Source organism: Hyphomonas sp. UBA3601 (genome assembly GCF_002375605.1).
In the GTDB taxonomy this organism is placed as follows: Bacteria; Pseudomonadota; Alphaproteobacteria; order Caulobacterales; family Hyphomonadaceae; genus Hyphomonas.
This window is the reverse complement of the sequence record NZ_DFME01000144.1, coordinates 499-58,169: the sequence shown is the minus strand read 5'-3', so window position 1 is coordinate 58,169 and position 57,671 is coordinate 499. Positions and strand designations below refer to the sequence as shown.

Here is a 57,671-nt window from a genome sequence, read left to right as displayed (position 1 = left end):
CGGATGGCGCCGATCCCACTCTGTTTGCCAGGGTGGATTTGCGCGTTCCTGTGGACCGCCCCATCGGCAAGACCGCTTTCGTAGGTGGCCGGATTATTACCCTGGATCAGGGCGGTATCATCGAACACGGCACACTTGTTGTGGACGGAAACCGGATCGTTGCGGTCGGACCTACCGCCGACGTCGGCGTTCCCAACGATGCACATGTGATTGATGCGACCGGAAAAACCTTGATGCCGGGCCTGGTGGACATGCATGGACATCTGGATGGATGTTACTATGCGTCGGCAGGGCTGTTGCCGCAGCAGCAAGCATCTCGCTACGCAGCACTCTCTTTCGGAATTACCACGAACTACGATCCCTATACATCGGAGCTTCCGACCTACGGAGTTACCGAGATGACCCAGACTGGTGCGATGGTGGGCCCCCGCACCATTGCGGTCGGGAGTGTTATTTTCGGCCGCAAGCGTAAATATGACCCGGTCTATGTTCCGATCGAGACCTATGCAGATGCCGTAGCGGTGATGGACCGTAAGAACGCATTGGGGGGGACAATAATCAAAAGCTACCGACAGATCCAGCGCAAGCAACGACAAATGCTGGTAAAGGCAGGACGCGAAAAAGGCATCATGGTGGACGTTGAGGGAGAGAGCCACTTTTTCAATGGCATTACGGCCATTCTGGACGGCAATCTGAACCTTCAACACAACGTACCAGTTGAGACGCTCTATGATGATTTTATCCAGTTGATGGCGAAATCTGATGTGGCGCACACACCCACTCTGATCGTGCTCTTCGGGGAGTTGATGGGGGAAAACTATCTCTACAATTCGTCTCGGCTTTGGGAAGACCCGCGGGTGGATGCCTATGTTCAGACGACGACGAGTTCTTACAGCCCATTGGCAGTCCCGGTCGGGGCGCCACCTTATGTTCGCGGCATGACAAATATACAGGCAGCGGACGAGATTTGGGACTTGGGGTTCCGCGCGGCTGCGCGTTCCATGAAGGCGTTGAACGATGCCGGTGGCCGGGTGAATGCCGGATCGCATGGCCAAGTCTACGGGCTCGCCATGCATTGGGAACTTCAATTGCTTTCAGAGGGCGGGATGAGCAATCTTGATGTTCTCAAGGCTGCTACGATCAACGGCGCCACGACGTTGGGACTTGAGGAGCAAATCGGTTCAATCAAGGCCGGAAAGCTCGCCGACATTATCGTTCTTGATGAAAATCCGCTGACGGATATCCGGAATACCGAAACGGTCTCGCGAACAATGGTGAATGGTCGTCTCTATGATTCTGTGACCATGAACGAAATTGGAAATCATGATCGTCCACGGCGACCGTTCTACTGGGAAGTCAATGATGTGCCCAAACATATCAACTGGAAGCCCGCCTGGGGCGAGCACTGAGCGCTTTGTCACAGTTATCCAATGAAAGACCATTTTGATGAGTGATCTACCAAAAACCTCCGGAGCTTCGGATGTGGCGGACGTGAATGCCAAAGGCGCAGACGATGCGGTGTTCTTCGGTCACCCCAGGGGGCTGGCCTATATCGTGTTCACTGAGGCGTGGGAGCGGTTTTCCTTCTATGGCATGCAGGCATTGTTGATCCTGTATATGGCGACATACCTTTTCCTGCCGGAGAATTCTGGGAATGTTGCGGCATTCGAGCCCTTTCGGAGCTTGTTTGAGGCGGTCTTCGGGCCACTGAGCATACAAGCATTGGCATCCCAGGTATTTGGGGCTTATGTGGGCCTCGTCTATTTTGCACCTGTTCTTGGCGGGCTGATTGGAGACCGGCTTCTGGGCCGGACAAAGGCCGTTCTTGCCGGGGCCTTGTTCATGGCGGTTGGCCATTTCCTCATGGCGTTTGAGGCAAGTTTTCTCTTGGCATTGGCCGCCCTGATACTCGGATCGGGGCTCCTGAAGGGAAATCTCGCGGCTCAGGTTGGCGGTCTCTACAAGAAGTCTGACCAGAGAAGGGATTCCGGCTATTCCATCTATGTTTTCAGCATAAATGTCGGTGCCTTTATCGCACCCTTGATATGCGGCACGCTGGGCGAGGTGTATGGATGGCATTATGGTTTCGGCGCCGCCGGAATAGGCATGTTGATTGGCCTCGCTGTTTACCTGTCCGGCCGAAACTATCTGCCGTTGGATACGGTTGTGGAGAGTAAGGATCGTCCGAAGCTGGAAAAGGGCGACGGCGTTGTTATTCTGGCAATCCTTGTGATGCTGGGCCTCACTTCCTTGTATTGGACGGCGCAATCGCAAGTTTGGAATGCCTATCCATTATGGTTGAGATCAGATGTGGATCGTACCGTCTTCGGAATGGAGGTTCCGGTGACATGGTTCCAGTCTCTCGACTCGTTGGCGGTTCTCCTGCTTGCGCCTCTGGTGCTGTGGTATTGGCGCCACCAGTCTCGTCGGAATGCAGAGCCAGGAGATCTGATCAAGCTTGCCCTTGGCTGCGCTGTGTTCGCAATTGCGTTTGCACTGCTCGGGTTGGGAGGCGTGTTATCTGCCGGGGGTTCCGTCGCTTTGATCTGGCCCATTATCTTCCATTTTGTCTGCGCCGTCGGGTTTTTGTATGTTGGACCAATTGCGCTGGCGCTGACGTCTCGCGCTGCTCCGGATTCGGTGAACTCCATGATGGTGGGATCCTACTATCTGGCCATATTTGTCGGTGGACTGTTCAGCGGTTGGCTCGCCCGCTTTTATGAAGTGATGTCGGCCTCCGAATTTTGGCTGATGCATGCCGCGATCGTAGGGTCGGCGGCAGTACTCCTGGTTGTGTTGAGACCCGTCCTCAGTCGATTGATGCGTCTTGACAGGGATTTGTCCGCCAGTCCCAAGGCACCTTTCCAGCAGGAGGCACTCTAATGCTCGCTCGACTTCTTAAGACTGTTTCGTTTCCGGCTGTGCTTGCGGTGATCGCCTGCGCGACGACTGGCCAGTTCAAGGATGACGAAACCACTGTCGTACAAATCTGTTCACAGAGGGATCCTGTCGATAGTTGCGATTATTTCGGATTGGTTGGGCTGCAGGAGGCCATTGATCAATCCACCTCAGATCGTCGAATTCTGATTAAGACCGGGACATACACGCCGACATCCTACCGGGATGTTCCGTTTCAGGATCTCCATGTACGCGGAGCGGTGGTCGTTCGGGATCGAAAGCTGAGCATTGAGGCGGAGCACGGGGCAAGGCTCGTTGGCAGCGCAGGTTTTCCCTTGAGCGCGATCGTAATTGAGGACTCAACTGTTCAGATCTCAGGCCTGACCATTTCTGGATTCCACTATGCAGTCGCTGAAGATGATATATATGATGGGCATGGTATTTTCACCATCAACAGTGATGTGAGCTTGGACGGGGTTGTAATCGAAGGCGTTGCCAAGATGGCGCTGACGGGTCGCGAAGCAGGTCGGATTGTTGCGCGCAATTTGACTATCAACAAGTCCCATCTCGGCGTCTGGCTTGAGGAGACTGCAGCGATAGACCTGATAGACAGTGAAATTATCGCCAGCGAATCTGCAGCGGTTGCTGCTTATGGCGCGTCGTCTGCAAGAGTAGAAAACAGCTTGATCAAGGGTAATCAGGATGATGGCCTCTACACTGAGGACACGGCCAGGATCATAAGCCGCGAGACCACCTTGCAGGACAATTCACCCTTTGGTGCCCGTGCATCTGGCGAAAGCGTTATCCTGATCTGTGGCGGCGAAGTGTCCGGCAATGCTGAAGATTACGGAGAAGAAGACGCGGGTCGCGTATATCGCAATGAGGTTGATATGTGTTTGCCGGGCTGAGGCCTGCGAAAGACTCCTCTACACCCCTATTCGCCAGAATTGTGTGCCGGCAATCCGTCGGCACACATTTTTTTGTAACTTGGTCGCATTCCTTCATGCGCAATCAAAAAGGCCCGACCTCCATAGAAGATCGGGCCAGTTACGGGGTGGAGGTGAGATGATCGGGAGTCTACCAGAGTTTCCAGATCATCTCATTCCCATTGCCTCTAGAAATTATAAGCAGCGCTGACGCCGACAACACGGGGACGCGTGCGGTTTGCGTTGGCCCAGCCCTGGTAGGGGTCAATGGATTTGTTTTCGTCGGTGAGATTTGTGGCGAAAATCTCGAGATCGAAGTTGCCGACGACGACACCTGCGCGCGCGTTTAGCAGGTTCAGGGCGTCTGAACTTTGCGGAAGCGCGGAGGCCACGAAGCTTGACCGGTCGATATAGGTGACTTTGTCCCTATGGTTGAAATCGACCCTGACGAATGCCGGATTGTCAGGCGTCAGGTCGAAGTCATAATTGACGCCCAGTGTATAGCTCAATTCCGGAGTGTAGTCGGTTGGATCACCAACCTGGTTCACCTGGTCGGTATCCGCTGTTTCCACGATCTCGCTGTCGAGATATGAGGCGTTGGCCGAAAGGGTGAGACCGGACATGGGTTGATATGCAAGGCCGGCCTCGATGCCTTTAACTTCCACCTTGCCGATATTGCTGGATTCTCCGAGGAACGCTCCATTCACCTCGGTCAATCGACGGCGAACCATATCCTTGTACTCGGTGAAGAAGGCCGCAACATCATACTGGAAGTTGCGAGTATTTCCTTTCGTGCCGATTTCATATGTAAGAATGTTTTCTGGCTCATACGGATCGAATGGCGCGGAGTTGAAGCCGCCGCTTCTGAATCCCGATCCTGCACTCGCATAGATCGTCGCGTCTTCATCATACTGGTAGGTCATGTAGGCACGTGGGTCCAACGACTGGAATGTATCTGCCAGTTCCGTGCCCGTGCCGGGCGCATATTCAATCAGGCTGGTCTGCTCATCGTGGAAATAGCGCATGCCGGCGCCGAGGGTCAGCTTTTCCGTTACATCGAATGAGCCGTCCGCAAACAGAGAGTATGCTTCGGACGACGAAGCGGAATAGTAGAACAGATCGTCATACAGAACGCCGCCACCTTGATACAGGTCGCCGCCAGGTGCGTATGCGTATTCATAGTCCGCTGTCAGGGAGCGTTCGCCGTCGCTATAGTATGCGCCGACCGTCCAGGCGTAGTGGTCTGATGCATCCGAAAGCCGAACTTCCTGAGAAAACTGTTCAGCTTCTACAAAGCGATCATCATTCCCTTCAACAAATCCGTACGAGTAATTTCCTTCGCGCGCGATATACGAGAACGGGTACTGGTGGTCATGGTCGATCTGCGTAGTTGAGGAGGTCAGTTCCGCAAAGCCGAAATCATAGGACAGTTCCAGATTGTAAATGTTGAAGTCGAATTTCTTCGGAATCATCACCTTGCTGCGGTCAGGGCCCACATCGACCGTACGATCAGCTTCTTCATACCCCATGCCGAGTTCAGTTTCTGCGCGCTGGATCTGGACCATCGCCTTGGCCGAAAAGTTTTCCGTAGGCACCCAGAGGATTTTACCGCGAGCGTTCAGGAGTTCGGTGCCATTGCCATCCTCAATGCCTGCCTCTGGTTGGTCGATCCAGCCACCGCCATTTTCGACCCCTACTGCCAGACGGACAGCGAGTTTGTCTTCGATGATCGGTGTGTTGAAGATGAATTCGCCCTTTTGGCCGATCTCACCTTCAGAGACGGTGTAGAGTTCACCTTTGACCTTGCCTTCGACCTGATCGAGCACAGGATCGGCCGTGATGTAGCGAATGACACCCCCAGCGGCCCCTTGGCCGTAGAGTGTGCCTTGAGGCCCCTTGAGGACTTCCACACGTTCAAGATCGAGGGCCACAGGGCTGAGTTGGTCATAGCCGCTGAGTGAAAGAGGTGCCTCGTCCATGTACATGCCGACGAGGGCGCCAGATCCTGACTGGTTCGCCAGTCCACGGATGAATATTGTGTAGCTGCCCGGACCATCTTCCCGCATGGTCAGTCCAGGTACGCTAAAGGACAAGTCCTGCACGCTTGCTACGCCCAATTTTGCCAGTTCATCCCCAGAGATGGACTCGATGGCCATTGGAACGTCGATCAGACGTTGTTCCCGTTTCTGGGCTGTTACCATAATGGCAGACTGCACCAGTTCTGCATCATCGGCCGGAGCGTCAGCTGTTTGAGCATGCGCGCTCGCCGCATGCATCAGCGCAATAATAGCGCTCCCCGATGTCCAAAGATATTTACGTTTCATGTGTTCTCCCGCTCGCTTTTGCTACATTGCCTTCGAGTAAGACGGACAAACAAAAATTTGTGCAGATGCTAAAAGTGAATTGCATGGTGCGGAATACGCACCTCTGGTGGCTTGGCTGGGACAGAGACCAGTTTTGAATGCTCTGAAGCGTTGCAAAACTGAGATCGCCTCAAACGAGTATTGCTTCGCCTGTCAGCGGGGTGTGACAACCGCCGTTCGAGCACCAACCTGGCCTTCCGAACGCAGTCGTTCAACTGTATCCGGAGAATAACCAAGCACAGTGGTCAACACGTTGAGCGTGTCTTGTCCAAGGGTCGGTGCAGCAGATCTATATGTTACGGGTGTGTGGCTGAGCCGGATTGGGCAAGCGATTCCGGGCACGGTTCCGAGGGTAGGGTGTGGCAAAGTGATGCTTGAGCCCCGCGCCCGAACTTGAGCGTTTTCAAACACATCAGACATCCTGTTGACAGGTCCTGCTGGAACTTTGCTGTTCTGTAGCAGGTTCATCCAGTGTTCGGTTGACCGCGTTCGCAACTTTTCAGTCAATAGGGAGGTCAGGGATATCCGGTTGGCCACGCGTGCACCATTGGTTGCGAATCGATGGTCGCGGAGCAATTCGGCACATCCAATTCGTTCGCAAAGGTCGATAAACTGAAGATCGTTTCCGACCGCCAGGACAATGTGTCCGTCGAGGGTACTGAACACGTCATAGGGTACAATACTTGGATGAGCATTACCCATCCGTTCCGGATTTTCTCCTGTTGAGAGAAACCCCTGTGACTGATTGGCCATTGCGGCGACGAGGCAATCAAGCAGCGAGATATCGATAATCTGCCCTTGGCCCGTCCGCTCCCGATGCAGAAGTGCCGCCTGAATGGCATTGGCTGCATAAAGACCAGTCACGATATCGACCAATGCGACACCGACCTTCAGCGGTCCGCCTCCCGGCTCATCATCTGGAACGCCCGTGACGCTCATCAGACCGCCCATTGCCTGAATCAACAGGTCGTATCCTGGCTGGTCGGCATAGGGGCCCGTGTGGCCAAAGCCTGTTATGGAGCAATAGATAAGACGGGGGTTGATAAGTCTGAGAGAGGCGGCATCCAATCCGTACTTTTCCAACGTACCCGTCTTGAAGTTTTCGACGAGGACGTCGCTTGAAGCCGACAGCTCACGAATTACACTCTGGCCGGCCTCCGTCGAAATGTCGACACAGACCGATTTCTTGTTGCGATTGGCACTTAAAAAGTATGAGGCTTCACGGGTATCGCCATCCTCACCGAATTGAAAAGGCGGCCCCCAGCTTCGTGTGTCATCCCCACGGACTGGATGCTCGATCTTGATGATTTCAGCTCCCAGGTCTCCCAGGAGCTGGGTCGCCCATGGCCCGGCAAGAACTCTGCTCAGGTCCAGAACTCGCAAACCGTCAAGTGCGTACGCCATATCAATTGAACGCCGCAATTCCGGTTTGTGCCCGGCCAAGGATCAATGCATGAACGTCGTGGGTGCCCTCGTACGTGTTGACCGCTTCGAGGTTGCACATGTGGCGCATCACATGGAATTCGTCCGATACACCGTTGCCACCATGCATGTCGCGTGCTGCCCGCGCGATATCAAGGGCTTTTCCGGTACTGTTTCGTTTGATCAAGGAAATCATTTCGGGCTTGGCAGAGTTGGTTTCGAACAGTCGCCCGACCTTTAGGCATGCTTGGAGTCCTATCGAGATTTCCGTTTGCATATCGGCCAGTTTCTTTTGAATGAGTTGGTTCGCCGCAAGTGGTTGCCCGAACTGGTTCCGATCCATTGTGTATAAGCGCGAAGACATCCAGCAGCTACGCGCGGCGCCAAGTGCTCCCCAAGCAATTCCAAACCGGGCCTTGTTGAGACATCCGAATGGACCAGACAAACCTTGTGCATTCGGGAGCAAATGGTCATGCGGCACGAACACGTCGTCCATGACGATTTCGCCCGTAATTGATGCGCGCAGGGCGAGCTTTCCCTGGATCTCCGGAGTGGAAAGGCCCTCCATACCACGCTCGAGCACAAAACCGCGAATCGTGCCATCCAGCTTCGCCCATACGACGAGCACGTCAGCAATAGGGCTGTTCGTGATCCACATCTTCGCACCGTTCAGGCGATACCCACCCTCTACAGCAACGGCGCGACATGACATATTGCCAGGGTCGGAACCGTGGTCGGGTTCTGTGAGCCCAAAACACCCGACCAATTCGCCCGACACAAGCCCCGGCAACCAGCGCTGGCGTTGTTCTTCGGTCCCATAAGCGTGAATGGGATGTATCACCAAAGACGACTGTACGCTGAGAGCGGACCGATAGCCGGAGTCTACGGCCTCTACTTCGTGAGAAACCAATCCGTAGGCGACGTGACTTACTCCGGCTCCACCATACTCTTCAGGCAATGTCGGACCGAGCAGGCCCAGAGACCCCATGTCCCTCAGGATTTCTCGGTCGAATTGTGCGTTGCGATTGGCCTCGACAATACCCGGCAGGAGGCGCTTCTCAGCGAAGTCGTGCGCGGTTCGTTGCACCGAGCGTTCATCCTCGGTCAGATCGGAGGCGAGCGAAAGGGCGTCGGCCCAGTCAAAGGCAGAATACTTGGTCATCTGAATTCCTGATAGATAGAATGAAGTTGGGCCTACTCGTGTCCGACACGGTGTCCGATCTGTTGCCATCGCCCGGGGTTCACGATCACGGTGTCGCCGGTGAATTTGACGCTGAATGGGTAGCGGCCGCGGTCTACAGTGAAAACATCCTGCATTGCAGCTAGCAGTCTTCGTGGTCCGGCTTTGGTAATCTGAAACACGTCGCGCGCTCCGCTAGCCTCCGCCACCAGGTTTCCGTCTTCCAAACGTACTGTGAGCGATGCGAAATCGCTGAATTTGTATGTACCGACATATTCCCGGAGTGTCGAAGATGGAATGACCAGGTAGGGGTCAGCCTTGGGCTGAGTGACCTGTTGGGGTGGAACAGCAGCCAGAATGGCATCCCACATAAGTTCAGATGCGGCCACACCAATTTCCATGCTGGGCAGGTTCACGCCCGGCCCAGCTTCAACTTCATTGGTTGAAACAGCGTACAGGACATCGCCATCGAATTCACTTGCAAAGGGTTGAATGCCACGCGCCATGGATGTGTGAACTTGAACAGCGAGGCGTTGAAGCTCTGCAGGGGACATCGTGCGATTGGTGACCACGACACTGATCGTCGTGTTCTTCCGCTCAAATTCCTGAGTGTCCTTATCGCCATTCCAATCCGGCTGCAGACTGGCAGGTGCGGCCCCCATGAGGTCGGAAGCTTTCAGGGTTTCGGGCCAGTTTGTCCCTTTATGGCAGGCGACGACATTGCCATCCCGGTCGGTAACTGCACCCAATGCGTTGACGACGGTGAAGACGGCAATCTTTACGTCGCCGACCTGTCGAAAAGCGCTGCCTTGTCCGGATCGTGCGTTGCACCCGAATATCCCGCCATTCATTGCCGAACGCCCTGCGCCAAACGCGCCGTTCGGAAACACCCCCGGCTTTGCAGCGCGCAAGGCAAGTTGCGCGAGGCGTTTGTCCGGATAGATTTCGTTTAAGCGGCGCCCTCCAAAATCATAAATGATTGATCCAACAACAAGGCCGACATTGTTCCAATGGCCGCCCCGATAGCCATCATCCAATAGTGCGGTGTTTACTGCCGTGGCGGCCTCCAAGCCGTACCAAGAACCACCGGACAGAACGATCGCATCCAGTTCAGGCTGCGTATAGCCAAGTTTGAGATACTCTGCATTCACAGTGCCCGGACCACCTCCGCGAGCATCCACGGCGGCGTTTACCTTCTTGCCAAATTTCAGAACGGTCAGGCCCGTCGGCCCATCTTCATACTGCCCAGTACCGATCTCCAGCATAGGCCAATCAAACTTCAGAGCACTTTCTCCCTCGAAGCCATCATTGATCAAGGCTGGAAGGGTACTTTGGCCGTCAGGTTCTGCGGAAGCGTTTAGCGCACTCGTGGCGCAGGCCGCCAAGGTGAGAACGGAGATTGCAGCACCAATCGCGCGCAGGCCACGGAAATTGTCTCTCTTGATGCGCATGGTGATCCTCGATTGCTGGCTTTGAAAATAGATTACTTATGCAACTGAATGGCGGACAGATGCGATTTGGGAAGAGTGTGGTGCGAAAACCGCACCTGCTAGCTCGCTTGGTCAACATCCTGTGCAACGCGAAATCCGACTGTGAAATAGCCTTGCGATTTTGGACCTGGTAGTCGGTAGCGCGGGGACAAGTAGTCGCCAGCATCACCATAAGAGCCGCCGCGTATTACGTGTTTTCCGAGCGTTGTGCATGTCGTGCGCGCAGAGCCATCCAGCGGCGCACCGTCATAGGTTTCCTGATGGCAGTCTGCTTGCCACTCCCACACATTGCCACGCATGTCGTGGATGCCGAACCGGTCTGCCGGGAAGCTGGCGACGGGCGCGGTTTCCATCCACTGATCGCGTCCTTCCACGACGCCGCCACAGCAATCGACAAGGCCAATATTGGCTTCGTCATGACCGACATGTCCATCATCACCTTCGATGCCGCCGGTTGAAGCCACGTATTCCCATTCGGCCTCCGAAGGCAGCCGAAAGGCCTCACCCGTCTTTTCGCTCAGCCAAGCTGTGTAAGCTTGCGTGTCGTCCCAACTGACGCAGACCACGGGGTGGTCGTCGTCTTGCGCAAATCCGGGGTGTTCCCAATTCGTATCAGGCGCAATGTGCCAGGACTGGTTATCTGTATAAATATTGCAGATGCCTTCCGACACGTAGCCGGTATCCTCAACGAATGATCGAAAGTCGCCAACGGTCACTTCGGTGACAGAGAAAGCAAACGGACTCTCAATGCTGACTTCATGACGTGGGCCGTCGATCTCTCCATACCCATAATCAACCGTTTCGCCCATGAAGAAGCTGGCTGCCTGAACTGTTGCCATGTCCGGTCTGACGCTTGTTTCGGTATTATTGGAGCATGCCATAAGTGCGAGACTTGCTACGATCAGCGCTGAATATTTCATGTCTAGTCTCCTGACCATGTCCATTTCCAGTCGATTCCGTTTGTGGGTTGAGTCTCCCAGTAGAATTCCTTCCGGGGACGGTCATAGTTGCCGATCTCATTCATTGTGTGCGCATCATAAAGGCGCCCATTGACCATCGTGTAGCGGACGCTGTTCGCATTGCGGATGTCGACGGTAGGATCCTTGTCCAGGATGATGATGTCGGCCAGTTTACCAGCTTTGATGGAGCCGAGCTGGTGATCAAGTCCATAGGTCTTCGCGCCGTTTAATGTTGCAGCACGCAATATATCCAGCGGGGCCATGCCGCTTTCAGCAAACAGCAACATTTCCCAATGCATGGCGATGCCCGAGGCTTGCCCGTGCGAACCGACATTTACAGTAGCGCCAGCTTCGGCAAGTTTGGTGAGTGATCTGCCGACGGACCGGAAGCCGATATCATAGATTTCATCGGAAACGTGAATCGAATGCATGCAGCGCACGTGCAATGGGGCGCCACCTGGGCCTGCAATCGGATTATAGGCATTGTTCACATCCGGAATGAAAGTCCTGACCTTGTCCTCCTTCCAGGGGTCTTCATTCTCATAGATGAAATTCTCGCCAAACAACTCCCCGAAAGTCACGATCAAGGTTGGTGTCATCGACACATCAGAAGCGGCAATGAGCTTTTGAAGATCCTCGTAATAAGTGGCCACGGGGAGGTTGTGTTCGAGATTTGTGTGCCCGTCGATAATCATACCAATATTGGTATAGAACTGACCGGCACCCTCCCCATCAACCATGTATCCGTATTCACGAGCGGCTTGAAGCAACCGCTGACGTTGCACCCGAGTTGATAGTTTGTAGCTTTTGAGGATCGATGGCCCAAGCGCGGTACGTCGTTGGAGGACATTGCGTGCATCCTCGATCGAAGCAAGCGGATGGTAAACTCCGTCCGTACGACCTTCGAGGCCATGCACTACCTGGCCCGACTTCAACCAGCGCGGCCCTACCAGGTCACCCGTAAGCGTCATCTCACCACTCTCATATGACATGAGATCATTGGAGTAGGGGTCAAAATTCGTAGTAATGCCATAAGCAAGCGCTGCGAGCCGAGTAGGGTGCTGTTGCGGCATGGTGCCAGAGCGGAAACAGCATTCAATATGGCCGTGGGCATCAAACAGGCCCGGCATCAGTGTCTTGCCCTTGATGTCTATCCGGGTCGCGTTCCAGGGTATCTTGACCTTGCTATGCGGGCCAACGGCCGTAATGCGATTGCCTTCAACAATGACGGTGCCGTTCTCGATGACTTCGCCCTCAATCGGAATGATCTTGCCACCTACAAAGGCAATAATGCCTTCAGGTATGTCGGTCTGCATCTCCATTTGTATGGGTGTAGACTGGATCGCAGCTGACTGGGTGGCAGGCTTAACCGACAGGATTTCCGCTCCCATGGTCCAATAAAGTCTGGATGCGTCCGCAGACCAGCTCATCTCATATCCACCAGTCTCGCTGAGGAGACGGGCTGAGGAGTTGTCTTCCATCGACAGAACAATGGGCTCGTCGCGGATGTCGAACGGCATGACGTAGGGGCGATTATGATACTTGAAGCCCAGCCAGGCCTGATCGGGGCTGAGGCTGAGATTGCGTATGTCCGCGGTCTCAGCGATGGCGTGCTCTTGGGGATCGCCGCCGTCCAGGTTGACGCTCATCAGAACGGAGGATCGTCGGTCGTAGAAGGCGGGTTCGGCGAACAGGAACAAGCGGCTGTCATCGGCAGAGAAGCCGACCAAGCCGGAAGACGGTGAAAGGAACCTGGAAGTTCCTCCGGACGCATCTACGATGTAGATGCCTGTTTCCGGACCGGCCGCATTGAACGACGGATCCGGCTCCATGATGCGATACGCGATCAAGTCTCCAGAGTTGGAAAACCGTGGTTCTCGGATCACGCCTCGACTTTCAACGATAGTCCTTTCCTCTCCCGTAGCCGCATTGCGGATGACCAACCGACTGCCGGTCTGATCCGTCCAATTCGTATAGACAATCTTCTGTCCGTCCGGAGACCAGGCAGGGTCGGATTCGGCTGCATCGGAGGTGGTGAGGCGCGCCGGTCTGGCTGGCGCGTCCATCTTGATTTTCCATAGCTTGCCGACCGCGCGGAACAGCATGGTCTGTCCGTTCGGCTGAGGTGCCAGCTGCCGCAGCGTGCGGATGGTGACTTGTTCAGGTGCAAGGTCCTGTTTCACGCGAATGGCTGGCTGAAGCTCGTGCCGCGAGGTCAGGCTGAAAGGAATTTCTTCCGCAGAGGCAGAGTGCGTATCAATGCGAACAATCTTTCCCTTTGCCCAGATCGCAATTGTTCGGTTGTCCGGAAACCAGTCGAAAGATGGATAGTAGTGTTCCTGTGGCAGGTAATCTCCGTGCAGGTCTCGCCCGAGTTCATCATAGATTGGCTGTTCGTACCCGGTTTCCAGGTCTTTGACGAACAGCACGGTCTTTGCGCCCAGACGGCGAATGAAAGCCACTGAATTGCCATCGGGAGAGACTTGCGGAGTCGATGCACCACCGAAGCCGGAAATGGCACGACGCTTTTTCCCCGTCTCCAGATCCAGCTTGTTGATGGCGAAGTTCTTCAGGCCGGTATTCATGTAGACATAGTGATCACCGCCAATACGTTCCGTATAATAAAGATACCGGCCATCGGGCGAAAAACGTGGCTCCTGAACATCCTTGCCACTCTGCGGGGGAGAAACGATGATCTCATCGGACGTGCCATCGAGGTTGTAGAGGTGTATTTCAGAGTTTCGGACACGAAAGATGTCCGAATAGGTTTTCACTGCTGCAATGGATTTCCCGTCAGCGGCCCAAGCCGGACCAGCTATCATGGCGTGCGATTCCTGCGTGATCTGGCGGGCTTCACTGCCATCGACACGCGATACCCAGACATTGTCGGCACCACTTTCGTCGCTCAGATAAGTCAGAAACTGTCCATCTGCACTGAACTGCGGACTACGTTGCGCCACGGAACCTTGATGGATCGCGACGGCCTTACCTCCCGATGCTGGCATAACGTAAATATCGTTCAGGAGGTCGAACGAAATGAACTTCCCGTCTGGACTGACGTCCAGGCTCATCCATGTTCCTTCCGACAGGTCCAGATTGACGGTTTTAACGCCAGTATGACTGCTGAGGCTGTCTCCGGAGGCGGGGGCCGGGTGCGCCGCAGCGTAAGCAAGAACGAATAAAATCAGTAAGCGGATGTGCATTTTTGTCTCTCCTACTGACGTCAGGTTAGCATCTCCGTCAGTTCAGGGGTGATGCAATCTGTCGGTGACCTGGTGCTCATGATGCACCGATCCTAGCGCAATACGCAGTGCCTGTGCGCTTTGGTTGCAGATACATTCCGTGCTTCACCTCAGGAGATTTTCATGAACCAAACAGTCAATACGGTGTGCGGCGTTGCCATGTTCGGCCTTGCCATCGGCACAACAGGGTGCACCAGCCTGCCGACGTCGGACGTGCACGCAACAGCCCCGCAAATCGAGGCAGAATTGATGGCAGTTGATCGCGCTTATGAAGCCTACAATCTCGCGCATGGCTATGAAGCAGCGTCTCTGAAGTTTGTGGATTTTGAAAAAGGTTTCATGATCGAAGCAGGTGAGGGGTTTCTGACAGGCCAGGCGGCTATCATGGCCGAGCGACAGTTGGACATGGTTCCGTCGCCCGTTCATTGGCAGCCTGAAGGCGCTATGGGTGCGGCGAGTGGTGATTTGGGAATCACTTGGGGAAGTTTCGTCGTCGATGGCGATCCCGATACGACGGGTGATTATGTAACCGTCTGGCGGAAAGTGAACGGCGAGTGGAAGATCGTAACTGATACGGCAGTCGACGATCCTGACCCAGCTGATTAACCGGGAAAGTCGGGCGCAACGCCAATTCATCCTGCTTTTCGTGAATGAACTTCATGACATGAGGCGTGGGGTGAGTTGATGTTGTGCCAATCAGCTTACAACTCACCATGTTGGGGCTAGCCTTGGTTTGCTGGCCAGTCTTGCAGCATCGCTTCGATGGTTGGTTCGCCAATTTGGCGATTGTAAACGCCTGAATATATACGCGTTATCCAAGTCCGCATCACGTCCTTGCTGATTGATGTGTCCATTCCGTTCGGATGGTACATCAGATCAAGTGCGGGCGGTGACTCGGAGTTTAGTTGAGGCATCTTATAGGAAACCGATTCGAACGTAAGGCACCCGAGTCTCTCATAGTAGCGTTTCCGCCTGCGTTGCAGTCTGCGTTCCGCCTCTGGGCCACATTCGGCCTCGACTTCGATCAACAAGGGGCGACCATGCGATAATTCCAGAGCATGTTCGAACAGCGCTTGTCCGATGCCCTGTCCTCGGCACCCTTGTCGTGTCGCGAGATATTCGAGAAGCGAGAAGGTGTTCTGATCAGGGAGAAAGATTACCGAAAAGCCGACCACCTGCTTGCCTCGCCTAGCCGCGATCACTGCGTAGTCATTTCGCTCCAACAGTGTGGCAAGCTCGGCCCTGGTTTTGCGCTCAGCTGCGGGAAGGGCGCTTTCATAGATCCCGAAGACTGCATCGAAATCGTCCGGGGCTGCCAGGGCCCCAGATATACGTGAAAGCTGCATGTATCGCTCCTGACAGGTGCAAAATGGACGTTTTCGATGATGCGCACACGATAGTCTGGTACCATGGCACGGCAGTAATTTGTAATCGGCGTGCAAGCATGAAATCGCGTTCCCGCCCTGGTTCATTCAAATGGCACGTCATGCGAGCGAAGCACTGAAGCACTCCGGTTCGTTAATCGGGGCCGATCAGTGTCGAGGCGACGCCCGTCGCATGATCTACACTGCGGAGATTGAAAGTGTAAATCAGCTGCTCTCTGTACTCGTGGACGATTGTTGCCCTGGTCACCCGGAAGTTGGCTTGGCTTCGGCAAGCAAACAGTCAGCGCGTGACTGTCTTAATGTTCGATAAGGGGTGATAATTAGTGACGCCAATTTTTTGAATGCTGAGGTTGATGGCAGGTGTTGCAGGCCTTTGGCGATGCTGTCGGTTCCCGCCTGTGCAACCAATATGATTGGTATGGGTTGATTGTCTTTGAGGAGACAATTGATGACACGCAAGACTTTAGATCATCTGGGCTATCCGCGATCCACCGCCAAAGAAGCTGGCGAGATCCAGCAAGCTGCCGAGAGACGGCGCGAGCAGATGCTGCCCGGGAACGGCCCGTTCGAGCCAATACAGGAAGCGCCGGTGAGTCACTTCAAGGGTGAGGACGATTCAGTTGAATTGGGACCCGAACCGGAAATCGGTCCCGTCGTTACTGAAAATACATTGGTTGATGAAGAGTCCCGGGACTCGTGATGACGCATTAACCGCGCAACATTGTCTCCAGGTCCGCAATGGACCTGCTCCTTTTCCTGCGGGAACTTGCATTTTTGTCTAGCCGATTCAGGAAGGTTTCAGTCCACCAATAGACGTCGTGCAGAGAAATTTCATCCCACATGGCCTGATGGCGTTCAATTCGTTCGGTTAGGGGCATGGCGACGGCTTTGCGTATCGCGCCAGCAATAGAGGACGGATCGAAGGGATTGACCGTCAGGGCGCCAATGCCCAGCTGCTCTGCCGCCCCCGCAGATTCCGAGAGTATCAGTACACCGGGATCACTGGAATCCTGCGCAGTCACGTATTCTTTCGCCACCAGATTCATTCCATCGATCAGTGGTGTGACGAGACCAATCGCAGCCCGTCGATAGAGGCCTGCCAGATAGTCGCGGGGCACAGCGCGATGGATGTACTGGATAGGCATGTATCCAAGCTCGGCAAACTCTCCATTGACCTCACCGGATAACTGCTCAAGCTGGCGCCGGATATCCTGGTATGCTTCCACATTTTCGCGCGTCGGCGATGCGATTTGCAACAGTGTAAGGCGCTCACTTTCGGAATCCTGATCTTCCAGAAAGCGCTGAAATCCACGGAACTTGTGAGGCAGTCCTTTTGAATAATCCAATCGGTCCACGCCGATCAGAAGTTTCTGGCCAGGGTCAATCCGGGGTGACGTCATTTCCTGCGTCTCGGCTGTCTGCCGGAACGTCTTTGCATCTATCCCAATTGGAAAGCTGGCAGCCCAGATATCCTGACCTTTGCAGCGGATTCTCCCGTCTGACAACAACTGTCCGCCGAAAGTGGCGCGGCAAACCTCGATCAGTGCAGAGACATCGCGTTGGGTTTGCAATCCCACGAGATCGTACGCAGCCAACCAATCCAGCAAGAATTCTTTGTGAGACATCGCGCGTACATTGTTCGAGGATGGGAATGGCGTGTGCAGAAAGAAACCGATCGGATTGTTGACGCCCAATTTGCGCAGTTCCGCAGCGAGAGGAATGAAGTGATAATCATGGATCCAGATCACATCGCCCTCCTGGATCAGGTTGACAGATGCTTCCGCCATCTTCCTGTTGACGCTGCTATAAGCTGCGAGTTGTCCTTCTTCGACATCCAGAAGGTCTGTGCGACCATGGAAAAGCGGCCACAGGACGGAGTTCGAATATCCCAGGTAATAGTCGTTGTATTCGCCTTCCGGCAGATGAAGCGCGTGCCGGTCAAAGCTGGCTCCTTCATATGACTGGAGCGTATGCTGGCCTGTTCCGCTTTTCCCGGGCGTGGCGCCAATCCACACTCCCCCTCGCTGCTCCATCGTTCTTCCCAAGGCAACGACCAGTCCCCCAGACGGCGATGATCCCAATGGCAATCGGTTCGAAAAAACTACGAGTCTGGACACAGCATCCTCATCTTCTGGTTGATCAACGGCATTCCGGCCACAATGATCAACCAACTCGCTAGAGCTGAAAAAGTTGCGCCAAAATGAAGCAAACTGGCAGCTGGTTATTGGCGCGAGGGATTGGAGGAAATCTGTATAGTGAGCGTTTTGGCGAGCGCTGTACTTGCTGAACTATGAGTGCGCAAACTCTAGTGTTCTGCGTCACCTCCCAACAGGATCGCGCCGATCAGACCGGCATCATCTCCCAAGGCCGGAGTGCAAATGAGGTCTTCGGCAATCGGGTAATCCATTCCGAGATAGCCGTTCATCTGACGAACGAATTCGACGTGTATGCGGCTCAGCAGGTGCGGCGCCAACATAAGCCCCCCGCCCAGAATGATTCGGTTCAGGCGGGCTGTCAGGAACAAGCTGCGGCACGCCTGAGCCAGGTAATCAGCCGTGACGTCCCAAACAGGATGATCTTGTGGAAGTTCACTAGGGTCCCCGGCCCGGGCGTGCACGGCCGTGGCGGAGGCAAGACCTTCCAGACAATCTTCATGATATGAGCAAACGCTATTGAAGCTTAAGTCCAAGGGATGACGGTTCACAGGTATGTGGCCAAACTCCGGATGGTGGGGGTGTGCCAAGAGCTGATTATTGGCAAAAACACCTGCGCCAATACCGGTGCCAATAGTGACATAGGCAGCGGAGTCCACATGCTTCGCTGCTCCGTATGCCATCTCTGCCCTTAGAGCGCCGTTCACATCCGTGTCCAAGCGAACAGGTACTCCCATAGCAGAGCCGAACGCGGTCTTGAGGTCGGTTAGGGACCAACCGGGCTTTGGTGTTTGTAAAATGGTGCCATAAGTTGAAGACTGCGGATCGATATCGATCGGCCCGAAGCTGGCGATTCCGAACGAAGACAGGCGGTCGGTTTCGAAAACGGGCCGAAAAAAATTGATGCAGCTGGAAATAGTTTCGTCTGGTGTCGAGACTTTGACGCGAAACTTCTGAACGATGTTACCTTTATCGTTCATGATGCCACATTTGAACGTGGTGCCGCCAGCATCGATTCCGCCGCGAAAGTTTCTGGTCGACATAACCCGTTCCCCGATCATTTCAGAACTTCGAATATTCATTTGCAATCGATTGTATTTTTGTTATCACAATCGCGGAGGAGACAACAAGATGACAAGAACACAAGTAGGGTCTGGCAAAAAGGGCGTCTCTGTAGCGCTCGTTTCCGCACTCACTTACGCGATGTTCTTTATGTTCGCCATGACGACCGATGCGGTCGGCGAGATCATCAAGATCGCGCGTGTGGACATGAATCTTTCCAATACTGAGGCGAGCGCGTTTCATTGGGCAACAATGATTGCGATTGCCATGAGCGGGATCGGTCTGGGCTTTCTCGCGGATCGCTTCGGACGCAAGAAGACGATCATAGGTGGTTTGGCAATGTATGGCGTCGCCAGCGCACTTTTCATGACAGGCCAGTCCTTTCAGCTCTACTTTACACTGCTCTTCATTTCTGGCCTCGCCATCGGTGTGTTCAAGACCTCCGCATTGGCGTTGGTTGGAGACCTCGCGAATTCCACGGATGATCACACGTCACGCATGAACGCCGTTGAAGGCTTCTTCGGCGTCGGGGCCATCATCGGCCCATTGCTGGTAGTGTGGCTGACGGGACAGGGCTTGTCCTGGACCTGGCTGTACATGATTGCCGCATGTTTGTGCGCGCTGATGATCATCGCTGCGCTGGTGACAGAGTATCCACCTATTACCGGTGAGAAGGAGACGCCAGCGTCGGTACGACACACGCTGTCACTTTTGGGTAATGCGCACGCGCTTGGTTTTTCCATGGCCATCGCCCTCTATGTCGCCTGCGAAGTCGCTATCTTTGTTTGGCTGCCAACCTTTCTCGAAGGGTTCACCGGAACCAACACCGCCATGATGTTTGCGGCATATGCGGTGATGATTTTCTTTGTATTGCGTGCTGTCGGACGGTTTCTTGGGGCTTGGATTCTCCGCATCGTTGACTGGAAGTTGGTAATGATGGCGTTCACCGCGATCATTTTTGGCTGTTTTCTCGCAAGTGCGCTGATCGGTAAATCTGCGGCGGTTTTCCTGCTGCCGCTATCGGGCCTGTTCATGTCGATGATCTATCCGACTCTGAACTCCAAGGGCATCAGCTGTTTTCCAAAGAGTGATCATGGCGCAGTCGCAGGACTGATCCTGTTTTTTACCGCCGCGTCGGCGGCTTTTGCGCCTCTGCTGATGGCGGTGGCCAGTGATATGTTTGGCGGAGGCGACATGCGGATTGGCTTCGTCCTCGCGACAGGCTTTGCAGGCTTATTGTTCGTGATGGGGCTTGTGAACTGGATAGCAAACCCTGCAGCGGCCGCTCTCAAGGCTGCAGACCAGTCGGAATATTCCTGAGGATAGTTTATGAGTCGCCGTACAGCGCCGATCCCTGATCCATGCGATCTATCCTTTTCGGGAGACATTCGTCATCCAGATCTTTGGTTGTGGGACTCTTGGACGATTCAGTCGGGGGAAGGGCACTTGCATCTATACTGTCTGGCGCTCAGTCGGACGGACTTCGATGGATCAGCAATCCTGCCGCGGCAGCGCAACGACCATTCCTTTCATATTCGGCATTTCCGTTCAGCCGACAATGGTCTCTCGTGGCGCGATCAAGGTGTGGCGATCCAGCCCGGCGGCGCGTCCGATGGCGCAGATGCGTTCAACGTGTGGAGTGGTTCTGTCATCATGGGAAAAACGGGCCAAACCCTCTTCGGATATACCGGGGTCCGTAACATCTCCCCGGCGCGAACTTTCCTCCAGACTATTTGTGTAGGGGCAGGCCCAACACCGGATGCCATGACCACTGTGCCTGCTGCCTCGATCAGTTGTCCCCTGCGCGACTATGACCAGATCACCCGCCTGGGGTTTTATCTGGGGCCACTGGATAGACTGGGTGACCGGGCTGGAGAAGAGGGCGGTCCCATAATGGCTTGGCGCGATCCGTTCCTGGTGCGGGATCACAATGACGAACTCAATGCCTTCTGGTCTGCCAAGATCGGACCAACGAGGCCTGCCATAGCGCGCGCGCGACTCACGGAAGGGCCGGCTGGCGTCTCGATGACGGAGTTACTGCCTCCGATCGAACTGCCCGACGCAGCCGAATATACTCAGTCTGAAGTCCCGAAACTCTATCACGACAAAGCATCGGATCTCTGGCTACTTCTCGTATCAGCCTGTAATCGCCAATATGAAGGCCAGCCTGATAGCGAAGTTGAGTTTCAGCAAAGACTGTACACATCAACATCATTGGATGGGCAATGGGAGTCAGCGTTGGTGTCTGGTAGCGTGCTGACAGGCCTTGATGGCATGTTCGGATGTAGTCTTGTGGACCATGATCTTGTGGCGGGTACGTTGAGCGTACTCGGTCCGTTTACTGAGCAAGCGGGCCCGGAGAAGCAGCTGAGTTTTCCGCCAGTGCGAAATATTTCTCTGACTTCGGTGTCTGGTCCAGCAGCGTAGCCTAGCGCGATCCACCGCTTGATTCACGAATGATCAGCTGCGTGGGCGTCAACTCCGACTTGGCAGTCTCACCGGCCAGTTGAGCGAGTAGTTTTTCCACCATCAGTTCGCCGCCACGGGCTATGTTCTGGTCAATTGTCGTGAGTGACGGGGTTGCCATACCAGCTTGTGCAATATTGTCGTAACCGACTACAGCTACATCATCTGGCACAGAAATGCCGCGTGCGTTGAGCGCCAGCAAAGCGGACATTGCCAAAACATCAGAGGCGGCAAAGATGGCATCAAATTTCTTGCCCGAATCCAAAAATTGAAGAACTTCCTCGAACGCATTTTTCGCGCCGAATTCAATGTCCAGAGTCAACGTATCGTCCCAGCCTACGCCACGTTCGTCATGTGCCTTGAGAAATCCATTGTATCGCAGCTGGACCTCAGGAAGGCGACCCGGCCCCAGGAACAATATACGTTTTCGAGCAATCGAAAGAAGATGGTCACCCGCAAGTCGACCGCCTTCGACATTGTCACTTCCGACAAGTGTGTAGTTTAGGTGACCAGCGTTGCCACCCCAGACGACGACTTTGCGACCCAGGGGGCCGAGCTCTTCAAGCCGTTGCGACATTCCTGCCTGGCCGATCACGATCAGGCCATCGGCTTTACCCGTCTGCAGAAGGCGGCGTTCCGCGATCGTTTCGTCTTCACGTGGAATACTCACGATCAGGTCATAGCCATTTCTTGAGGCGGCCTGACTGACCGCTCCAACCATTTCCAGATAGAAGGGGTCTGAGATAGTCTGGCCAGATTCCGGTCGTAGCGGGATGACTATTCCGATTGCCTCGGACGATTGGCGCCTAAGATTTCGCGCGGAGGCATTGACTGCATAGCCGGTCTCGGCCGCGATATCGAGGATCAGACGCTTGGTCTTTTCCTTCACCAACGGACTATCGTTCAGAGCGCGCGAAACCGTCGAGACATCAACCTCGGCCAACTTGGCAAGCTCTGCCATAGTCATCTTTCGGTGCGACTTGCTTGCGTGCTCGCTCATGTCGCCTGAATTCCTCTCGTCATGACGTCTTGTTGTCTGCGGCCTGAATTGCCGATTAAACGGGCATATAAGGACCGATGTGTCCCGCACACAGGGCTAATTATCCATTATAAATCAAGCTGAGTCACAAAGGGAATAGCGAGACCTCGAAATTATGTGATCTTGCAGAAGTAACTGTGGGCGTGGCTAGCACTTCGTCCTGAAAAGATGGGAGCCTGCCAGTGTGAATGGCAGGCTCCGAAAAGGACTGGCTTTCTCAGCTACAATGCAGGAGGCAATCAGAAGCGGTATCTGAGAGTTGCAGTCGCGGAGGTGCCGTTGATCGAGCGGGCAACGATGACATCTGCAGCACCATCGCCATCGGTGTCGAACACTCGGCCGTTCTCGGCTTCTGTGAACAGGACTTCGTCGAACACGTTGTTCACGCCAACTGACAAGGTAGCCTGTTCGGTGATGTCCCAATCAGCGAAGAAATTTGTAATCGTTGCGCCGGGCATCACATAGACGTTGTCATCATCGACATATGTGTCCGTGGTGCCGGTAAAGTTCACTCCGATGCGCCCCAGGCCGTCGATCGTGTAAGTTGGTGTAAGGGACCAGATCCAATCTGCCTGACGGCGCGGCGTGTTTCCGATATTGGCAGGCGCGGTATCGCTATCGTCTATTTCGGCATCAGTGAAGGTTACCGATCCTGACAGGTCCAGGCCGCCATAACCATATTTGAATTCAGTTTCGATACCCTGCGAGACATAGGTATTGCCCAGCGCCGTCATGGTCGTGATTTCGTAATTATCCTCTTTTGTCTCTGCATTGAAATAGGTGACATAGAGGTCAAGCTGTCCCGGAATGGCGTCACTGGATTCTTGCCATTTCACACCTGCTTCGAATTGTTCCGTCTCATCGACATATGTCTCTTCACCACCAGGGACGAGTCCGCCACCTGCATTTAGCGAATTGAACAATTGCCGCTCGCCATTGAAGGCTGCACCGTCGCTGTAGCGTCCGAATACGGAGAGTGTATCTGAAACCAGATAGTTCGCGCCGAGAGTGAAGGAGGTGTGGTCTACCTCGAAGTTGGCGATGCCACCTTGGCCAGTATTGAGCGATACCATCATTTCCGGGGCGTCAATAATGCCGTCGCCATCTACATCAAATGCGCCGCCAGCGCCTTCGGTGCGTGTCCCGGTTTGCTCTATCGTGTCGAAGCGTACTGAACCGTCAATCGTCAGACCGTTATCAAGTGCCCAACTTCCTGCCACAAAAGGTGCGCGGGCCTGATATTCGAGGTCATAATTGCGGTTGGTGCCCGTCCAACCGAAAGCTTGGTTGTAGCCAAGAATTCCATTGTCGGTGAAGCCATTCACGTCGATCAAAGCCGCATTGGTGTCAGTTGATGTCAGGAACCGATTCCAGTGCCAATCCTGAACGAATTTCTGATTCATGAAGAAGTACCCGGCCGTCAGGTCCAATGAAGAGCCTTCAAAGGCCAGAGATTTGGAGGCGCGCAACTCGCTCGCAAAATTGCTCATATCGTCGAGGTCGGTGTTGAAGTAGGCAACTTCCGAAACGTAGGGGTTGCCCGTTGCGGCCGCCAGCGATGCGGAGGTCACCGGATTGCCCGCGCCGGGACCGTTGAAGAAGCTCCCTGACGCGCCGCCATAAGTGGATGCCAGAACAGTATCGGCATCGCCCACAAAGTGCGTGAAAGGAGCGTTGAAATAGCCTGAGATGTCTTGGTAACGGGCCTTGGCGTCCAGATTTATTCCTGCACCAATATCGAAGTTTGCCTCAACACCTAGAGACTTGATTTGTGTGCGGATGCCATCTGCAAGGTCGTAATTGTTGACGGTATTGTTGCCATCAACATCGCGTCCATTCCGAATGTAGGGGCTGTGCAGGCTGTCATTCGTCGCTGAGAAGCCAGCGATGCTGTCGGTGACTTCATCACCAGACAGACCAGCAGCTTGTGGCATGTATGTCGCGTCGGCTTTGTCCAGCCACTTCGAGTTCACGCGTATGAAGCCGTTCTCGAATTCCTTGGTGAGGCTGGCGCGAATTTGACCGCCACTGACCGCATCAAAGCCAAGATCACGATAGTCTCCACCTTGTTGCCAATGGCCTCCAACATGGAAGTAGACAGTGTCAGTCAGCGCGCCCCCATACTCGAATTCTGCCCGGTAATCATCATGATCGAGTCCCGTGCTGAGTGCGATCGAACCACCTTCTGTGCTTCCAGTTTTGGAAATGAAGTTGATGATGCCGCCAGGGCCGTTTGTGGTCAGCGTGGAGGCCGTACCGCCCCGAACCGACTCAACGCGGTCAAGTGTACCGTCCACTTTGTAGAAGCCATCGGCAGGCGCGAAGTCGAAATCTCCGAACAACAGTATCGGCAGCCCGTCTTCCTGAAGGCTCACATACTTTGCCCCACCTGTGGATAGCGGCATTCCTCGGACCGCTATATTGGAGTTACCGCCGCCGGCGGAACTTTCGGCACGAATGCCGGGCAGGGCGCGAAAGATTTCTGCGGTGCTGCGCGGGGCAGTCTTCATCAGTTCGTCTTGATTTAGACTGCTGACAGATATGGAACTGTCGAGTCGGTTTTGACCGCCTGCCTTTACGATGCCGGTCACGATGATGGTTTGTTGTCGAGCCTCTGCCTCAGTTGCACTCAAAGTTTCTTGAGTGAACGCGGTGCCATTCGCCAGGGCAAATGCGCCAGCACTAAGCAAAAGTGTATTGCGAACAATCGACATGACTTTTTCCTCCCTATCACTGCTGGTGTGTGCACCAGTCGACTTCTAGACCGGCACGTCCCGGTTGGCTCTTCATAATATCAAAATACAATCGATTGCAATACATAAATACAATCGATTGCAATGGGTTCACCAAGGGAAGAGTGCGAATGAGACGATAGTTGAAGAGAAACGGCGCACTTCTTGCTCTTTTCAGTTTACAGCAGAATTTCGCATCGGTGCAATTGCCCATCCTTGGAAGTTAGTCATGACAACACGCAAACTCCTGGAGTCCAAACCAAAGATCATGGCACGACTTCCATGGTCCGCGAAACATCGCGAACGCCTTGAAGATATCTTTGCGCCTGCTGAACTGGTTTTCGTCAAGCGAGAGGATCGGGTTGCCATCGACACAGCTCTCCAGACTTGCGAAGTCGCCCTGATTGATGGCGTGATGGATGATCGCTATCTTGCTGCGCCCAAGCTGAAATGGGTGCATTGCGACCAGTCTGGCCTCGATGGTTATGCACCACAGAGGCTGAGTGACAGCGATCTTGTTGTGACTTCTTCGAAGGGCCGGTCTGGTCCGGTGCTCGCCGAACACGCTGTCTTCTTCATGCTCTCGCTGGTGTACAGGGCATCGACCCTTGCGCGCGCCCAGCGGCGCCGCGTCTGGGGCATCCGGGATCAGGATACCTTACGCGGGCTAAATGGCCGAAGCATATCCATCATAGGCTATGGGGCGACAGGAGAGTGCCTTGCCCGTCAGTGCCAGAGCTTTGAAATGAATATCAGGGCATATCGGCGGAAAGATATTCCGGCCAAAGTCCCCGGCGTGCAAATGTATAGCGCTACGCGCGGGGATAGCTTGTTGGATGCTGTGCGGGATTCGGATTTCGTGGTGATGTGTGCGTCGCTCAATGACCACAGTTATCGAATGCTGGGGGCGCGTGAAATTGCTGCGATGGCGCCGGGAAGCTATTTGATCAATGTTGCGCGTGCACAGCTTGTCGATGAGGGGGCAATGATCTCGGCATTGGAGTCCGGACACCTGGCAGGCGCGGGACTGGACGTAACAGACCCCTATGAGCCGCTTCCTCCGTGGCATCGGCTTTGGTCAGCGCCAAACATAATGATCACGCCGCATTTCACACCGCAAATGCCTGACCGAACTTCCCGCACGCTGGATATGGTCGAGGAAAACTACGCCCGGTACATGAAGGGAGAAGACCTGCTTCACAGCTTCTCGAAAGAAGACGTGTTCTCGCTAACCCCTGAGTTAAAGCGGTTTCGCGGTCGCCACCGTCTGTTGTCAGCCTGGAACAGAATCGGGCGTTGGATTGGCTAATTGGGGTAGAGGCACAGATGGTGACTGATCCGGTTTGATAAGGCGCCGAGACGCCCAGGCAGAAACAGCCTCACAGACCAAAGCGGTTGCCGTTACGGTTATTCGCCATCCGGCCAGTCTTTGAAGTTTTTTGAACGGGAAAGCGTGACGCTTGTGATCGCGCAAAAAATTCTCTTGCCGCTCGAAGTCATGCGACAGCCCCCATTTATCGTAGAAATATCTCTCGGCGCGCATAACGCGCGCACGACTCCAGCGAACGCAAAAATAGGGTCGATCTCGCCAAGTCAGCTTTTTGCCGACTGCGTAGGCCACGACCGACTCCGGTTCGTAAAAGATCTTCCAGCCTTTTTTGCGCGCCATCAGCGCCATGTCTATTTCATCGGTGAACCCAACAAGGTTCGGATCAAAAGGTCCTATTTCCCGGATCATTTCCGTGCGGGCCAGGACAACATGAAATTCGGTGCAACCTGTTTCCTGCCGAACGAGGTCGTTCTTGGTGGACAGATAAGGTTGGTGTTCGAAACCATGACGACGGTGGATGGTTTTGCCATTCTCACCCTCGTCAATATCGAGAATGCCGCCCGCATGATGAATGCTGAGGTCCGGCATTCTGGCCGCTGGTCCAACCAGAATAGTGGGGGTTACCAGTCCTGCGCCGGTTTCATCTGCACATTGGATCAGAGCGTCCAGCCACCCGGGCTGAAAAACAACATCATTGTCGATGAATGCTATGTACTCGGTGTTAATTAATGGCAGCGCGGTGTTGCGAGCGTCATTGGGCGTCAGGAACCCGTCCCGCCGGATGTAAGTGTGTCCCCGCGTTTCCACTTCAGTCTTCAGAACATGTGCGATGTCTCGCGGCGAACCACCGTCAATATAGACCATTTGGAATGGCGTATCGGTCATGTCAAAGCAGGAACTCAATGACATCTCAGCCTGTTCGAAACGCTCTCTCGGTGAAACGACAATCGTTACACGGGCAATTTGTGGGGGCGTGATTTCGTTGTTCATTTGTACGAATTTGCTTTCTTTTCGAGAAAAACGAAGTTCAAATACGTTGAGTCATGGGGAAGTGACTGGAAAAACAATAGCATCCCATGCGATTTTCATACCGAAATCTGGAAGAACATCAATTTCTTTGGCTCGAATATTGCGCTGTCCCTATTATCTTCCTCTTGCATGCCATTGAGTTCCAAGCATCCACATGACGTCTGTTGCCCCGCCATCCGTAACCGTAATCCTTCCGACCTTTAATCGGGCTCATCTGATTGCGGAAAGTATCAATAGTTTGTTGGCGCAGACTTGGCCCATTGAAGAAATCATTGTCGTTGACGACGGTTCTACCGACCACACGGATCGTGTGGTGGCAGCGTATGAGCGGCAAGTCAGGTATTTGAAGAAGGCGAATGGCGGGAAACTTTCAGCTCTGAACGTCGGACTCACCTGCGCAAGCGGCGACCTCATCTGGATCATGGATGATGACGATATCGCACCAGCGGATGCGCTAGAGAACCTGATCACACCATTTCTGGAGTGTTCGGACACAAACATCTCGTATGGTGCGTTGCAGAAATTCTCCGTGGACGCGAGCACCGGTCGGACCGAGTATGTAAAGACGTTCCCCTATCCGCCAGAAGATGGACGATCATTCTTTCTACATGTGCTCGAGGATTGTTTCATCACCGGCCAACCATGCTTGCTCGTAAGGAAATCTTGCTACGACGCTATCGGTCCGTTGCCTGAGCATATAACGGTGTCGGAGGATTATGCGGTGCTGATAGAACTCGCGCGCCGTTATGAAGCCCGTCGTGTCGACGCGGTGACTCTGTTCCAGCGGCAACATGAGGGCCCACGCGGCCCGAGCGATATCCGCTATGCCGCCGATACACGATATGCCCGTTGGTGTGCCGCGGACACTGGCTTAATGGAGCGAATATTGCCCACACTTTCGCTAGATGAACTGAGTGGTGGCCAGGGTGATCCATTCAGTGCCCGCCGGGCGCTGTTTCAGAAGGCGGTAATCGCGGCGCGCAAGAAGCTTTGGCCCAGTGCGATAGAGGCACTCCACGGCGCCGTGAAGGCTGACCGAGTTACTCCTCTCAATCCATTGGAAGGCCATATCCTGAGCGGCATGCTTGGATGCCGTTATGGTCTTGATGAACTGGTAGAGCATCCGGAATGGATGGACCGGGTCAGGGATGTCTTGGCTCCATTGGAAGACCGAAATGAAGCCTTGTCACGGATTGCGGGGTTGCTCACCTATCGAATTCGCATCCAACTTTCGGAACGTGATTTCAAGCGCGCCCGAGTGTATTGGGGGCTTTTTTGGCGCCTGACAGGTGTGCGATTGGGGGTCCGAACCGGAGTCTCTCGACTAGCCAGCGCAATCTGAAAAACGGCAGATCCTCGTACCGGTTATTTATGCGTGGAAACAACGCTGATCCGGCTTGTCTGTCCTAACGACACCCCGTCTAATTGCCTTGGAAGCATCTGCGGCTCGCCAATCGCAGCAAGACTAAATTTGGAGGATGCGCAACATGCCAGGCACCAACCTTCTGTCGGACATCAAGATTGCGGACATGACCACAGTCATTTTCGGTCCTTATTGCACGCAGACCTTGGCCGACATGGGCGCGGATGTCGTAAAGGTAGAGCCAAAGGGAGGGGATGATTTTCGCAATGTTGGCAAGCCTGCGAACAATCGTAGCATGGGACCATGCCATTTGACGATTAATCGAGGTAAGCGCTCCGTCGTCTGGGACTTGAAATCTGAACCCGGTAAGGCGGCCATAAGGAAGCTGATCCAGCAGAGCGATGTCTTCATCCACAATATTCGCCCAGATGCGGTTACGCGCCTCGGCCTGACTTTCGAAGAAGTCCGTGCAATCAAGCCCGACATTGTCTATGTCCATTGCCTGGGCTTCGGATCGGATGGTCCCTATGCAGGTCGCCCTGCCTATGATGACCTGATTCAGGGCCTGTCCGGCGCAACCATGCTCTTGCCAAAGGTCGACGGAAACGAGCGACCGCGCTTTATTCCCACCGCCTTCGCCGACAAGGTTTCCGGAATGCATGCAATGTATGCAACGCTTGCGGCACTTCACCATCGCGACCGCACGGGCGAGGCAGTTCATGTCGAAGTTCCCATGTTCGAATGCGTGACCCACTTCCTCTTGGAGGAGCATTTCTACGAGGCTGAGTTCGATCCACCGGTCGGACCATTCCTGTATCAGCGTCAGGTCGACCCTTCACGCCAGCCGCTCAAGACGTCGAATGGCTGGATCGTGATTGCACCTTATGTTGACGCGCGCTGGATCAAACTGTTCGATGTCATGGGTGCCCCGGAAGAATTGCAAGACGAACGCATCGCCGATCGCAAGGGGCGGTTTTTCAATCAGGACTACATGATGTCGCGCGTGCAGGAATATTTTGACAAGCAGACGACGGAGTATTGGATTGACGCGTTGGCGAAAGCAGATATTCCGGCGGCCCGTGTGAACGATTTCCCGGATCTGCAATCAGACCCGCATCTTGTGGCGACAGGCTTCTTTCAACGACGCGAGCACCCGACGGAAGGTCATTATTGGGAAACGCAGCCACCCGTCATTTTTCGAGGCACGCAGCAGCGAGAAATCGCTCCGGCGCCAAGAATTGGCGAACATACGGAGCTCGTATTGTCCGAGTTGGGATTGGGGATCGACTAGGTCCCGCCATCTACCGAGATCACGGATCCGGTGGAGAAACTGGCCGCGTCGCTCAATAGATAAAGGGCAGCCGATACGATTTCTTCGGGGCGTCCGGGGCGACGGAGGGCGTTATCCGCTGTTTGGCGGGCTTCGTCGGTCCATGCGTCCGCAATATCGGTCAGGAAAGGGCCTGCGCAGATACAGTTTACACGAACGTGCGGCGCATACTCCTTGGCCATGCCAATCGTCATCGCGTTGAGACCAGCCTTGGCCGCGCTGTAAGGAACGACTTGGGCCAGTGGCTGGAGGGAGGCAATCGAAGAGATGTTGAGAATGCTGCCAGAGCCCTGCGTTTTCATCTTCTGGCCGATGATGCTGGCCAGACGATAGGGTCCTTTCAGGTTCAAGTTCAGCACACTGTCATACAGACTTTCGGGCACCTCATGGCTCGGCATACGCGGCCCCATGCCGGCATTGTTTATCAAAATGTCGACGTGCCCGAATTCGGCGTATGCCGCTTCGATCAGCTTATCGATCTCGTCCCATTTCCCGCAATGCGCACCTACGGCGAGAGCACGCTGTCCCATTGCCCGAACCTCTTCAGCCACCGCTTCACAGGCATCCACTTTGCGGCTGGCTATGATGATATCTGCGCCGCGTGCAGCAAGCGCTTTTGCCATCTGGTATCCCAGTCCGCGACTGCCGCCGGTAATCAGGGCCACCTTGCCTTCGAAATTCAGTAGTGGATCGTTCATGGCTATCCCTCCAGTATTTTTGGAGAGCTTAGTGCAGTTGCGCCTGCGCGCCAGCACTGTCCTCGGGGCAGTCGATCAGAGAAACGCCTTCAAGTCGCCCATGAATTGTTCGAACTTGTCATGGTGCAACCAATGACCGGCATCCTTGTAGAGTTTGACAGTCGCCGTGTTGAACTTCTCGATCCGGCCATCCTCTGCGGGGTTCGAAGCCCAGCTTTTTTCTCCATAGAGCAGCAAGGTCGGACAAGTGATCTCTCCCCACAACTGCTCCACATCTTCCTGCGCCATGTCGTAGGGCGGGAACGTGCGAAAATAGTTGTCGAATTTCCACGACCATGTGCCATCTTCATTCTGGCTGATCCCGTGCAGGGTCAGGTGTCGCGCCTGCTCGTCATTGAGATAGCTGTTTTCATCCTTCATGCGCGTGTATGCTTCTTCGAGGCTGCCATACTTTTTCGGCGTCCGCCCGGCCATGCCGCGCTTGGAATCGATCCACTCGCGCATGCGCTCGCCGATCGGGCGTCCAAACCGCTCTTTCAGCATTTTGGGGGAGGGGCCCAGACCCTCAATGGCCACCAATTTGCGTACATTGTCTGGATAGATCCCGGAATACCGCAACGCGATGTTGCCGCCGTAGGAGTGGGCAACAATCGTAACCGGTGCGAGTTTTTTCTGATGGATGAGTTGAGCAAAATCGTACAGGCAGGCCCGCGCAGAATACTCGCCATCGGCCGACCAAGCGCTATCACCATGCCCTCGCAAGTCGGGGGCGATGACATGCCAATCCTTGCGAAGTTCCTGGGCAACCCAGTCCCAGCTACGGCAGTGGTCTCGTCCGCCATGCAAGAGAATCAAAGGTGGAGCGGTTTCATTGCCCCAATCCACATAGTGAAGACGAAGGCGTTGCGAAATATAGGTTTGGGAGGTTGGTCCATGTATCATCTGGCTATAGTTTCGGGCCTTGCCAAGCTTGTCCAGTCTCTCCGTAGCGGCATGCGCCTCTGGCGACGGCTAAACGAGTGAAACAGCTTTTTCGCCAAGCAAGGACAGATGTGGTGACAACAATGCATGGGCGATACACAGGCAAAGCTCGAGAGTATTTTTCGCCTAAAGGGAGAATGGTAAGAGCATATTAAAGCTTCCACCATATATTTTTTTGGCGTGATTATGGTCAGAATGGATGATCGGAATCTGGGGAGCGCACTGGGAGGGGCAGCGTGAAAGCGGTCGCTAAGCATCTAAGTGAACACGATGTCGCACGCATCAAGCGTGCCGCCAAACTTGGAGCGGCATTGCGCGAAGCCTATGCGGAAGTTCTCGCGGAGCCGTGCCCACAATCCATGTTGGATCTTTTGGATGAGCTGCGTGCTCAGGAATCAAAACAGACTAAGCGCAAGGACTGAAGACGCTTGGCCTCAGCCAAATTGTTGAGGGATATCTTCCTCGAAAATCAGCCTGTCTGCACGATCCAAACGCTGCTTGGCCAAGCACTTGACCGCTTCATAGCGCTTTTGGATATCGTCCGTCGCCAACATTTGTGTTGATGACTGCTCACTCGATTTTTGCAGCGACTTCAAGGTCCTGTTTAAGAGAGGTAGTCTCCAGACCATCACCATCCTCCTGCTTCAAGGTTGTTCGTTCGGAACCGAAATTCCACACAACTACACACCTTTTCCGTCTGAGGCTGGAACGTCTATCGCGGCGCCTTTCGCCAAATCGTGACGGAATAAGCCAAGACTACCCCGAAATCCGCCAAGAAGCGAGTTACTTTTCTATAATTCACTCCACGCGAGATAGAGCGGTCCCTATATGGGCTGCATCTTTTGCTATGGAGCCAAGAGGCCAGTACCCTAACGACGACCGGTCGGATTGTCCGGCGTGGCTTCATTGGTGCGTGGCAGCTGAACTGCGCCGATCGTACCGAAGATCTGCTCCCAGAAGCCAAGCTCTCGGCCGCGAGTTGGCGTTTCACGCGACGCATAATTCACGATCTGGCCAGCATCCTGATCATATTCGACGACTTCTTCTACTTTGTCGTCTTCACCAAAGCGTATGGCGACAACGCTGCGAGTTTTCACCTTCGGGTTCAGATACGCAATGCGCTCCTGAAGTTCGGACATGTAGATCCAGGTGTTCTCGTCAAAGATGCTGGTGGTGGAGGGCGACCCAAGTTGGGCCAACACGCTGGAGCGAGTATCTTCGCCTGGCTTCATTTCGCGCGGCTGAGCTTCGTCCGCCACATAGCCGTGATAATCGCGCGATGGCGTCAAGCAAGCTGTAAGGGGCAGAGCCAGTAGTGACAGTGCCAGTATCGCACATCGCGACATAGGACTACTCCTGTTAAATCGTTCTGAAAGACCTAGCTGTTGGTGGCAGGTCTTGGCAAGCGAAGGAGTGCAGGTGTGGTCGGGTTTCGCAATCTCTGGAGTGGGTGGGGGGGCACGGTCCAGGCCTCAGCCCACATGCTGTACACAGACCTCGCCGCCGCCGCGCTGCAGCCGGTCTTGTACGAGCAAGGGGCGGCGCGGGACACATTCGAGGGCCGTGCTGCGATGATTACGGCAAACGCCACATTGGTCATACGGCGTTTGAAGCACATCGACTCGGCCCGCGCACGAAAGATCGCCGAACATGTGAATCGTCTGGCGCTGGATGGATTTGACGCAGCGTTCCGCGAATTGGGGGTCGGTGATTCGTCTATTGCTCGCAAAGTTCGAAAACTGGCGGAGCTGCACTATGGTCTCGGCAAGGCCTTGATGGAGGCCTTGAGCGTTCCTCATTCAGAGATCCATCAAACCGTGTCTGAATGTGCCAAACGAAACGGGATAAGCGAACCGGGCCGGGAACCCCTGCTTGCGGCCTTTTTGTTACACAACGCGACGTGCTTTGCCGCTGCAGCGGACGACGATGTGCTCGCCGGCAAATTGTCCTGGCAGCTGCCGGGTCAAGATTAGCCATCGTTCACATCCCCGGCGTTGCCAATGACAGAGGCGCGCCGTAAACACCGAAAAGTATCCCGAACGAACTGGTGGAGCACGGAAGCCCAATGGCCCAAGGCCTAATACTGGCAATTGACGCAATGGGGGGCGACCAGGCCCCCGATGTGACGGTCGCGGGCGCAGAGCTCTTTCTTGCGGCGCGTCCGGATGCCTCCGTGCGTCTGCATGGTGACGAAGCTCAGCTGAAGCCGCTCCTGTCCAAACCGTCGGAGCGTATCGAAATCGTTCACACCGATCTTCATGTGACCAGCGACATGAAACCCAGCCAGGCCCTTCGGCGCGGCAAGGGATCCTCGATGTGGAATGCTATTCATGACGTTAAAGATGGCCACGCGAGCGCTGCAGTTTCGGCGGGCAATACGGGTGCCTTGATGGCGATCTCCATGCTGGTCCTGCGCAAGATGGATGGCGTGCACCGTCCGGCAATGACCGCGGCGTGGCCGACTCTTCGGGGGCGGAGCGTCGTGTTGGATGTCGGCGCGAACCTTGAAGCAGACGCGGCACAACTCGTTACCTTCGCGATTATGGGCGAAGCTTATGCACGCGCCATTCTTGGCATCGAGAAGCCGACCATAGGTATCCTCAATATCGGCTCCGAGGAGATGAAGGGGCATGACGAGATCCGTGAGGCGCACGAATGGTTGCGCAATTCCGGGCTCGACCTTGCCTATCATGGCTTTATCGAAGGCGATGACATTTCATCGGGTACCGTCGACGTCATCGTGACTGATGGTTTTACCGGAAATGTCGCGCTCAAGGCTGGTGAAGGCGTTGCCCGAATGTTGGGAACACGCGTGCGTGAAGCGCTGACAAGCAGCGTCCTGTCCAAGGTCGGCGCATTGCTCGCCATGGGTGGTTTGAAAGGTCTGCGAGAGCAGATGAACCCAAGCAATGTAAATGGCGGTGTGCTATTGGGCTTGGGCGGCGTATCAGTCAAAAGTCATGGCGGCACAGACAGTCGAGGCTTTGCCAGGGCTTGCGAGTTGGCAGCAGATCTCGCGGCAAGTCACTTCAGGGATGAGGTTGCGGCCAATCTCGAGAAAATCAGAACGAAAGGTATGGCGGCCGAATAGGCCGTCCTATTGATAGGCAAGACATGGCGCGGCGCAGTTTTATCCGTGGAACCGGCAGCTATCTGCCAGAGAAGGTCCTGACAAATGAGGACCTGTCGAAAATGGTCGAGACGACCGACGACTGGATCGTGGAGCGCACCGGAATTCGACGTCGACATATTGCGGCTGACGGCGAAGTCACGTCCGACATCGCGGCCGCAGCGGCGAAACGTGCGCTAGAGGCTGCAGGCCTTCAAGCGAGCGATATAGACCTGATCGTGTTGGCCACCACCACGCCCGATCAGACATTCCCCGCGACTGCCACCGCTGTTCAGGCCAAGCTCGGCATGGATCATGGCGCAGCTTTTGACGTTCAGGCGGTCTGCTCAGGTTTCCTGTTCGCGCTCGCGACCGCCGATTCCATGCTTAAGCAGGGCCTGTTCAATTCCGCGCTCGTGATTGGAGCCGAAACCTTCACGCGGATTCTGGATTGGTCAGATCGGGGAACTTGCGTTCTTTTCGGCGACGGCGGCGGTGCGGTCGTGCTGCAAGCTGAGGAGTGGACTGGCGCTGATGATGCCGGGATAATCACACATCATATACGGACCGATGGTACGAAATCCGATCTGCTCTATGTAGATGGTGGTGTAAGCTCGACGGGAACGATCGGTCACGTGCGTATGGAAGGAAACAGGGTATTCCGCCATGCTGTCGCCAACATCTCCTCGGCGATCCAGGCCGTGCTGGATGAAACTGGTCTGAGCTCTGAGCAGATTGACTGGTTTGTTCCTCATCAAGCCAATAAGCGCATTCTCGACGCCGTGGCGAAACGGATGAAGATTGATGACGAAAAGGTCATCATCACGGTCGACCAGCACGCCAACACATCTGCAGCGTCCATTCCGCTCGCGCTGGATCATGCCGTTCGAACGGGCCGCGCTAAACCGGGCGACTTGATTCTTTCGGAAGCAATGGGCGGTGGATTTTCCTGGGGTGCGAGCCTTTTCCGCCTCTAGCCTGATCCTCAAAAATCAGCATTATCAAAGAACTGACGCAACGGTTTCGCTAGGGATCCGTTAACGAAACGCGTTTAACCATTAACCAGAGCGGGAGAATCCCATGAGCAATCAGACCGTCACCAGGGCAGAAGTCACGGATGCCATCGTCCGCGAAGTCGGTGTGACTCGCCAAGAGTCTTCGGACTTGTTGGACAGAACGCTGGAATTGATCGGGTCGGCTCTGGAAACTCAGGATGAGGTCAAGCTCTCTCGCTTCGGTAATTTTGTGGTGCGATCAAAAGCGCCACGGGAAGGCCGCAACCCGAAAACCGGGCAGGAAGCTGTCATCGCCGCGCGCCGCGTCGTCACCTTCCGCCCTTCACCAATGTTGAAATCATTGGTGGACCACAAATAGTCAGGAAGGATCCCTCATGTCGGCAAACCGAGCCCGCGTCACCAAATCAGCTCAGGCATTCCGTTCGATTGGCGAGGCTGCAGGCGAGCTTGGGCTCGAGACACATGTGATCCGATATTGGGAAACCAAATTCACCAAGGATGTCCGTCCGATCAAGCGCGCCGATGGTCGCCGCATGTTCCGTCCGCAGGACCTGGATGCGCTTCGGGCCATCCAGACTCTCGTGCACGAAAAAGGAATGACGCTCAAAGGTGCCAAGGCATTGCTTGCCGAGCAGGGTGTCCCAGCGGTCCTCTCCGGAGCAGCAACGCTCGGCACGAGCCCGGCGCGCGAGCTTCAGAAAAGCGTGGCAGACGCGTTCCGGGCTGATGTGGCAGCTGAAGTATCAGGCGATCCCAGAGAACGCCTTCAGGATACATTGGTCGAACTGAAAGATCTGAAAGCCCGGCTCGACGCGGTTCGCCAGACTCGCGCAGCCTGAACCCACATAAGACATTGCGGAATATTGGCGGCTTGGGTACAAGCCGCCGGTGTCGGAGCGTGGCGCAGCCCGGTAGCGCACTCGCCTGGGGGGCGAGGGGTCGTAGGTTCGAATCCTATCGCTCCGACCATTCACCGCCCAATCCAATCCGGAGATTGAATTGGGCGTGAAGTGGCGGCATCCGGGCCGGACTATTCTTCTTTAAAATCCACACCATCAACTTTGCCCATGGCCGCAAGAGCGAAGGCATAATCGAGCGCGATATCCTTCAGGCCTTCGAAGCGACCGGATGCACCGCCATGGCCGCCTTCCATCTCGATGCGCAGAAAGTAAGGGCCAGCATCGGGCGCATCGTGGCGCAGGCGTGCAGCCCATTTTGTGGGCTCCCAATAGGTGACACGCGGGTCCGACAGGCCGCCAGTGATGAGCATGGGCGGATATGGCTTGTCGGCTACATTGTCATATGGGCTATAGGCCATGATCGTGTCGTAATCTTCGGCGGACGTAAGTGGGTTGCCCCATTCCGGCCATTCCGGCGGCGTCAGCGGCAGGCTTTCGTCAGACATGGTATTCACAACATCGACAAATGGTACGGCTGCGATAATGCCGCCAAACAGTTCCGGGTCCATGTTTGCGACCGCGCCCATGAGAAGTCCTCCGGCAGATCCGCCATAGGCAACGATGTTGCCTTCAGACGTGTAGTTTTGATCGACGAGATAATGTCCGGCCGCGATGAAATCCTTGAACGTGTTTGATTTCTTTTCGAGCTTGCCGTCGAGATACCATTGATACCCCTTGGACATGCTGCCGCGAGGATGCACAATCGCATAGATCACGCCGCGGTCGACAAGGCTGAGTCGGCTGGTGCGGAAATCAGCTGGGTAGGTGATTCCGTATGATCCATATCCATACAGCAACATGGGCGCCGAGCCATCAACGGGAGTTGATTTGTGGCGCAGTAGCGTGATCGGCACCTCCACTCCGTCCCATGACGGCGCCATCAATCGCTCGGCAATATAATCTTCTGGTTTGTGGCCCGATGGCACTTCCTGCGTCTTGCGAAGCGTGCGTTCGTGTGTGTTCAGATCATAGTCGAATACCTGGTCCGGAGTCGTTGGAGACGAATATTCAAATCGCAGGATTGGCGTCGCAAAATCATATCCGCTATCGAGGCCCAGCGAATATGCCGCTTCCTCGAAATTGATCCTGTGGCTGGAGCCGTCCTCACGCGCCCGAATAACGATCTGTGGCAGGCTGTTCTCGCGCTCCATGATGGCGAGAAAGTCCTTTTGGGGTTGTATTCCCAAGATCAAGGTGCCCGGACGGTGCGGAACTACTTCTTGCCATGCATCGCGACTGGTCGACTCCATCGGGGCACGCATCAATTTGAAGTCCACGGCGCCGTCGAGATTGGTATAGATGTAGAACTGATCGTCCCAGTGGACGACATTATACTCATTGTCGGTTTGGCGCGGCGCGATAATTCGGGGCGCCGGATCTGCCTCGTCGGCGGGAAACCAGTAAACCTCCGATGTCGTGTGACTGGACGCTCCAATGAAAATAACTTCTTCGCTCGCACTCTTGTTGATGCTGAGAAAGACTCCCGGATCGCTTTCCTTGTAGACCAGAGTGTCTTCGCCAGTTTCGAGATCTCTCTGCCAAACTGAATCCGGTCTCGCGTTTTCGTCGCGATGGATCCAGTAAATCCGCTTGCCATCGGCGCTCCACTCAAACGGTCCATAGGCGTTTTCAATGCCAACGCCTTGATCTTCGCCAGTTTCGATATTCTTTAGACGAATTGTATAAAACTCACTGCCTTGCGTATCCGTCGCATAAGCGATCAGACTGTGGTCCGGTGAGGTATCAATACCGCCGAATGAGAAATAGTCCTCTTCCTTTCCAAGTGCGTCCCCGTCCAAAAGGATGGTTTCTTCAGCATCGGGGTCAAAGGCCTTTTCGGCAGGTTTTCTGGCTATAATCGGATACTCGCCACCCTCACGGTAGCGGGTGTAGTATGCGTAAGGACCGTCAATCTCGGGAACCGAGCTGTCGTCTTCCTTGATGCGTCCTCGCATCTCCTTGAAAAGTTCATCGCGCAGGGCAGTGGTTGGAGTCTCAAGAGCTGCCTTTGTGAAAGCGTTTTCCGCTTCGAGATAGTCGCGGATATCCTGGCGCAAGACGCTTGGGTCGCGCATGACCTCTTGCCAGTTCTCATCCTTCATCCAGTGATAGGGATCGTTGCGGGTCCGCCCAACCTGCGTGATTTCATGATCAATACGCGGGGCAACTGGCGATGTGAGGGGCGCCGCCGCTTGCGCATTCGGCGATGAGGTGTCGGCCTGGGTCAGATCGGGGGAAGGTGTTTCAGTCATGGTGCATCCGGTCGTAAGCGCCATCGCGGCAGCGCTGATCATGAAAAGGGGAAGGAGGCGCATATCAAAGACTCCGAAGCTGTGAGCAAGCCTCGATAGGAACAGCTGCTTCTGATCGTGTCTAGGCCTGTTTGGTCGGTTTGAACTCAAGAACGACGCCGTTGATGCACCAACGTTCTCCGGTGGGCGGCGGCCCATCCTTGAAAACGTGTCCCTGATGCATGCCGCAGATTGCACAATGGCATTCAGTGCGCGGCAAGATCATCTTGAAGTCGGTCTTGGTCGCAACCACGCCTTCGCTTGCTGGCTGCCAGAAACTCGGCCATCCCGTTCCAGACTCGAATTTGTGCTCAGACGACCAGAGCGGCGTATCGCACCCCTTGCAGTGAAAGAGTCCCTCGCGGTGTTCGTCATTGTGATTGCCGGGCGTGAAGGCACGCTCGGTACCCTCTTTGATACCGACGCGATATTCCTCTTCAGTCAGTATCTCGCGCCATTCGCGGTCGGACCGCTGAATCCTGGTTTTTGTCATCATGAGCTCCATGAGAGTGTTCGCGTATCATATAGGCGGTTCGGAGCATCACACCATGATAGGTGATGCAATCTGGAGGGAAAGCGGCAAAGAAAAAGGGATCGCCGGAGAGCGATCCCTTGAATGGTTTGGGAATGGGCATTGAAACTAGCCGTACAGAACCGTAATGGATTCTGCGACCAGCGCGGGGCGCTCCTGGCCTTCGATTTCCACCGTGGCTTCCATCTTCATCTGCTTGCCGCCAGCCTTCGGCTCAACCGACAGGCATTTCTGGCGCAGGCGCACCTTGGAGCCGACCGGCACCATATTCGTGAACCGGACCTTGTCGGAGCCGTAATTGATGCCGCGTGTCGTGCCGGAGACGCGCAGGACTTCAGAGCCCAGCATTGGCAGCAGCGATAGGGTCAGGAAGCCGTGCGCAATGGGGCTGCCGAGTTCCTTCGTGGCGCGTTCGACATCCACATGGATCCACTGATGATCGCCCGTGGCTTCGGCAAACATATTGACGCGATCCTGATCAATTGTGTGCCAATCGGACACGCCGACTTCCTGGCCAGCCAGGGATTCGAGATCGTCATATGCAACTGTGCGTGGGTCCGCCATGTTTTCCTCCAATTAGAAATTTTCCCTGTTTTGGCGTGCGATTGACGTCTCGGCAAGCTTGACCGAGCGGCAAGTGCAGATTGTAGCAGAGCAGGTACCGGCTGAGCTGCTCAGGATCGGAGGAAATAGGCGAGGCGTTCCACGAGCCGGTTGGTGTCTTTGTCATTCGTGAAGAGGTGCTGAGTGATGCGCAACCGGTCGCCTCGGCGAGACACAAAAATTCCTTCGGCCTTCAGGCGTGCCGTCAGGTCTTCGGGCGCAGAGTCCGGCAGTAAGGGGCAGAGATAGTGGGGGCCGCGCTCGGCCTCTGGAGGGCACAACACTCCAACTGAATTGAGCCTTTGCGACAGGTCGGCATTGCGGGTGCGAAGCGTGCGCTCCACGTTTTCGACGCCCCAATCCAGAATTGTGCGAACGGCGCTTTCGAAGGCTGGAAGTAGTGCGAAATTCGAACGCTCCCCCATGTCAAACCGTTCGGCCCCGGCTCCGAATTCGTCAGAATAGTCAATCAACCTCGCGAAATTGGAGGCGCCTTTCCGGGTGATCCAATTCTGCTCCAATGGACGGCCCGATCTATGTTTTGGGGCCGCATATAGGAAGCCGGTCGCATAGGGACCGAGCAGCCATTTGTAACCGGCGACTGCCACGAAGTCGGGTTGAACATTTTGCGTATTGAAATCCAGTGCACCGCAGCTTTGGGTCAGGTCCAGCACGAAGGCGGCCCCATAATCCCGGCATTTTTTGCCGACCGCCGCGACATCGACCAATGCACCGTCGGTCCAGCGAATATGAGCGCAAGCCACAAGTCCGGTATTGGGCCCGATTTCGTTGAGAAGACAGTCGGACAGAGTCGAACTGCCCGTGCGGGTGATGGTTTTCAGCTGGGCGCCGGTAGACTCCGCCAAGGCGCGCCACACATAAACATTCGAGGGAAACTGGTCCTCCAGGACAAGAATTTCCTGACCTTCTGCCAAGCTTATGTTGGCGGCAGCCGTGGCTAGCGCGTAACTCACAGATGGGACAAAGGCGATGCCGTCGGTGTCAGCATGGATTAATTGGGCCAGTAGGGGACGGAGGCGCGCAGTATCCGCAAAGAAGTCTGTGTCCTGAATAGACCAAGGCCGCAGCTTACGGGCCAGTCCGGCTTTACCGGCTTCGACCGAGGCTGTCGTCATCGGTCCCATCGTTGCTGTGTTGAAATAGGCAACATCGTCCGGGATATCGAACAAATGGCGCTGGTTTGGAATGACGCTCATATTTCTTCCCTAGCGTGAAAGAAAAATGAGGGGAAGCGCCTCCATATTCTGCTCAGCCTAAACGATGCGACTTTCTTTCTTGCCCCAATAACGGTCACGGATCAGTCGCTTATACAGTTTTCCGGTCGGATGCCGGGGCAGCTCGAGGTCGAAATCCAGACTTTTCGGGCATTTGATCTTTGATAGCTCGCCTCGGCAGAATTCAAGCAGTTCCGCGGCAAGCTCATCAGATGGGACTATCCCCGGCATTGGCTGGACGATGGCCTTTACAGATTCTCCGAATTCTTCGTCGGGCACCCCTATGACTGCCACGTCGGCGACCTTGGGGTGAGTGATCAGGACATTCTCCGCTTCTTGCGGATAGATGTTCACGCCGCCCGATATGATCATGAAGGCCTTGCGGTCGGTCAGGTACAGGAAACCATCTTCGTCGACTTTGCCAACATCGCCGAGAGACGACCAGTCAGGGTGTTTGGGATTAAGTGCCGAGGCATTTTTCTCAGGATCATTATGATAATTTGGTGGGGTGGTGCCGCCGAAGTAAATCTGGCCTTCACTGCCAACCGGCACTTCATCCCCGTTTTCATCGCACACATGAAGTTCGCCGAAAATCGCGCGCCCGACTGTACCTTTGTGCTCGAGCCATTCGGCGCTTTTGGCCCATGTCATGCCGTTGCCTTCCGAACCTGCATAGTACTCGTCGATGATCGGTCCCCACCATTCGATCATCTGCTCTTTTACAGGGATTGGACACGGCGCGGCTGCGTGAATCACGAATTGCAGGCTTGCGACGTCATAGGATTTTCGGACGTCCTCCGGAAGTTTCAGAAGCTTCACGAACATGGTTGGGACCATCTGAACATGGGTCGTCTTGTGAGCCTGCACGCAATCGAGAAAGGCTTCTGGATCGAACTTTTCCATCACCACCAGCGTGGCGCCAAGGCGTGTGAACGTCATGCACCAGCGGAGCGGGGCAGCATGATAGAGCGGAGCTGGCGAAAGATAGACGCTGTCTGGTCCTGCAGCTGCCATTCCTCGTGTAATCTGAAGCAGGACATTGTCAGCATCGATAGGCATATCCCGCTCGAGTGGCGGACGAATGCCTTTCGGTCTTCCCGTTGTCCCGGAGGAATACAGCATGTCCGTACCGGCCATCTCGTCCGCGATGGGCGTCACTGGAAAGGCCGATTGATGCGTCTCCAACCGCTGGAAGCCTTCGATGTCACCATCAATGGACCAGAACTGATCAATGGCGACCAGTTGTTTCGCTTGTTTTGCAACGTCGCCTTTTCCGGCGCTGGCGATCAGGAGGGAGCTGCCGGAATCCTCGATAATGTATTTAACTTCGGGCGCCGTCAGGCGTGAAGACACGCACACAAAATACAGGCCTGAGCGTTGAGCGGCCCAGCAAATCTCGAAATAGCGTGCCGAATTCTCTGCGAAAAGCGCAATCGTATCACCGGGTTTCAGGCCGGCGTCGCGAAATGCGTGCGCTATCTGGTTCGACCGCTCATCCAGTTGTTTGAAGGTTACGGTTTCTCCGGAGGCAGCCATGATATAGGCGGCCTTGTCAGGATGGGTCTTCGCGTGGTGGCAGGGATGCATGTTTTCCTCCTGATATCGGCGGCGCTTCTGGTGAGCGCGCTCGACGGTCTGGAGGCGTTTCTAGCGGGACATTCGCATTCGTCCACGGGCAACGTCGCGTCAGCCGGGTTTATTCGGGAAAGCCTGGTGTTCCGCGTTTCTCGGGATTTTCCAGCAGATAGGCCTGTTTGAGTTCAGTCGAGCGATTGTGATTGCCTTCCGGGCACCAGCCGGGCTCGCTGACCAGGCGTCCGACCCAGCGATGAGGGCGAAATCCGTCGGATGCGCAATCCTTCAGGATCGCGAAGAATTCGTGAAATGCTATGACGAAAGGGTTATAATTGTTCAGAGGCTTCACAACACCGTAAATCGGCTTTTCGTTTTCCAACTCCGGTACGAAGGTTCCGAACATCTTGTCCCAGATGATGAACACTCCGGCAAAATTTGTGTCGAGATACCTGGCATTGGTCGCGTGGTGAACCCGGTGGTGACTGGGCGTATTGAACACTGCTTCAAACCAGCGTGGCATCCGGTTGATCGCTTCAGTATGAATCCAGAACTGGTAAAGCAGGTTCAGGCCACCCACGAAGAATATGACATAGGGATGAAAGCCGATGACGACCATGGGGAGGCCGATCCAGATAAGTCCGGTCAGTGGGCCAAACCAGGGCTGGCGTAGTGCGGTGGTCAAATTGTAGTGCGTCGAGGAATGGTGCGTCACATGCTCCATCCACCACCATCGGGCACGATGTGCGAAGCGGTGCTTCCAGTAATAGATGAAGTCATAAAGGACGAAGCCGATAACGGCTGACACGACCGTGAACGGGAGCGTGAAAATACGGAATGGCCAGGCGATCAGCATCATCCAGACGGCGAGTGTCCCAGTGAGTGTATTGATGACGACATTGCCCAGCCCCATTGTGAGGGAAGCGAGTGCATCCTTGGTGTCATATCTCCCTGCAGCACGTCCGGACTTTACCGCCCACCATTCCAGCGCGACCGATAAAATGAATATTGGCGCGGCGAAGGTCGTTACGGCGGGCAGGGGATTGAATTCCATCTTGTGGGGGTACCGTCCTACAAAGTATCAGTTGGGCTGCGCCTTGGATGGCGCTCTCGTGACGAGTTTGTGACCTCGCATGCTTCTAGACGAGTCAGTCGCTTTCACAAACGGGGTTGGATCAGTAGATGCTAACCTGCGGTTTGCCGTCGCGTTTGTAGACCGTGCCGTCCTTCATGACGAAATCCACGTCCTCTAATGCGGAGATATCCGCAAGCGGATCGGAGTCCACGGCGATAAAGTCAGCACGACAACCGACGTCGCCGCATCCGAGTTCTCCTGTTTTTCCCAGTGCTTCAGCCGACAGGCTGGTCGCAGCCTGGATGGCCTGCATCGGCGTCATGCCGAGATTGACCATGCGGGAGAACTGATTGCCGTTGTCCCCGTGCGGATAGACGCCCGAATCTGAGCCGAACACGACCTTGACCCCGGCCTTGACCGCCGCAGTGAAGCTGTCTCTCTGAATTTTAGAGATCGCCCGTTCTTTCGCGAGAGATTCTTCCAGCACGCCGTTCTTCTCGCCTTCAGCCAGCGTGTATTCAGTGTTGTAGATGTCCATCGACAGATAGGTGCCGTTTTCCTTGGCGAGGCGGATTGTGTCTTCGTCAAGGATGCTGGCATGTTCGATAGTGTCGATGCCCGCGAGGATCGCGTTCTTGATACCGATCGTGCCATGTGCATGGGAGGCGACCTTCATGCCGCGCGCATGAGCCTCTTCGGCGATGGCCGTCAGCTCTTCCAGCGTGCCCTGTGCCGCGCCAAGACTGGTGCCTTTCGAAAACACGCCGCCCGTGGAGCAGGTCTTGATCAGGTCGACGCCGTATTTGATGTTCCGGCGAACTTTTTCCCGCATTTCCCAAGGGCCTGTGGCAACATTCTCGCCTGTGAGATCATACTCGGATGGCAAGAGATTGGTGTCCGAGCAATGTCCGCCCAAAATGCCAACCGGAGGCCCGGAGACGTACATGCGTGGGCCGGGGACATCGCCTTCATTGATTGCGTCCCGAAGCGCAACGTCGCTGTAGCTGGAAGCGCCGACATTCCGCACGGTGGTGAACCCTGCGAGCAAGGTCTTGCGAGCATTCTTGACGCCCGTAATAGCTTGGCGCTCATCTGAAAAGCTCAGCGAGAAATAGGCCGGATCTTCGGGATCCGAGGTTAGGTGGGTGTGCATGTCGATGAAGCCGGGCACCAATGTCGCATTCTTCAGATCAATAGATGTGGAACCTGACGGTTTGCGTAGCTTGTTCGCCGTCCCTCGCGCCGTGATGACCCCATCTTCAATCACGAAGACTGGCCGGTTCACAGTTTCCGCGGTCACTGGATCTACAAACTTGCCAGCCGTGAGATAAAGGGTCTCAGCTTCGGCAGGCAGCGAAAGCAGCGCGATGGATGCACCGGTTAGCAGGGCTGTCAGTTTCATCGTGAAGATCCTTTGAATGTGAGGACTGGGTTTATCGAGCCGCGCCTGCGGCAAGGTCAAGCGTTGGGCTGAATGCCGCTGGGTAAGTCTTGACGAATGCTGAGGCACAGGCAGCTTGGGCCCGGAAAATCATCACAAGGGAGGCCAGCCGTGGCGCAGCCAAAAGAATTTGAACAGATCATCCTCGATATCGAAGAAGGTATCGCGACCCTGACGCTGAATCGCCCAGCCAAGATGAATGCCTTCACCGGCAAGATGATGTACGAAATGATTGAGGCGTTTGATATTACGGATGCCGACGACAATGTGCGTGTCGTCATCGTGACCGGCTCAGGTGATCGGGCGTTCTGCGCCGGGGCAGATCTGTCCGAAGGTGCCAAAACGTTCGACTATGACAAGCGTGCCGAAGGTGGCGAAGTTGGCCGGACCGACGATGTGGACATCCAGCGCGATGGTGGTGGCCGTGTGACACTGCGTATCTTCGACAGCTTGAAGCCTGTGATCGGCGCGATCAATGGCGCAGCCGTGGGTATTGGCGTGACGATGCAGCTGCCAATGGATATTCGCATCGCATCAGACAATGCGCGATTTGGATTTGTGTTTAATCGGCGGGGTATCAATCCGGAAGCGGCCTCCAGCTGGTTCCTGCCGCGTCTGGTCGGCATCTCGCAGGCATTGGAATGGTGCTATTCCGGCCGCGTTTTCCCGGCACAAGAAGCAAAGGATGGCGGGCTCGTGCGGTCAGTCCATCCGCAATCTGAACTGATGGATGTGGCGCGCGCCATGGCGAGAGAGATCGCTGACAATACGGCCGCAGTATCAACCAGCCTGACTCGCCAGATGATGTGGCGCATGCTGGGCGCAAGCCATCCGATGGAGGCGCACATCGTGGATTCTGCGGCGATCTACTCCCGCGGCAAAACGCAAGACGCCAAGGAAGGCGTGATGAGCTTCCTTGAGAAGCGCAAGCCGGTCTATCCGGTTAAGGTCTCGGATGGCATGCCAAACTTTTATCCGTGGTGGGACGAGCCCGAGTTCAAATGGATTGGCGGCAAGGACTGATCCGGCAATGACCCCTGAATTGAGGATGATCGAAACGAACGGACTCCGCTTGCGCGTAGCGCTGGCGGGGGAAGGGCCGTTGGTCGTCCTCGTGCATGGGTTTCCTGAGAGCTGGTATTCTTGGCGACACCAGATCAAGGCATTGTCCGAGGCAGGTTACAGCGTGGCCGCGCCGGATGTGCGCGGTTATGGTGGGTCCGATCGGCCTCACGCGGTCGAAGCTTACGATATGGAAAGCCTGACCGCAGATATTGCCGAGCTTGCCGAGGCCTTGTCTCCGGCTGCGCCGGCGGTTGTGGTCGGGCACGATTGGGGCGCACCGATCGCTTGGAATACGGCGCGGCTCCATGCCGACCGGTTCCGGGCAGTCGCCGGGCTGTCGGTGCCCTATGTGCCGCCGGGCGATGTGGTTTTCATCGATGCGGCCCGCACCTTCTTCACAGAGCGTGGCCTGTTTTTCTATCAGGTCTATTTTCAGGATGAAGGTCCACCTGAGGCAGAGCTAGAAGCCGATCCCGCCGAAACGATCCGAAAGTTCTATTACGCGATTTCAGGTGACGCGCCCGAGGGGACCTGGCCGGTCGACAAGAAGCATGGTGACACGCTGCTTCACCGACTGCCGGAGCCGGACATGCCGCTGCCTTGGCTCAGTGATGAAGACGTTGCCTATTATGATGCCCAGTTCCGTCAATCCGGGTTTCGTGGCCCGCTGAACCGGTACCGCAACTGGCATCGCGATCATGCTTACCTGAAGAGGCACCCTTCTTCCGCTGTGATCGCTCAACCTTCTCTCTACATCGGGGGCACCAAGGACCTGGTTCTGAAGATGTACCCCGGCGACATGGTCGCAGCGATGAAAAAGAGCCTTGGCGATCTGCGCGGCGCTGAACTGCTTGAGGGGTGCGGGCACTGGACTCAGCAGGAACGGCCTGAAGAGGTGAATCGCCTGCTGTTGGACTGGCTGGGCCAGCTTTAGTCGCTATTCGTCGAAATCGCTTCCATAGCCTTGCTGGTCGCGGGAGAGATCTCCGAAGCGGGTGATGTTCGAGTCAAACGCCAGTTCTACGCGGCCAATCGGACCGTGACGTTGCTTGCCGATGATGACCTCGGCCTTGCCATAGACCTGGTCCATGCGCTCGCGCCATTGGCTCCATTTTTCGTTCGAGGAGGGATCGCTCGGATCGGCGCCGGGCTCGGTTCGCGACAGGTAGTATTCTTCGCGATAGACGAACATGACGACGTCAGCATCCTGCTCAATCGATCCGGATTCCCGCAAGTCAGACAATTGGGGGCGCTTGTCGTCGCGTTGTTCAACGGCACGTGAAAGCTGCGACAGTGCTATGATCGGTACGTTGAGGTCTTTCGCAAGCGCCTTCAGGGAAGTCGTGATTTGCGTAATCTCCTGGACCCGGTTCGCATTTGCGTTGCCGCTGGTGACTGTAATCAGCTGCAGATAGTCGATCACGATCATGTCGAGCCCGACAGAGCGCTGCAGGCGTCGGGCGCGAGCGGCCAGTTGGCTGATCGAGATACCGCCTGTATCGTCGATATAGAGCGGCAGGTTTTGAAGCTCTTCGGTCGCTTCACGCAGTCGTTCAAAGTCGCTCTTGTCGAGATCGCCCTGACGAATCCGATGGGTAGTGATGCCAGTCCGCTCGGCGATGATCCTTGTTGCGAGCTGTTCGTTCGACATTTCCAGCGAGAAGAAGCCGACAATTGCGCCGTCTACAGTCTTCTTCGAGCCGTCATCTTGCACTTCTGCGCGATAGGCCGCTGCGGCATTGTAGGCAATGTTGGTTGCAAGAGAGGTTTTCCCCATTGAGGGGCGCCCGGCAAGGATGATCAAATCAGATCGGTGCAGTCCGCCCAGCTTCTCATCGAGATCGCGCAGCACGGTCGGGATGCCGGCAATCTTGCCTTCGCGCTTGAACGCAGCTTCAGCGTTCTTGAGAGATTCTGTCAGGGCTTCGGAGAAGGTCGTGAAACCGCGACCCGACGAGCCGCGCTCTGCGAGGTCGAAGAGCTGCCGTTCAGCCAGTTCGATCTGGCGTTCGCCATTTTCTTCCGGAGTCGGGTTCAAGGCGCGACCCGTCAGTTCGCTGCCGATGCCGACCAGCGACCGTCGCATGGCAAGGTCGCGGATCATCCGTGCATAGTCGCCGACTTCCGGGCCAAAGGCTGCTGAGTCGAGCAATTGCTCCAAATACCGGGCGCCACCAATTTCAGTGAGTTTTTCAGCCTTTTCGAAATGCTCGCGCAGCGTGACGCCGTCTGCAATGCGGCCCTGCTGAATCATCGTTGCCGACACGTCGAACAACTCCTGATGCGCTGGCGCATAGAAATCTGAGGGCCGCAGGATATCTGCCACGCGCTGGTAGGCGTTGTTGTCGAACAGGATGGCACCCAGCACTGCGGCTTCCGCCGACAGATTGTGGGGCGGCGCGATTGTGGCAGCGGGGGCATCATCTAGAGGCATGCGATTCTTTTACCTTACCTGCGACGCGAATTCATCGCCTTGATGCGGATTGAGCTGCGCAATTCACCGTCACTTCACAAAAAAAGGGCCGCGGCTGTGGATAGCCGCGGCCCTCAATTCGAATTTGCAGAAGACTATTCTTCGTCTTCGCCGCCGGCTTCGGCGCGCTCAGCAGCAGCTTCGGCGAGTTCGCCAGCCTGCTCTTCAGCGAGTTCCTGGTTTGCAGCCTGGAGCGAAGCAACGATGTCCTCGCCTTTCTCCTGGCGTTCAGCCTCTTCAGCGGAGCGGGCGATATTCGCCTGAACCGTGACGGTGACTTCTGCGTGCAGGCGAATTGCAACGTCGTACAGGCCGATGGCCTTGATCGGACGGTTCAGGCGTACACCCGAGCGTGGTACGGCGTGACCTGCCGCTTCAGCCGCATCAGCAACGTCGCGAGCAGTAACCGACCCATAAAGTTGCCCCGTATCCCCAGCCTGGCGAATGAGCGTGAAGACGGTGCCGTTCAGCTTTTCAGCTTCGGACTCGGCAATTGCGCGAGCTTCTGCGTTACGAGCTTCAATGGCTTCGCGCTCAGACTCGAAGCGAGCCCGGTTACGATCATTGGCGAGCAGGGCTTTGCCCTGAGGGATCAGGAAGTTCCGGGCGAACCCGTTCTTCACATTCACTTCTTCGCCGATTTTGCCGAGGCGTTCGATGCGTTCAAGAAGGATGACTTGCATGTTCGTGTCTCCTTACTTCACTTCGAACGGAAGCAGGGCCAGCATGCGGGCGCGTTTGATCGCCTGAGCAAGCTTGCGCTGGTTCTTGAGGTTTACGGCCGTGATGCGGCTGGGCACGATTTTCCCTTTTTCAGAGATATAGCGCTGCAGCAGTTTCACGTCCTTGTAATCGATTTCCTGTGCGTTCTGACCGGTGAACGGGTCGACCTTGCGGCGACGTCCGAACGGACGGCGAGCAGGAATGTTCGTGATGTTCAGTTTCTGAGCCATTTCGAGTGTCCTTCCCTAGTCGCGACGACGGTCTTTGCGAGAGAGAACCGGCGACGGCTCATCACTCAGGGCTTCAACGCGGATCGTCATGTAGCGCATGACGTCGTCGGAGATGCGAAGGCGGCGTTCAAGTTCCTGAACTGCGTCGGCGGGGCCGTCGATGTTCAGAAGCGAGTAGTGCCCCTTGCGTTGTTTCTTGATTGGATAGGCCAGGTTGCGAAGACCCCAGTATTCGGTCTTGCCAACAGATGCGCCTTTTTCCTTGAGAAAGCCGCTCAGTTCTTCGACAAAAGTCTCGACTTGAGCAGGCGAAATGTCAGGTCGTGTGATCACGACATGCTCATATAGTGCCATGTTTTCAGTCCCATAGTAGAGCCATGCGGCGCCAGACAGCGGGAAACTGCCGGGCGATGGCCCCTCTTCATCTGGCTCATTCCAAACTAACGAGGGCCGCATGCCTGCGAGTGAATGCGGGTGTAAAGCGCATTTGGGCCTGTTTTTCAAGCGCTTGCTTACATTCGCGGTCACCTTTAACCACGGGCGCAATTTGGAGAAACCAGACATGAAAAAATTCGCGCTGATCTTTCCTGGTCAAGGGAGCCAGGAAATCGGAATGGGCAAGTCGCTTGCGGAGGCCTTTCAGTCCGCACGCGATGTCTTTTTCGAGATTGATGAAGCCCTTGGACAGAATCTGTCTGGCCTCATGTGGGCCGGCGATATTGCCGAGTTGACCCTGACGGCAAATACTCAGCCTGCGCTCATGGCGCACAGTGTTGCCGCCGCCCGCGCTCTGGAAGCTGAGTTTGGCTTGTCGGCCAAGGACGCGGCCTATGTGGCGGGTCACTCCCTGGGCGAGTATTCTGCGCTTGCTGCTGCAGGCGCGCTTGGTGTGGCGGATACGGCGCGCCTCCTGCGCATTCGCGGCAATGCCATGCAGGCCGCCGTGCAGCCGGGAGAGGGTGCAATGGCAGCCTTGTTGGGAGCCGACATAAATCAGGCGGAAGCCGCCTGTGCAGCTGGACGCGAAACCGGCGGCGCCTGTGATATCGCGAACGACAATGCGCCGGGTCAGCTTGTCATATCTGGCCGCAAGGATGCGGTTGAAGCCGCCTGCGCGCAGGCGAAGGATAGCGGCGTCAAGAAAGCCATGCTTCTCAATGTTTCCGCACCGTTCCATTGCTCCCTGATGCAGCCAGCCGCTGACGCGATGGCCGAGGCGCTGGCCGAGGTGTCGATTGCGCAGCCGGTGAGTGAACTGGTCGCGAACGTGTCTGCAAGTGCTGTCACCGACCCGGAAACGATCCGGAAGAACCTCGTCGCACAGGTCACAGGCCGTGTGCGCTGGACCGAGAGTGTGCAATTCATGGTCGCTCAGGGAGTTGAAGCGACGGGCGAAGCAGGCAATGGCAAGGTGCTGACGGTGATGCAACGCCGAATCGACAAGTCACTCAACGGTTTTACGCTCGGGACTCCCGAGGATCTCGAAGCCTTTGCAGAAGCAATGAAGGGATAGACAAGATGTTTGATCTTACCGGCCGTACGGCCCTCGTGACCGGTGCTTCCGGCGGAATTGGCCGCGCCATCGCACAAGCCTTGTCCGAAGCGGGCGCCAAAGTGGCTCTCTCCGGGACACGTGAGAACGTGCTGGAAGAAGTTGCCGGCACACTGAAAGGCGAGAGCGCCATCGTGCCCTGCAACCTGTCTGACGCGGAATCAGTCGATGGCCTTGTGGGCCGGGCTGAGGAAGCAATCGGCCCGCTCGACATTCTCGTCGCCAATGCCGGTATCACGCGCGACAAGCTGCTGATGCAGATGAAGGATGAAGACTGGAACGATGTTCTGTCGGTCAATCTGGGCAGTTATTTCCGCCTCACCAAGAGCTGTGTGCGAGGCATGATGAAGCGCCGCCACGGCCGGATTATCGGAATTACATCCATTGTCGGTGTTACCGGAAATCCGGGCCAAGCCAATTATTGCGCCTCCAAGGCTGGCATGATCGGATTTACCAAATCATTGGCCCAGGAAGTCGCCAGCCGCGGTATTACCGCCAATACGATTGCGCCCGGATTCATCGAATCACCCATGACGGAAGTGTTGCCGGAAAAGCAGAAAGACGCTCTTTTGGGACAGATTCCTGCAGGTCGTCTCGGCCAGGGTGCAGACATTGCCGCTGCAGCCATTTATCTTGCTTCAGACCAGGCTGCATATGTCACGGGACAGACAATCCACGTGAATGGCGGCATGGCAATGATCTGATTTCACTACAGCAAGCCCCACTCATAGGACTTGGCGCTCGTCCCCAGTGTATGCTAGGCGCAACACAATGGTTCGAATCTGGGCCAGTCCTCAGGCATTTTCAGAGAGGTACTCATGTCTGACGTTCTAGAACGCGTTAAAAAAATTGTTGTCGATAATCTCGACGTGGATGGTGACAAAGTTGTTGAGAGCGCAAGCTTCATCGACGACCTCGGCGCTGACTCTCTTGACCTCGTCGAGCTGGTCATGGCTTTCGAGGAAGAGTTCAACATTGAGATCCCGGATGATGTGCAGGAATCTATCCGCACAGTTGGTGATGCGGTAACGCACATCAAAGCCCACATCTAAGATTTCTAGGATTTCTATGTCAGATCGCCGCGTTGTTATTACCGGAATAGGGATTGTTTCACCCTTGGCCGCTGGCCGTGAGGCAACCTGGGAGCGCCTGCTTGAAGGCAAATCTGGGGCTGGACGTATTGATACGTTCGATCCCGAAGATATGCCGTGCAAGATTGCGTTTCAGGTTCCGTGGGTAACAGGCCGCGGCGGCGGCGAAGGAGATCCCCATGCGTTTGATCCGGCCAAATTCGTCTCCCCAAAAGAGATGCGTCGGATCGACGAATTCATTCTTTATGCGATCGCTGCAGCAGACGAAGCTGTAGAGGATGCCGGATGGAAGCCCGAGGATGACGAAGGTCAGGAGCGCACTGGCGTTCTCATCGGGTCCGGTATTGGTGGTCTTGAATCGATCTACAAGACTGCGATCACGCTTCATGAGAGCGGGCCGCGCAAGGTGAGCCCGTTCTTCATCCCTGCTGCTTTGATCAATCTGGCCTCTGGCCAGGTATCGATCCGGCACAAATTCAAAGGGCCCAACCATTCGGTGGTGACGGCCTGTGCTACCGGCGCTCACGCGATCGGTGACTCTGCCCGCCTCATCAAATATGGCGATGCGGATGTCATGGTTGCAGGCGGCGCCGAGGCTGTCATTGGCCGCATCGGTATCGCAGGGTTCTGCGCTGCCAAGGCTATGTCCACGAATTTCAATGATACGCCTGAAAAGGCCTCGCGCCCCTATGACAAGGACCGGGATGGCTTCGTCATGGGTGAAGGCGCCGCCATCGTCGTGCTCGAAGAGTACGAGCATGCAAAGGCACGCGGTGCGAAGATCTATGCGGAAGTCGCAGGCTACGGCCTGACGGGTGACGCCTATCACATCACGGCCCCTGCTGAAGGCGCGGAGGGTGGATACCGTGCCATGAAGATGGCGCTCAAGCATTCGGGCATGGACCTGACAGAGATCGACTACGTCAACGCCCACGGCACATCGACCCCGAAGGGGGATGAAGGTGAAGCCGGTGCCGTAGAGCGGGCCTTCGGCGAGCATGCCAAGAACATGTCCATGTCGTCGACCAAGTCGGCCGTAGGACACTTGCTCGGCGCTGCCGGAGCCATCGAGAGTGCGTTTTGCGCACTCGCGATCCGCGACCAGGTGATGCCGCCGACCTTGAACCTCGACAATCCGAGCTTCGAGACTGTTCTGGACCTGATCCCGCACAAGGCCAAGAAGGGCCGGGTGCGTGCGGCCATGTCCAACAGCTTCGGCTTTGGCGGCACGAACGCATCGCTGGTTCTCAAGGAAGTTCAGTAAGCCTGTTTCTCCGGGCTGGGGTTGGCATGTAGGCTGGCACAGTCAGGATTCGCGAGGCGTTCATGAAATTCATCAAAGTCCTGCTTTCGGTGCTGGTGCTCCTGCTGTTTGTGGGTGGCGCAGCCCTTGGCGGCGGATGGCTCTGGTTCCAGAACGAAGTCTCGAAACCGGGCCCCTCCACAGAGCAGCACGTCTTCACGGTTGAGCCGGGCGAAACGTTGACCCGCGTAGCCTTGCGGCTGGAGCAGGACGGTATCGTGCAGGACGACCGTCTGGTACGCCTAAAGGCACGGCTCGACGGCACTGAACTTGCCATCAAGACCGGCGAATTCATTCTCGAGCCGCGCGCGAGTGTGACAGACGTGATGGATGTCCTGATTGAGGGCAAATCGGTCCTCCACAAGATAACGCTGCCGGAAGGCCGGACCACGTCACAATTACTAAAAATCGTTGAAGCTGACCCGATCCTTACTGGCGAGATGCCGGAGACGGAAATCGGTGAAGGCACGCTGCTCCCGGACACATACCTCTTTCAGCGCGGCACCACCCGCGCAGAACTGGTCGAGCGAATGCGCAAGGCACAAGCCGACATGTTGGCAGACCTGTGGCCCAGGCGCGCTGAAGGTCTGCCCATTTCAACGCCGGAAGAGGCGGTAATCCTTGCCTCCGTTGTCGAGAAGGAAACCGGTATCGCCGGAGAGCGCCCACAGATTGCTGGCCTGTTCGTTACCCGTCTGAAGCGAGGTATGCGTTTGGAGAGCGATCCGACGATCATCTACGGGATCTCCAGGGGTGAGCCCCTGTACAATCGTCGTGGAGAGCGCCGAACGCTCTATCGATCCGAGATCGACCGGAAGACGGACTGGAATACGTATCAGATTGATGGTCTGCCAAAGACGCCGATCTGCAATCCGGGCCGGGAGGCAATTGCGGCCGTCCTGAACCCCGATGAGACAGGCCACATCTTTTTCGTGGCAGACGGCAAGGGCGGCCATTTGTTCGCGAAGACGCTGGCCGAACACAATCGCAATGTCGCGGCCTATCGCAAATATGAACGCGAAGAAATCCAGAGGGAGCGGGCAGGGAAATGAAAAACCTATCCGGCATGACCGGCTTTGCCCGCGTCACAGGGGAAGCGGAATGGGGCGCTTGGGCTTGGGAGGCCAAGAGCGTGAATGGGCGAGGACTGGATGTAAGGGTGAACACCCCTCCCGGGTTTGATGCGTTGGAACGTGTGATCAAAGCCGCGGCTTCGAAACGGTTCAATCGCGGATCCCTTCAGGTCTCGCTCAGGATTGAACTTAGCGAACAGGCGGGGGGCGCCACGATCGATCAGGCCTTGCTGGACACATTGCTGGCGGCGGCGGAACAAGCGCACGGCGTTGGCATTTCCAGCGAAGCCATCGCCACCCTGATGACCGTAAAAGGCGTTGTGGAAATCGGATCCACAAACATACGGGACGTTGCGGCGAATTCGGACGTGATGGCTGAACTTGAATCTGCTGCGGGCGCGGCGCTTGCGGAGTTGGACGAGGCACGTCAGGCTGAGGGGCGCGCGCTGAAAGCGATGCTGTCAGACCTGGTCGACGAACTGGTATCGGCGACGGACACCGCTATCTCGCTCGCAGGGGACCAGCCTGCATTGCTCAAGGCACGGCTTACGAAGCAATTGGAAGAATTGGGGGCAGACCAGCAGGTGGAACCGGAACGGCTGGCAGCCGAACTCGCGCTGACCGCTGCGAAGGCCGATGTCCGCGAGGAGCTGGACCGTTTGCTCGCACACTTCGACTCTGCGCGAAAACTGCTTTCCGGTGGCTCACCGGTGGGCCGGAAGCTTGATTTTCTCGCCCAGGAGCTCAACCGTGAAGCCAATACGCTCTGCTCGAAATCTGTTAGCCTTGATTTGACGAATGCCGGACTCAGTCTCAAAGGAACCATAGACCAGTTCAAGGAGCAGGCAGCCAATGTCGAATAGTGGACATCCAAAGGATCATGGGCACCGCAGGGGGCTCATGCTGGTGCTGTCGAGCCCCTCAGGTGCAGGCAAGACAACGCTCGCGAAAAAATTGATCGAAGAGTTCGACGATGTGAATCTGTCCGTGTCGGCGACCACGCGTCCACCACGCCCCGGCGAAAACGACGGAAAAGACTATCACTTCCGGTCTGTCGACGAGTTTCATCACATGATCGAACGGCGGGAATTCCTGGAATGGGCGCACGTTTTCGACAAGTATTATGGAACGCCAAAGGCCGACACGGTCGCCAAGCTGGATGCGGGCGAGGATGTCTTGTTCGATGTGGACTGGCAGGGCGCCGATGCGCTGCACGACCAGATGCCAAACGATGTGGTATCGGTATTCATTCTCCCACCCAGCATCAGCGCGCTGGAGAAACGTCTCGCGGCCCGACCCGGCTCGACCCCGGAGATTGTTGCCCGCCGCATGGACGACGCCAAACGGGAGATCATGCATTGGCGCCGCTATGACTATGTGATTGTGAACGACGATCTTGAAGTGGCCTATCAAAGGCTACGACGCATATTGTTGACCGAGCGATTGAAACGGTTGCGTCAACTTGATCTTGAAGACCATGTGCGCACGCTTCTGGGAGAGGCGTGATGGAGCCGGAGGAGAAGCTTGGGAACGTAAAGGCTCGCCCAATTTGGTTGGTGGCGCTGATCCCGTTGCTCGGGATCGTCTGGGGCGCATGGTTTGTCGCCAAATACATCGCTTGAACAAATAAGCCCCGCAGCCAAGCTGCGGGGCTTTGTTCTGTAAGGCCTGAGATTATCAGGATTTCGACATGGCTTCCTGGAAGTTCTTGTCGACCGCTTCGATGAAGCCTTCAGTCGTCAGCCATTCCTGATCCGGACCGACGAGCAAGGCGAGGTCTTTTGTCATCTGGCCATTCTCGACCGTCTTGATGATGGTCTCTTCCAGCTTCTGGGCGAAGGCACGCACGTCTGGTGTGTCATCCATACGGCCGCGATGGTCGAGTCCGCGGGTCCAGGCAAAGATCGACGCAATCGAGTTGGTCGACGTGGCTTCGCCCTTCTGGTGGTTGCGGTAGTGACGCGTCACCGTGCCGTGTGCGGCTTCGGCTTCGACCGTGTTGCCATCCGGTGTCATCAGAACGGACGTCATGAGACCCAGCGAGCCGTAACCCTGGGCGACCGTGTCGGACTGGACATCGCCGTCATAGTTCTTACAGGCCCAGACATAGCCGCCGGACCATTTCATGGCCGCTGCGACCATGTCGTCGATCAGGCGATGTTCGTAGGTGCCGCCAAACTCGGCGAACTTGTCTGCGAATTCAGCGTCGAACACTTCCTGGAAAATGTCCTTGAAGCGGCCATCATAGGCTTTCAGGATCGTGTTCTTGGTCGACAGGTA

Annotated in this window: 53 protein-coding genes and 1 tRNA gene (1 of these 54 running past the window's edge); 26 read left to right on the top strand and 28 right to left on the bottom strand. The window is 55.7% G+C overall.

The features are described from left to right. The 3 genes in view from B4F73_RS16340 to B4F73_RS16330 are tightly spaced (at most 37 nt apart) and all read left to right on the top strand, a layout consistent with a single transcriptional unit that may run on beyond the window. On the top strand, positions 1-1,409 hold the 3' portion of the coding sequence (locus tag B4F73_RS16340) for an amidohydrolase family protein (RefSeq protein ID WP_290483797.1). Its footprint begins 1,846 nt before the window's first position; only the last 1,409 of its 3,255 coding nucleotides appear in the window; the start codon falls outside the window, past its left edge; its stop codon occupies positions 1,407-1,409. Positions 1,410-1,446: 37 nt separating this feature from the next. Next, positions 1,447-2,883, top strand: coding sequence for a peptide MFS transporter (locus B4F73_RS16335; RefSeq protein ID WP_290483796.1), 1,437 nt, complete (start codon positions 1,447-1,449; stop codon positions 2,881-2,883). Next, complete coding sequence (locus B4F73_RS16330) at positions 2,883-3,806, top strand: right-handed parallel beta-helix repeat-containing protein (RefSeq protein ID WP_290483795.1); 924 nt, start codon at positions 2,883-2,885, stop codon at positions 3,804-3,806. Before B4F73_RS16335 ends, B4F73_RS16330 begins: the two co-directional genes overlap by 1 nt. Before the next feature lie 206 nt (positions 3,807-4,012). Here the strand turns inward: B4F73_RS16330 and B4F73_RS16325 are convergent, their stop codons facing one another. The 6 genes from B4F73_RS16325 to B4F73_RS16300 form a co-directional block, all read right to left on the bottom strand. Next, positions 4,013-6,148, bottom strand: a complete 2,136-nt coding sequence (locus B4F73_RS16325) for a TonB-dependent receptor (protein WP_290483794.1) — start codon at positions 6,146-6,148, stop codon at positions 4,013-4,015. A 192-nt stretch (positions 6,149-6,340) separates the two neighbouring features. Next, entirely contained in the window at positions 6,341-7,591 is a 1,251-nt protein-coding gene (locus B4F73_RS16320; RefSeq protein WP_290479501.1) for a CaiB/BaiF CoA transferase family protein, read from the bottom strand. Position 7,592: 1 nt separating this feature from the next. Then, positions 7,593-8,771, bottom strand: coding sequence for an acyl-CoA dehydrogenase (locus B4F73_RS16315; RefSeq protein WP_290483793.1), 1,179 nt, complete (start codon positions 8,769-8,771; stop codon positions 7,593-7,595). A gap of 32 nt (positions 8,772-8,803) precedes the next feature. Beyond that, positions 8,804-10,240, bottom strand: a complete 1,437-nt coding sequence (locus B4F73_RS16310) for a P1 family peptidase (protein ID WP_290483792.1) — start codon at positions 10,238-10,240, stop codon at positions 8,804-8,806. Between the two features lie 98 nt (positions 10,241-10,338). Next, on the bottom strand, positions 10,339-11,199 hold the full coding sequence (locus tag B4F73_RS16305; RefSeq protein ID WP_290483791.1) for a formylglycine-generating enzyme family protein: 861 nt from the start codon (positions 11,197-11,199) through the stop codon (positions 10,339-10,341). Between the two features lie 2 nt (positions 11,200-11,201). After that, positions 11,202-14,441, bottom strand: a complete 3,240-nt coding sequence (locus tag B4F73_RS16300; protein WP_290483790.1) for an amidohydrolase family protein — start codon at positions 14,439-14,441, stop codon at positions 11,202-11,204. Positions 14,442-14,603: 162 nt separating this feature from the next. Between B4F73_RS16300 and B4F73_RS16295 the strand changes: the two genes are divergently transcribed. Further along, positions 14,604-15,086, top strand: coding sequence for a hypothetical protein (locus B4F73_RS16295; protein ID WP_290479496.1), 483 nt, complete (start codon positions 14,604-14,606; stop codon positions 15,084-15,086). A gap of 116 nt (positions 15,087-15,202) precedes the next feature. Here the strand turns inward: B4F73_RS16295 and B4F73_RS16290 are convergent, their stop codons facing one another. Next, on the bottom strand, positions 15,203-15,826 hold the full coding sequence (locus B4F73_RS16290; protein ID WP_290483789.1) for a GNAT family N-acetyltransferase: 624 nt from the start codon (positions 15,824-15,826) through the stop codon (positions 15,203-15,205). Positions 15,827-16,313: 487 nt separating this feature from the next. Here B4F73_RS16290 and B4F73_RS16285 point away from each other — a divergent pair, with 487 nt between their 5' ends. Further along, a complete protein-coding gene (locus tag B4F73_RS16285; RefSeq protein ID WP_290483788.1) occupies positions 16,314-16,565 on the top strand; it encodes a hypothetical protein in 252 nt (83 codons plus the stop codon). A 7-nt stretch (positions 16,566-16,572) separates the two neighbouring features. Here B4F73_RS16285 and B4F73_RS16280 read toward each other — a convergent pair whose 3' ends face one another. Continuing rightward, entirely contained in the window at positions 16,573-17,982 is a 1,410-nt protein-coding gene (locus B4F73_RS16280) for an alpha,alpha-trehalose-phosphate synthase (UDP-forming) (protein ID WP_290483787.1), read from the bottom strand. Positions 17,983-18,170: 188 nt separating this feature from the next. Continuing rightward, positions 18,171-19,100: an ROK family protein gene (locus tag B4F73_RS16275; RefSeq protein ID WP_290483803.1), complete on the bottom strand. Its 930-nt coding sequence runs from the start codon at positions 19,098-19,100 to the stop codon at positions 18,171-18,173. Between the two features lie 49 nt (positions 19,101-19,149). Between B4F73_RS16275 and B4F73_RS16270 the strand changes: the two genes are divergently transcribed. After that, positions 19,150-20,400, top strand: a complete 1,251-nt coding sequence (locus B4F73_RS16270; protein ID WP_206990549.1) for an MFS transporter — start codon at positions 19,150-19,152, stop codon at positions 20,398-20,400. 126 nt (positions 20,401-20,526) lie between these two features. Continuing rightward, complete coding sequence (locus tag B4F73_RS16265; RefSeq protein ID WP_290483786.1) at positions 20,527-21,507, top strand: hypothetical protein; 981 nt, start codon at positions 20,527-20,529, stop codon at positions 21,505-21,507. 1 nt (position 21,508) lies between these two features. Here the strand turns inward: B4F73_RS16265 and B4F73_RS16260 are convergent, their stop codons facing one another. Beyond that, complete coding sequence (locus B4F73_RS16260) at positions 21,509-22,546, bottom strand: LacI family DNA-binding transcriptional regulator (protein WP_290483785.1); 1,038 nt, start codon at positions 22,544-22,546, stop codon at positions 21,509-21,511. Positions 22,547-22,824: 278 nt separating this feature from the next. Next, the gene (locus B4F73_RS16255; RefSeq protein ID WP_290483784.1) at positions 22,825-25,299 is read right to left on the bottom strand and encodes a TonB-dependent siderophore receptor; all 2,475 of its coding nucleotides are present in this window, start codon (positions 25,297-25,299) and stop codon (positions 22,825-22,827) included. A gap of 247 nt (positions 25,300-25,546) precedes the next feature. On the opposite strand from B4F73_RS16255, the gene B4F73_RS16250 reads away from it, so the two are divergent. Continuing rightward, entirely contained in the window at positions 25,547-26,626 is a 1,080-nt protein-coding gene (locus B4F73_RS16250; RefSeq protein ID WP_290483783.1) for a D-2-hydroxyacid dehydrogenase, read from the top strand. Here the strand turns inward: B4F73_RS16250 and B4F73_RS16245 are convergent. Then, on the bottom strand, positions 26,591-27,637 hold the full coding sequence (locus tag B4F73_RS16245; RefSeq protein ID WP_206990544.1) for a glycosyltransferase family 2 protein: 1,047 nt from the start codon (positions 27,635-27,637) through the stop codon (positions 26,591-26,593). The two genes, B4F73_RS16250 and B4F73_RS16245, sit on opposite strands and share 36 nt — an antisense overlap. A gap of 193 nt (positions 27,638-27,830) precedes the next feature. Between B4F73_RS16245 and B4F73_RS16240 the strand changes: the two genes are divergently transcribed. Together B4F73_RS16240 and B4F73_RS16235 are read left to right on the top strand one after the other, a co-directional pair. Continuing rightward, positions 27,831-29,018, top strand: a complete 1,188-nt coding sequence (locus B4F73_RS16240; protein WP_290483782.1) for a glycosyltransferase family 2 protein — start codon at positions 27,831-27,833, stop codon at positions 29,016-29,018. A gap of 145 nt (positions 29,019-29,163) precedes the next feature. After that, the gene (locus B4F73_RS16235; RefSeq protein ID WP_290483781.1) at positions 29,164-30,330 is read left to right on the top strand and encodes a CaiB/BaiF CoA transferase family protein; all 1,167 of its coding nucleotides are present in this window, start codon (positions 29,164-29,166) and stop codon (positions 30,328-30,330) included. On the opposite strand, the gene B4F73_RS16230 is transcribed toward B4F73_RS16235, so the two are convergent. Next, positions 30,327-31,067, bottom strand: a complete 741-nt coding sequence (locus tag B4F73_RS16230) for an SDR family NAD(P)-dependent oxidoreductase (protein WP_290483780.1) — start codon at positions 31,065-31,067, stop codon at positions 30,327-30,329. The two genes, B4F73_RS16235 and B4F73_RS16230, sit on opposite strands and share 4 nt — an antisense overlap. 75 nt (positions 31,068-31,142) lie before the next feature. Then, on the bottom strand, positions 31,143-32,009 hold the full coding sequence (locus tag B4F73_RS16225) for an alpha/beta fold hydrolase (protein WP_206990541.1): 867 nt from the start codon (positions 32,007-32,009) through the stop codon (positions 31,143-31,145). A gap of 275 nt (positions 32,010-32,284) precedes the next feature. Here B4F73_RS16225 and B4F73_RS16220 point away from each other — a divergent pair, with 275 nt between their 5' ends. After that, positions 32,285-32,470, top strand: coding sequence for a NepR family anti-sigma factor (locus B4F73_RS16220; RefSeq protein WP_290479485.1), 186 nt, complete (start codon positions 32,285-32,287; stop codon positions 32,468-32,470). 12 nt (positions 32,471-32,482) lie between these two features. On the opposite strand, the gene B4F73_RS16215 is transcribed toward B4F73_RS16220, so the two are convergent. Continuing rightward, complete coding sequence (locus B4F73_RS16215; RefSeq protein WP_206990540.1) at positions 32,483-32,677, bottom strand: hypothetical protein; 195 nt, start codon at positions 32,675-32,677, stop codon at positions 32,483-32,485. A gap of 240 nt (positions 32,678-32,917) precedes the next feature. Then, positions 32,918-33,394: an outer membrane protein assembly factor BamE gene (locus B4F73_RS16210; RefSeq protein WP_034815402.1), complete on the bottom strand. Its 477-nt coding sequence runs from the start codon at positions 33,392-33,394 to the stop codon at positions 32,918-32,920. A 75-nt stretch (positions 33,395-33,469) separates the two neighbouring features. Between B4F73_RS16210 and B4F73_RS16205 the strand changes: the two genes are divergently transcribed. The 6 genes from B4F73_RS16205 to B4F73_RS16180 all read left to right on the top strand — a co-directional run bounded on the left by B4F73_RS16205 (position 33,470) and on the right by B4F73_RS16180 (position 37,142). Next, positions 33,470-34,021, top strand: coding sequence for a ubiquinol-cytochrome C chaperone family protein (locus B4F73_RS16205; protein ID WP_290483779.1), 552 nt, complete (start codon positions 33,470-33,472; stop codon positions 34,019-34,021). Positions 34,022-34,113: 92 nt separating this feature from the next. Continuing rightward, complete coding sequence (gene plsX, locus B4F73_RS16200) at positions 34,114-35,139, top strand: phosphate acyltransferase PlsX (RefSeq protein ID WP_290479484.1); 1,026 nt, start codon at positions 34,114-34,116, stop codon at positions 35,137-35,139. Positions 35,140-35,162: 23 nt separating this feature from the next. Beyond that, positions 35,163-36,134: a beta-ketoacyl-ACP synthase III gene (locus B4F73_RS16195; protein WP_206990538.1), complete on the top strand. Its 972-nt coding sequence runs from the start codon at positions 35,163-35,165 to the stop codon at positions 36,132-36,134. A 103-nt stretch (positions 36,135-36,237) separates the two neighbouring features. Then, on the top strand, positions 36,238-36,531 hold the full coding sequence (locus tag B4F73_RS16190) for an integration host factor subunit alpha (RefSeq protein WP_034815398.1): 294 nt from the start codon (positions 36,238-36,240) through the stop codon (positions 36,529-36,531). A gap of 16 nt (positions 36,532-36,547) precedes the next feature. Next, positions 36,548-37,012, top strand: a complete 465-nt coding sequence (locus B4F73_RS16185) for a MerR family transcriptional regulator (protein ID WP_290479483.1) — start codon at positions 36,548-36,550, stop codon at positions 37,010-37,012. 53 nt (positions 37,013-37,065) lie between these two features. Then, positions 37,066-37,142: transfer RNA gene (locus B4F73_RS16180), tRNA-Pro, on the top strand. A gap of 61 nt (positions 37,143-37,203) precedes the next feature. Here B4F73_RS16180 and B4F73_RS16175 read toward each other — a convergent pair. The 7 genes from B4F73_RS16175 to B4F73_RS16145 all read right to left on the bottom strand — a co-directional run bounded on the left by B4F73_RS16175 (position 37,204) and on the right by B4F73_RS16145 (position 45,842). Continuing rightward, a complete protein-coding gene (locus tag B4F73_RS16175) occupies positions 37,204-39,384 on the bottom strand; it encodes a S9 family peptidase (RefSeq protein ID WP_290483778.1) in 2,181 nt (726 codons plus the stop codon). A gap of 121 nt (positions 39,385-39,505) precedes the next feature. After that, positions 39,506-39,919 (bottom strand): peptide-methionine (R)-S-oxide reductase MsrB, encoded by a 414-nt coding sequence (msrB, locus tag B4F73_RS16170; RefSeq protein ID WP_290483777.1) that lies wholly within the window; start codon positions 39,917-39,919, stop codon positions 39,506-39,508. Between the two features lie 144 nt (positions 39,920-40,063). Beyond that, positions 40,064-40,519 carry a MaoC family dehydratase gene (locus B4F73_RS16165; RefSeq protein ID WP_034815688.1) on the bottom strand — a complete coding sequence of 152 codons (456 nt, stop codon included), beginning with the start codon at positions 40,517-40,519 and terminating at the stop codon, positions 40,064-40,066. A 110-nt stretch (positions 40,520-40,629) separates the two neighbouring features. Next, positions 40,630-41,775 (bottom strand): aminotransferase class V-fold PLP-dependent enzyme, encoded by a 1,146-nt coding sequence (locus B4F73_RS16160; RefSeq protein WP_290483776.1) that lies wholly within the window; start codon positions 41,773-41,775, stop codon positions 40,630-40,632. A 57-nt stretch (positions 41,776-41,832) separates the two neighbouring features. After that, entirely contained in the window at positions 41,833-43,380 is a 1,548-nt protein-coding gene (locus B4F73_RS16155) for an acyl-CoA synthetase (RefSeq protein WP_290479480.1), read from the bottom strand. Between the two features lie 109 nt (positions 43,381-43,489). Then, complete coding sequence (locus B4F73_RS16150; protein WP_290483775.1) at positions 43,490-44,419, bottom strand: sterol desaturase family protein; 930 nt, start codon at positions 44,417-44,419, stop codon at positions 43,490-43,492. A 121-nt stretch (positions 44,420-44,540) separates the two neighbouring features. Continuing rightward, a complete protein-coding gene (locus B4F73_RS16145; RefSeq protein ID WP_290479478.1) occupies positions 44,541-45,842 on the bottom strand; it encodes a metal-dependent hydrolase family protein in 1,302 nt (433 codons plus the stop codon). A gap of 150 nt (positions 45,843-45,992) precedes the next feature. Here B4F73_RS16145 and B4F73_RS16140 point away from each other — a divergent pair, with 150 nt between their 5' ends. Both B4F73_RS16140 and B4F73_RS16135 read left to right on the top strand, forming a co-directional pair. After that, entirely contained in the window at positions 45,993-46,904 is a 912-nt protein-coding gene (locus tag B4F73_RS16140; RefSeq protein ID WP_290483774.1) for a crotonase/enoyl-CoA hydratase family protein, read from the top strand. Positions 46,905-46,911: 7 nt separating this feature from the next. Continuing rightward, complete coding sequence (locus B4F73_RS16135; RefSeq protein WP_290483773.1) at positions 46,912-47,880, top strand: alpha/beta fold hydrolase; 969 nt, start codon at positions 46,912-46,914, stop codon at positions 47,878-47,880. A 3-nt stretch (positions 47,881-47,883) separates the two neighbouring features. Here the strand turns inward: B4F73_RS16135 and B4F73_RS16130 are convergent, their stop codons facing one another. The 4 genes from B4F73_RS16130 to rpsF all read right to left on the bottom strand — a co-directional run bounded on the left by B4F73_RS16130 (position 47,884) and on the right by rpsF (position 50,726). Next, positions 47,884-49,380, bottom strand: coding sequence for a replicative DNA helicase (locus B4F73_RS16130; protein WP_034815385.1), 1,497 nt, complete (start codon positions 49,378-49,380; stop codon positions 47,884-47,886). Positions 49,381-49,514: 134 nt separating this feature from the next. Beyond that, positions 49,515-50,102, bottom strand: coding sequence for a 50S ribosomal protein L9 (gene rplI / locus B4F73_RS16125; RefSeq protein WP_290483772.1), 588 nt, complete (start codon positions 50,100-50,102; stop codon positions 49,515-49,517). 12 nt (positions 50,103-50,114) lie between these two features. Beyond that, entirely contained in the window at positions 50,115-50,372 is a 258-nt protein-coding gene (rpsR, locus tag B4F73_RS16120) for a 30S ribosomal protein S18 (RefSeq protein ID WP_034815380.1), read from the bottom strand. Positions 50,373-50,387: 15 nt separating this feature from the next. Further along, on the bottom strand, positions 50,388-50,726 hold the full coding sequence (gene rpsF / locus B4F73_RS16115; protein WP_034815377.1) for a 30S ribosomal protein S6: 339 nt from the start codon (positions 50,724-50,726) through the stop codon (positions 50,388-50,390). Between the two features lie 208 nt (positions 50,727-50,934). Here rpsF and fabD point away from each other — a divergent pair, with 208 nt between their 5' ends. From fabD to gmk, 7 genes are all read left to right on the top strand, one after another. Continuing rightward, entirely contained in the window at positions 50,935-51,885 is a 951-nt protein-coding gene (gene fabD / locus B4F73_RS16110; RefSeq protein WP_290479476.1) for an ACP S-malonyltransferase, read from the top strand. Between the two features lie 5 nt (positions 51,886-51,890). Further along, a complete protein-coding gene (gene fabG / locus B4F73_RS16105; protein ID WP_206990530.1) occupies positions 51,891-52,628 on the top strand; it encodes a 3-oxoacyl-[acyl-carrier-protein] reductase in 738 nt (245 codons plus the stop codon). 114 nt (positions 52,629-52,742) lie between these two features. Next, positions 52,743-52,976, top strand: coding sequence for an acyl carrier protein (locus B4F73_RS16100; protein WP_027839729.1), 234 nt, complete (start codon positions 52,743-52,745; stop codon positions 52,974-52,976). Between the two features lie 16 nt (positions 52,977-52,992). Then, entirely contained in the window at positions 52,993-54,279 is a 1,287-nt protein-coding gene (fabF, locus tag B4F73_RS16095; RefSeq protein WP_206990529.1) for a beta-ketoacyl-ACP synthase II, read from the top strand. 62 nt (positions 54,280-54,341) lie between these two features. Further along, complete coding sequence (mltG, locus tag B4F73_RS16090; RefSeq protein ID WP_206990528.1) at positions 54,342-55,370, top strand: endolytic transglycosylase MltG; 1,029 nt, start codon at positions 54,342-54,344, stop codon at positions 55,368-55,370. Next, complete coding sequence (locus B4F73_RS16085) at positions 55,367-56,254, top strand: YicC/YloC family endoribonuclease (RefSeq protein ID WP_290479474.1); 888 nt, start codon at positions 55,367-55,369, stop codon at positions 56,252-56,254. Before mltG ends, B4F73_RS16085 begins: the two co-directional genes overlap by 4 nt. Continuing rightward, positions 56,244-56,897 carry a guanylate kinase gene (gene gmk, locus B4F73_RS16080; RefSeq protein WP_290483771.1) on the top strand — a complete coding sequence of 218 codons (654 nt, stop codon included), beginning with the start codon at positions 56,244-56,246 and terminating at the stop codon, positions 56,895-56,897. Before B4F73_RS16085 ends, gmk begins: the two co-directional genes overlap by 11 nt. Before the next feature lie 171 nt (positions 56,898-57,068). Here gmk and B4F73_RS16075 read toward each other — a convergent pair. Continuing rightward, the coding region (locus B4F73_RS16075) for an NADP-dependent isocitrate dehydrogenase (RefSeq protein ID WP_290483770.1) at positions 57,069-57,671 on the bottom strand (603 nt) is incomplete at its 5' end.

Excerpts from the sequence above, each read along its gene's own strand:
- B4F73_RS16335 (WP_290483796.1), top strand. The coding sequence starts at position 1,447 with ATGAGTGATCTACCAAAAACCTCCGGAGCTTCGGATGTGGCGGACGTG.
- B4F73_RS16330 (WP_290483795.1), top strand. The coding sequence starts at position 2,883 with ATGCTCGCTCGACTTCTTAAGACTGTTTCGTTTCCGGCTGTGCTTGCG.
- B4F73_RS16325 (WP_290483794.1), bottom strand. The coding sequence starts at position 6,148 with ATGAAACGTAAATATCTTTGGACATCGGGGAGCGCTATTATTGCGCTG.
- B4F73_RS16320 (WP_290479501.1), bottom strand. The coding sequence starts at position 7,591 with ATGGCGTACGCACTTGACGGTTTGCGAGTTCTGGACCTGAGCAGAGTT.
- B4F73_RS16315 (WP_290483793.1), bottom strand. The coding sequence starts at position 8,771 with ATGACCAAGTATTCTGCCTTTGACTGGGCCGACGCCCTTTCGCTCGCC.
- B4F73_RS16310 (WP_290483792.1), bottom strand. The coding sequence starts at position 10,240 with ATGCGCATCAAGAGAGACAATTTCCGTGGCCTGCGCGCGATTGGTGCT.
- B4F73_RS16305 (WP_290483791.1), bottom strand. The coding sequence starts at position 11,199 with ATGAAATATTCAGCGCTGATCGTAGCAAGTCTCGCACTTATGGCATGC.
- B4F73_RS16300 (WP_290483790.1), bottom strand. The coding sequence starts at position 14,441 with ATGCACATCCGCTTACTGATTTTATTCGTTCTTGCTTACGCTGCGGCG.
- B4F73_RS16295 (WP_290479496.1), top strand. The coding sequence starts at position 14,604 with ATGAACCAAACAGTCAATACGGTGTGCGGCGTTGCCATGTTCGGCCTT.
- B4F73_RS16290 (WP_290483789.1), bottom strand. The coding sequence starts at position 15,826 with ATGCAGCTTTCACGTATATCTGGGGCCCTGGCAGCCCCGGACGATTTC.
- B4F73_RS16285 (WP_290483788.1), top strand. The coding sequence starts at position 16,314 with ATGACACGCAAGACTTTAGATCATCTGGGCTATCCGCGATCCACCGCC.
- B4F73_RS16275 (WP_290483803.1), bottom strand. The coding sequence starts at position 19,100 with ATGAATATTCGAAGTTCTGAAATGATCGGGGAACGGGTTATGTCGACC.
- B4F73_RS16270 (WP_206990549.1), top strand. The coding sequence starts at position 19,150 with ATGACAAGAACACAAGTAGGGTCTGGCAAAAAGGGCGTCTCTGTAGCG.
- B4F73_RS16260 (WP_290483785.1), bottom strand. The coding sequence starts at position 22,546 with ATGAGCGAGCACGCAAGCAAGTCGCACCGAAAGATGACTATGGCAGAG.
- B4F73_RS16255 (WP_290483784.1), bottom strand. The coding sequence starts at position 25,299 with ATGTCGATTGTTCGCAATACACTTTTGCTTAGTGCTGGCGCATTTGCC.
- B4F73_RS16250 (WP_290483783.1), top strand. The coding sequence starts at position 25,547 with ATGACAACACGCAAACTCCTGGAGTCCAAACCAAAGATCATGGCACGA.
- B4F73_RS16245 (WP_206990544.1), bottom strand. The coding sequence starts at position 27,637 with ATGAACAACGAAATCACGCCCCCACAAATTGCCCGTGTAACGATTGTC.
- B4F73_RS16240 (WP_290483782.1), top strand. The coding sequence starts at position 27,831 with ATGACGTCTGTTGCCCCGCCATCCGTAACCGTAATCCTTCCGACCTTT.
- B4F73_RS16235 (WP_290483781.1), top strand. The coding sequence starts at position 29,164 with ATGCCAGGCACCAACCTTCTGTCGGACATCAAGATTGCGGACATGACC.
- B4F73_RS16230 (WP_290483780.1), bottom strand. The coding sequence starts at position 31,067 with ATGAACGATCCACTACTGAATTTCGAAGGCAAGGTGGCCCTGATTACC.
- B4F73_RS16225 (WP_206990541.1), bottom strand. The coding sequence starts at position 32,009 with ATGATACATGGACCAACCTCCCAAACCTATATTTCGCAACGCCTTCGT.
- B4F73_RS16215 (WP_206990540.1), bottom strand. The coding sequence starts at position 32,677 with ATGGTCTGGAGACTACCTCTCTTAAACAGGACCTTGAAGTCGCTGCAA.
- B4F73_RS16210 (WP_034815402.1), bottom strand. The coding sequence starts at position 33,394 with ATGTCGCGATGTGCGATACTGGCACTGTCACTACTGGCTCTGCCCCTT.
- plsX (WP_290479484.1), top strand. The coding sequence starts at position 34,114 with ATGGCCCAAGGCCTAATACTGGCAATTGACGCAATGGGGGGCGACCAG.
- B4F73_RS16195 (WP_206990538.1), top strand. The coding sequence starts at position 35,163 with ATGGCGCGGCGCAGTTTTATCCGTGGAACCGGCAGCTATCTGCCAGAG.
- B4F73_RS16190 (WP_034815398.1), top strand. The coding sequence starts at position 36,238 with ATGAGCAATCAGACCGTCACCAGGGCAGAAGTCACGGATGCCATCGTC.
- B4F73_RS16185 (WP_290479483.1), top strand. The coding sequence starts at position 36,548 with ATGTCGGCAAACCGAGCCCGCGTCACCAAATCAGCTCAGGCATTCCGT.
- B4F73_RS16175 (WP_290483778.1), bottom strand. The coding sequence starts at position 39,384 with ATGACTGAAACACCTTCCCCCGATCTGACCCAGGCCGACACCTCATCG.
- msrB (WP_290483777.1), bottom strand. The coding sequence starts at position 39,919 with ATGATGACAAAAACCAGGATTCAGCGGTCCGACCGCGAATGGCGCGAG.
- B4F73_RS16165 (WP_034815688.1), bottom strand. The coding sequence starts at position 40,519 with ATGGCGGACCCACGCACAGTTGCATATGACGATCTCGAATCCCTGGCT.
- B4F73_RS16160 (WP_290483776.1), bottom strand. The coding sequence starts at position 41,775 with ATGAGCGTCATTCCAAACCAGCGCCATTTGTTCGATATCCCGGACGAT.
- B4F73_RS16155 (WP_290479480.1), bottom strand. The coding sequence starts at position 43,380 with ATGCATCCCTGCCACCACGCGAAGACCCATCCTGACAAGGCCGCCTAT.
- B4F73_RS16150 (WP_290483775.1), bottom strand. The coding sequence starts at position 44,419 with ATGGAATTCAATCCCCTGCCCGCCGTAACGACCTTCGCCGCGCCAATA.
- B4F73_RS16145 (WP_290479478.1), bottom strand. The coding sequence starts at position 45,842 with ATGAAACTGACAGCCCTGCTAACCGGTGCATCCATCGCGCTGCTTTCG.
- B4F73_RS16135 (WP_290483773.1), top strand. The coding sequence starts at position 46,912 with ATGACCCCTGAATTGAGGATGATCGAAACGAACGGACTCCGCTTGCGC.
- B4F73_RS16130 (WP_034815385.1), bottom strand. The coding sequence starts at position 49,380 with ATGCCTCTAGATGATGCCCCCGCTGCCACAATCGCGCCGCCCCACAAT.
- rplI (WP_290483772.1), bottom strand. The coding sequence starts at position 50,102 with ATGCAAGTCATCCTTCTTGAACGCATCGAACGCCTCGGCAAAATCGGC.
- rpsR (WP_034815380.1), bottom strand. The coding sequence starts at position 50,372 with ATGGCTCAGAAACTGAACATCACGAACATTCCTGCTCGCCGTCCGTTC.
- rpsF (WP_034815377.1), bottom strand. The coding sequence starts at position 50,726 with ATGGCACTATATGAGCATGTCGTGATCACACGACCTGACATTTCGCCT.
- fabD (WP_290479476.1), top strand. The coding sequence starts at position 50,935 with ATGAAAAAATTCGCGCTGATCTTTCCTGGTCAAGGGAGCCAGGAAATC.
- fabG (WP_206990530.1), top strand. The coding sequence starts at position 51,891 with ATGTTTGATCTTACCGGCCGTACGGCCCTCGTGACCGGTGCTTCCGGC.
- B4F73_RS16100 (WP_027839729.1), top strand. The coding sequence starts at position 52,743 with ATGTCTGACGTTCTAGAACGCGTTAAAAAAATTGTTGTCGATAATCTC.
- fabF (WP_206990529.1), top strand. The coding sequence starts at position 52,993 with ATGTCAGATCGCCGCGTTGTTATTACCGGAATAGGGATTGTTTCACCC.
- mltG (WP_206990528.1), top strand. The coding sequence starts at position 54,342 with ATGAAATTCATCAAAGTCCTGCTTTCGGTGCTGGTGCTCCTGCTGTTT.
- B4F73_RS16085 (WP_290479474.1), top strand. The coding sequence starts at position 55,367 with ATGAAAAACCTATCCGGCATGACCGGCTTTGCCCGCGTCACAGGGGAA.
- gmk (WP_290483771.1), top strand. The coding sequence starts at position 56,244 with ATGTCGAATAGTGGACATCCAAAGGATCATGGGCACCGCAGGGGGCTC.